The sequence below is a fragment of the Micromonospora sp. NPDC048935 genome (genome assembly GCF_043197875.1).
Classification (GTDB): Bacteria; Actinomycetota; Actinomycetes; order Mycobacteriales; family Micromonosporaceae; genus Micromonospora.
The window spans coordinates 286,095-343,765 of the sequence record NZ_JBICTZ010000009.1 but is presented as its reverse complement, the minus strand read 5'-3'; the positions used below and the strand labels follow the sequence as shown (position 1 = coordinate 343,765).

Below are 57,671 nucleotides of genomic sequence, written 5' to 3'. Positions count from 1 at the left end.
GTCCCCGAGCGTGCAGGGAGACCACCATGTCCGACGAAGATGAGCTCCGCCAGTATCTCAAGCGTGCGGTCGCCGAAGCTCGCGCCAGCCGTCGCCGGCTCCAGGAGGTGGAGGAGCGGGAGCACGAACCGATCGCGGTGATCGCGATGGCCTGCCGCTACCCCGGTGGTGTGCGCAACCCGGAGCAGCTGTGGCAGGTGGTCCGCGACGGTGTCGACGCCGTCGCGCCGTTCCCCGAGAACCGGGGGTGGGCGGCCGATCTGTACGACCCGGACCCGGAGGCGGTGGGTCGCTCGTACGCCCGGCACGGCGGGTTCCTGTACGACGCCGACCTGTTCGACCCGGAGTTCTTCGGCATGTCGCCCCGCGAGGCGCTGGCCACCGACCCGCAGCAGCGGTTGCTGCTGGAGACCGCGTGGGAGGCGTTCGAACACGCCGGGATCGTCCCGGACACTCTGCGCGGCTCGCCCACGGGCGTCTTCGTCGGCGCCATGTACAACGACTACGGCTCGCGGCCGTACCTGCCGGCGGAGGAATTCGAGGGCTACCTGTACGCCGGCAGCGCGGGCAGCGTCGCGTCCGGCCGACTGGCGTACACGTTCGGGTTGGAGGGCCCGGCGGTCACCCTGGACACCGCCTGCTCGTCGTCGCTCGTCGCCCTGCACCTGGCCGCGCAGTCGCTGCGCCGCGGCGAGTGTGACCTCGCCCTGGCCGGCGGGGCCACGGTGATGTCCACGCCGACGTCGTTCGTGGAGTTCTCCCGGCTGCGCGGCCTGTCGCCGGATGGGAGGTGCAGGTCGTTCTCGGCGGGTGCTGATGGGACGGGTTGGGCGGAGGGTGTGGGTTTGTTGTTGGTGGAGCGGTTGTCTGATGCGGTGCGTTTGGGGCATCGGGTGCATGCGGTGTTGCGGGGTTCGGCGGTTAATCAGGATGGGGCGAGTAATGGGTTGACGGCGCCGAATGGGCCGGCGCAGGAGCGGGTGATTCGGCAGGCGTTGGTGAATGCGGGGTTGGGTGTGGGTGATGTGGATGTGGTGGAGGCGCATGGTACGGGGACGCGGTTGGGGGATCCGATTGAGGTGGGGGCGTTGCAGGCGACGTATGGGGTTGGTCGTGGTGGGGTTCCGTTGTGGTTGGGGTCGTTGAAGTCGAATATTGGTCATGCGCAGGCGGCGGCGGGTGTGGGTGGTGTGATCAAGATGGTGCAGGCGTTGCGTTTTGGGGTGTTGCCGCGGACGTTGCATGTGGATGTGCCGACGCCGCATGTGGATTGGGGTGTGGGTGGTCTGGCGTTGTTGACGGAGGAGCGGCCGTGGCCGGAGACGGGTCGTCCGCGCCGGGCCGCGGTGTCCTCATTCGGATTCAGTGGCACCAATGCGCACGTCATCATCGAGCAGGCCCCCGAGCAGCCGGCCCAGGAGGAGACGCCGCCGACGACGGCACTGCCGGTCGTACCGCTGGTCCTGTCGGCCCGCTCGGAGAGCGCGCTGCGCGACCAGGCGCGACAGATCGGCGACCTGCTCGCCCGGGCGGACGTCCTGGACGTGGCGTACTCGCTGGCCACGACCCGGGCCGTGCTGACACACGGCGCGGTGGTGCTCGCGGCCGACCGCGAGGAGGCGCTGCACGGGCTCGCCGAGGCGGCGGTCGACGGATCGGCCACGCCACGGACGACCGCCCAGGACGGCCTCACCGCCTACATGTTCACCGGCGGCGGAGCGCAGCGTATCGGGATGGCCCGGGAGCTGCGGGACACGTTCCCCGTCTTCGCGACCGCGTTCGACGAGGCGTGCGCGGCGCTGAACGAGCACCTGCCCCGGCCGCTGGAGGAGGTGATCGCCTCCGGCGACGAGCTCGATCAGATCAACTACACCCTGGCCGCCCTGTTCGCCGTCGGCGTGGCGCTGTTCCGACTCCTGGAGGCATGGGGAGTACGCCCCGACTACCTGGTCGGCCACTCCACCGGTGAGCTGATCGCCGCGCACGTCGCCGGGGTGCTGTCGCTACCCGACGCCGCCACGCTGGTGACGGCGCGGGGCCGGCTCATGCGCGCCCTGCCGCCCGGCGGCGCGATGGTCGCCGTGCAGGCCACCGAGGAAGAGGTGCTGTCCACCCTCGGCGACGACGGCCGCGCGGTGGTCGGCACGATCAACGGGCCCAGTTCGGTGGTGGTCTCCGGTGACGAGGACGCGGCCCTGGCCGTGGCGGAGATCTGGAAGGAACGGGGCCGGTCCATCAAGCGGCTCCCGATCAGCGTCGCCTCGCACTCACCCCGGATGGAGCCGATACTGGCGGAGTTCCGGCAGATCGTCTCCGGCCTCACCTTCCACCCACCGCGGGTGCGCGTGGTGTCCACGGTGACCGGCCGGGTGACCGGTGACCAGTGGACGGACCCCGACTACTGGGTGGAGCAGATCCGCCGCCCGGTCCGCTTCCTGGACGCGGTCCGCACCCTCGAGGCCGAGGGGGTGTCCACGCTCCTCGAACTCGGCCCGGACGGGGTGCTGTCCGCCATGGCCGCCACCGGCGTGGAGCACGCCGTGGCGATCCCGGCGATGCGCAGCGGCCAGGCCGAGGCACGCACCCTGCTCACCGCGCTCGGCCTGCTGCACGCCCGTGGTGTCCCGGTCGACTGGCCCGCCTTCTTCGCCGGCACCGGAGCCCGACGCACGGACCTGCCGACCTACCCGTTTCAGCGGGACCGGTACTGGCTGGAGCCGTCCACACCCGCGCTGGCCGTCCGCGACGCCAAGGCCGGGCAGCACCCGCTGCTCGCCCCGCCGGTGACCGTGGCCGGCGCCGACGAGCTCATCGTCACCGGCGCGGTGTCCGCGGCGGCCCAGCCCTGGCTGGCCGATCACCCGCTCTCCGACGACGTCGCGGTGCTGCCGGCCGCGGCGCTGGTGGACGCCGTCCTGTACGCGGCCGCCGCGGCCGGCACCCCGGTCATCGACGAGCTGACCGTGGCGGTCACGGTCGCCGTGGCGCCGAGCGGCGAGGCGCCGCTACAGGTCCGGGTGGGCGCGCCGGACGACGCGGGGTCGCGCCCGGTCTCCGTGTACCTGCGTCCGGACCACGACACCCCCGTCTGGACACCTGCCGCCAGCGGCTGGCTGCGCCCCGCGGACGACGACACCGTCACCATCGACCCGGCGGCGACCACCGAGGTCCCGCTGCCGGCGGCGCCGGCCGCCGACGGGTTCGGGGTGCACCCGGCGTTGCTGCACGCGGCGGTGACGACGGCGGCCACACCGTTCCCGGTGCGCTGGCACGGGGTTCGCCTGCACCGGCCCGGCGCGGCCGTCGCCCGGGCGCTGCTCACCCCGGCCGGTGACGACGCCGTGTCGGTCGTGCTCGTCGACGCCGACGGCGCACCGGTCGCGGCGGCCGCGTCGGTGCTGCGACGGGAGCTGCGGCCGGCCGACGTGATCGGCGCTCCCGGACCGCTGCGGTCGCTGCACGAGGTGGGCTGGACGCCCATCACCCTGCGGCAGTCCGCCGGCACTGCCGACTGGGTGGCCCTGGGGCCGGTACCCGGGTCGTACCCGGACCTGCCCGGCCACCCCCACATCGCGTCCGTCGGCGCGGCCGCCGGCTCCGGCGCAGCCGTCCGGGTCGTGGTCGCCAGGTACGAGCCCGGCGCCGACGCCGACCTGGTGGGCGCCGTCCACCAGGCGGCCCGCCGGTTCCTGGCGCTCGTGCAGGAATGGCTCGCCGACGAGCGGCTGGCCGACACGCGGCTGCTCGTCGTCACCCGCGGGGCGACGGCCGCCACCGGAACGGACGACACGGACCTCGACGCGGCGGCGGTCTGGGGCCTGTTGCGCTCGGCGCAGTCGGAGAATCCCGACCGGATCGTGCTCGTCGACACCGACACCAAGGAGATCGCACCCGACCTGCTCGCCCGTATCGCCGCCACCGACGAGCCGCAGACCGTGGTCCGGGACGGCCGGGTCCTCGTGCCCCGTCTGGTCCGCGCGGTTCCGGCGGGCGAAACCGCGTCCGCGTGGCGGCCCGGCGGCACGGTTCTGGTCACCGGCGGCACCGGTGCGCTCGGTGCGGCCGTCGCACGCCACCTCGTCACCGCGCACGGCGTGACCCACCTGCTGCTGGCCGGTCGCCGAGGCCCGCAGGCGCCCGGCGCGGCGGAGCTGGTCCAGGAGCTCACCGGGCTCGGCGCGACGGTCACCATCGTCGCCTGCGACGTCGCCGACCGCGACGCGGTGGCCGGCCTGCTCGCCTCGGTGCCGGACGGACACCCCCTGACCGCGGTCGTGCACGCCGCCGGCGTACTGGACAACGACCTGCTTCCGGCCCTGACCCCGGAGCGGCTCGACGCGGTGCTGCGGGTCAAGGCGGACGCCGCGTGGCACCTGCACGACCTCACCCGCACTCTCGACCTGTCGGCGTTCGTGCTGTTCTCCTCGGTGGCCGGCCTGTTCGGCAGTCCCGGGCAGGCCAACTACGCCGCCGCCTGCGCGTTCCTCGACGGGCTGGCACAGCACCGCCGGACCCTGGGGCTGCCGGCCACCACCCTCGACTGGGGACTGTGGGACGTCGCGGGCGGGATCAACGCGGGTCTGGACGACATCGGCCGGGCCCGGTTCACGCGCGACGGCTTCGTCCCCGTCACGGCCGAGGACGGCCTGGCGATGTTCGACGCGGCGCTCACCGTGGACCGGCCTGTCCTGGTCGCCTCCCCACTCGCCCTGGCGGCGGTGCGGGCCGCCGACCGGATCCCACCCCTGTTCCGGACCCTGGTGCCGGCGACAGCCCACCGCGCGGCGGCCGGCCGCGCGGGCGTGCCGCTGGCCGAACGCCTGGACGGGCTGACCGGCGACGAGCGGCGGACGCTCGTGTTGGACCTGGTCCGCGCCGAGGTGGCGGTGGTGCTCGGGTTCGGTGACCCGGCCGCGGTCGACCCGCACCGGCCGTTCCGGGAGCTCGGCTTCGACTCGCTGACCGCGGTGGAGCTGCGCAACCGGCTCGGCTCCGCCGGTGGTGTCACGCTCCCGGCGACCGTCGTGTTCGACCACCCGACCCCGGCGGCGCTCGCCGACGTCCTGCTCACCACGGTCGTTCCGAACGACGCTCCCGTGCGGCCCACGGTGCTCGACGAGCTGGACCGGCTGGAGGACATCCTGGCGTCGGTCAGCGACGAGTCCTCCCGCTCGACCGTCACCGTCCGGTTGCAGACCATCCTGTCCCGCTGGCTGGAGGCGCGGGGCGAGCCCGACGAACCCGCCACGGACACATCCCTGGACTCGGTGTCGACCGCGGAACTCCTGGACTTCATCGACAACGAGCTCGGCCGCGCCGTCGGCGAGGAGAGGTGAGCCGTCCCATGGCGGATGACAAGAAGCTGGCTGACTATCTCAAGTGGGTCACCGCCGACCTGCAGAAGGCACGGCGGCGCATCGCCGAGCTCGAGTCCGGCCGCCACGAGCCGGTCGCCATCGTGGGCATGGCCTGTCGGTTTCCCGGCGGGGTGCGCTCGGCGGACGACCTGTGGCGGTTGGTCGCCGAGGGTCGCGACGCGATCTCGGAGTTCCCCGTCGACCGCGGCTGGGACCTGGACCGGTTGTTCGACACCGATCCGGACACCCCGGGCACCTCGTACACGCGGGAGGGCGGGTTCCTCGACGGGGCCGGTGACTTCGACGCGGAGTTCTTCGGCATCTCGCCGCGGGAGGCGATGTCGATGGATCCGCAGCAGCGGGTGCTGCTGGAGACCGCGTGGGAGGTGTTCGAGCAGGCCGGCATCGACCCGACCCGGTGGCGGGCCGCGGACGTCGGGGTCTTCGTCGGTGCGGTCGAGCAGACCTACCTGGGCCTGTACGGGCCGGCCGAGTTCGAGGGATACCTCATGACCGGGCGGCTGAGCAGCGTGGCGTCCGGACGGGTGTCGTACTCGTTCGGCTTCGAGGGACCGGCGGTCACGGTGGACACGGCGTGTTCGTCGTCGCTCGTGGCGCTGCACCTGGCGGCGCAGTCCGTGCGTACCGGCGAATGCTCCCTCGCCCTGGCCGGCGGGGTCACGATCAGCGCGACCCCCGGCGGGTTCGTCGACTTCTCCCGGCAGCGCGGGCTCGCCCCGGACGGCCGGTGCAAGTCATTCGCCGCCGCCGCCGACGGCACCAGTTGGTCCGAGGGAGTGGGCCTGCTGCTCGTCGAGCGGCTGTCCGAGGCGAAGCGGCGCGGTCACCCGGTGCTGGCGGTGTTGCGCGGCTCGGCGGTCAATCAGGACGGCGCGTCGAACGGGCTGACCGCGCCCAGCGGGCCGTCCCAGGAACGGGTGATCCGCCAGGCCCTCGCCGATGCCCGGCTCGACGCGGCCGACGTGGACGTGGTCGAGGCGCACGGCACCGGCACCCGGCTCGGCGACCCGATCGAGGCGCAGGCGCTGCTGGCCACGTACGGTGCGGCCCACCGACCGGACCATCCGCTGTGGCTTGGCTCGCTGAAGTCCAACATCGGGCACGCGGTCGCCGCGGCCGGGGTGGGCGGCGTGATCAAGATGATCCAGGCGATCCGGCACGGCGTGCTGCCGGCCACCCTGCACGTGGACCGGCCGACCCCGCTCGTCGACTGGTCCGCCGGGGCGATCGAGCTGCTTTCGGAGCAGCGAGTGTGGCCGGCGGTCACGCGGCCGCGGCGGGCCGCGGTCTCCGGCTTCGGAGTGGGCGGCACCAACGCGCACGTGATTCTGGAGCAGGCCCCCGAGCCGGCGGCCGAGCCCGAGGACGCGCCTGCCGCGACGTTGCCGGCGGTGCCGTGGCTGATCTCGGCGCGGACCGAGGACGGCGTGCGGGACCAGGCCGCCCGGCTGGCCGGGTTCGCCGGCCGGGAGCATGCCCCGGCACCGGCGGACATCGCGTTCACACTGGCCACTGCCCGGGCTGCCATGGAGCACCGGGCGGTGGTCGTCGGCGCCGACCGCGAGGAGTTGCTGGCCGGGCTCACCGGCGTGAGCGCCGGACCACGAGTGGTCACCGGCAGCGGCCGGCTGGCGATCCTGTTCACCGGTCAGGGCGCGCAGCGGCAGGGCATGGGCATCCAGCTGTACCAGGCGTTCCCGGCCTATGCCGAGGCGTTCGACGCCGTGTGTGCCCACCTGGACCCGCTGCTGAAGCGGCCGCTGCGGGAGGTGATCGCCACCGGGGAGGGCCTGGACGAGACCGGGTACGCGCAGCCCGCGCTGTTCGCGACGGAGGTGGCCCTGGCCCGCCTGGTCCAGTCCTGGGGCGTGCGGCCGGACTTCCTGGCCGGCCACTCCATCGGCGAGCTGTCCGCCGCCCACCTGGCCGGGGTGCTGTCGACGGCCGATGCCGCGACCGTGGTCGCCGCCCGGGGGCGGCTCATGCAGGCCCTGCCCCCCGGCGGCGCGATGGTCGCGCTGCGGGCCACCGAGGCGGAGGTGTCCGACCTGCTCGCCGGGATCGGCGAACGCGTGAGCATCGCCTCGGTCAACGGGCCGTCGGCGGTCGTCGTCTCCGGAGACGAGGACGCGGTCGCGGAGATCGGCACGGCCGTGCGGTCCTGGGGCCGATCCGCCAAGCGGCTCGTGGTCAGCCACGCGTTCCACTCGCCACGGATGGACCCGATGCTCGACGAGTTCGCTGAGGTCGTGCGCGGGGTGACGCTCAACGCGCCGACCGTCCCGATCGTCTCCACGGTCACCGGTCAGCTGGTCACCGAGGAACAGCTGACCTCGCCGCGGTACTGGATCGACCAGGTGCGCCGACCGGTCCGCTTCGCCGACGCGGTGCGCACCCTCGTCGGGCAGCAGGTGACCGCCGCGCTGGAGGTGGGCCCGGCCGCCGTGCTGTCGGCGCTTGTCGCGGACAACACGCAGGAGCGGACCATCGCGGCCGTGCCGGCCATCCGCACGACGTCGTCCGAGACCCGGGACGTGGTGTCCGCGCTCGGTCGCCTGTGGACCGCAGGGGTCCCGGTGGACTGGTCGGCCTTCTTCGCACCGGCCCGGCCCCGGCGGGTGGCGCTGCCCACGTACGCGTTCCGTCGTCAGCGGTACTGGCTGACCTCCACGCCGGGAGGCACCGCCGACCGGGACGCGGATCAGCACCCCCTGCTCGGGCCGGGTGTCGAGGTCGCCGGACGCGACGAGACGGTCCACACCACCGAGCTGCCCTCCGCGGCCGCGCCGTGGCTCGCCCAGCACGTGGTGCACGGGTCGGCCGTGCTGCCGTCGACGGCGCTGCTGGACCTGGTGCTGCGCGCCGGTGAGCAGGCGGGCTGCGCCGTGGTGGACGAGCTGACCGTACGCCGGCTCACCGTCCTGCCCGAGAAGGGCCGGCTGCGGTTGCAGATCGTCGTCGGTGCGGCCGACGAGGCCGGCCGCCGCCCGGTGACAGTGCACGCCGGTGGCGCCGAGGACCGGCCGGCCTGGGTGGTCTGCGCGAGCGGCACGGTCAGCCCCGACGCCCCGGGGACACCCGCCGGCCCGGGGGAGTGGCCGCCTGCCGACGCCGAGCCGATCGGCGTCGAGGATCTGGCGGTGCGCCGGGCGGCGGCCGGCTTCCGGCCCGGCGCGGCCTTCGGCGGCCTGTCGTGGCTGGGCCGCCACGGTGACGACCTGGTCGCCGAGGTGGCCCTGCCGGCAGGTGTCGAGCCGGACGGGTACGGGCTGCATCCCGCTCTGCTGGACGCCGCCCTGCAACCCTGCGACGCGGGCACGGTCACGCGATGGCGCGGCGTCCGACTGCACGCCAGCGGCGCGGGCGCCGTCCGGGTACGGATCACGCCCGGCCCGGACGGCGATCCGGCGGTGCGCCTCGCCGACACGGTGGGCCGTCCGGTCGCGACGATCGACGCGGTCACCGTCCGGCCGGTCACCGCGGACGAGGTGGACGTCGCCCGGGTACGCCCGTACGACGCGCTGTTCCCGCTCGCCTGGCAACCGCTCGGCCCGACGACGCACGTCCAGCCGCCGTTCTGGGCGGTGTGTACGGCATTCGGTGATCTCCCGGACGTCGACGCGCCGCGGATCCCCACCGTGGAGGCGGCCCCGGCCGCGGACACGCTGCTCGTGCCTGTCGCCTTCCCGCCCGGCGGTGACGTGGCCGCCCGGGCCCGCGACGCGGTGGGGGACGTGCTGACGCTGGTCCGGTCGGCGCCCGCGCAGGCCCGGCTGGTGTTTGTCACCCAAGGGGCGCTGGCGGCGGGCCGCGGCGACCGGGTGCCCGACCTGGTGGCCGCGCCGCTGTGGGGCCTGCTGCGGTCCGCGCAGGCCGAGATGCCCGGGCGGATCGTCCTCGTGGACCTGGACGACGACCCGGCCTCGACGGCGGCGTTGCCCGCCGTTCTCGCCAGCGGTGAACCGCAGGCGGCGGTCCGTGGCGGCACGATACGTGTACCGCGGCTGGCTCGTCTCGCACCGCAGATCCCGGTCGACCCGCCGTGGCGCACCGACGGCACCGTCCTGGTCACCGGTGGCACCGGTGCGCTCGGCGCGGTGTTCGCGCGGCACCTGGTGCGCGCGCACGGCGTGGCGCGGCTGCTGCTGGTCAGCCGCCGGGGCCCGCAGGCGCCCGGTGCGGCCGAGCTGGCCCAGGAGCTCACCGAGCTGGGTGCGCACGTGACGATCCGGGCCGCCGACCTCTCCGACCGCGAGACGACGGCGGCGGTGCTGGCCGAGATCCCGGCCGCGCATCCGCTCACGGCGGTGGTGCACACCGCCGGCATCCGGGCCGACGGCACCATCCCGGCGCTGACGCCGGAACGGGTGGCCGACGTCATGCGGGCCAAGGTCGACGCGGCGTGGCACCTGCACGACCTCACCCGCGAGCGCGACCTGACGGCGTTCGTGCTGTTCTCGTCGGTCGCCGGGGTGCTGGGTGGCGCCGGGCAGGCCAACTACGCCGCGGCCAACACGTTCCTCGACGCCCTCGCCGCCCACCGCGCCGCGCACGGCCTGGCGGCTACCTCGGTCGCGTGGGGTCTGTGGGAGGGGACCGGCGGCATGGGCGCGGAGCTGACCGACAGCGACCTCCAGCGGATCGGACGTACCGGCCTGCTGCCGGTCACCGCGCGGACCGGACCACCGCTGCTGGACGCCGCGCTGGGCACCGGCCGGGCGGTCCTGGTGGCCAGCCCGCTCGACCTGGCGGTCATCGCCGGACGATCGGCGCAGGTGCCGCTGGTGTTCACCGGCCTGACCCGGGGTGCGCCCCGCCGTGCCGCCGGGGTGGCCCCGGCGTCCGAGTCGCTGGCCCGACGGCTGGACGGCCTGCCCGAGCAGCGGCAGCAGGAACTGGTCCTCGCCTTCGTCCGGGCCGAGGTCGCCCACGTGCTCGGCCACCCCGAGCCCGCAGCCATCGGCGGGGACCAGATCTTCACCGAGCTCGGCTTCGACTCCCTGCTCTCCGTCGAGCTGCGCAACCGGCTGGCCGCGGCGACCGACATCCGGCTGTCGCCGTCGGTCGTCTTCGAGCACCTCACGCCGATCGCGTTGGCCAAGTTCCTGACCACCGAGCTGCTCGCCACCGGCGTCCGCGTGCTGCCCACGCGCTCGGCTGTGGACTTCGCCGCCGAGGTGCAACTGGCCGACGACGTCCGACCGGCGGCCGAGGTCAGCCACGTCGCCACCGATCCCCGGGAGATCCTGCTGACCGGGGCCAGCGGATTCCTCGGCGCGTTCCTGCTGCGCGACCTCATGCGCCGCACCACGGCCAGGGTGCACTGCCTGGTTCGCGGTGCCGACCGGGACGAGGCGACGGGACGGCTGCTGGCGAGCCTGGAGTGGTACAGGGTGCGCGACGAGGTCGACCTGGACCGGCTGGTGGTGTCCGTCGGCGACCTCGCGGCACCGTCGCTGGGGCTGACCGACGAGGAGTTCGACGACCTGGCCCGGCGGGTGGATGTGGTGTACCACGCCGGGGCGACGGTGAGCTGGCTGCGGCCGTACACCGAGTTGGCCGCGGCGAACGTCGGTGGCACCCGGGAGGTGCTGCGCCTGGCCGCCCGGCACCGGACCGTGCCGGTGCACTACATCTCGACCACCGGAGTCTTCGCGCAGAACGCCGACGACCTGCCGGTCCGGCCGGACGACCCGACCGGCCCCGCCGAGTCCCTGCGCAACGGGTACCTGCAGAGCAAGTGGGTGTCCGAGCAGGTGATCGGGCTGGCCCGCGAACGCGGCCTGCCGGTGTCGGTCTACCGGGTCGACGTGGTCTGCGGCGACCAGGAGCGCGGCGCGTGCCAGACCCGCGACTTCGTCTGGTTGAGCCTCAAGGGGCTGATCCAGGCCGGCGCGGTGCCCGACCGGATCGCCGGGGCGCTGCACATGGTGCCGGTGGACTACGTCAGCGGCGCGGTGGTGCGGCTCTCCGCCGACCCGGCGGCCGCGGGCCGCACATTCCACCTGTTCAACGAGCAGACGCAGGACTTCGGGGCCTTCGTCGATCACCTCCGGGCGTTCGGGTACCAGCTGCGCGAGCTCGACTGGGACGCGTGGCGGGAGCTCGTCCGCGCCGACGGTGACAACGCGATGACGCCGCTGCTCGACTCGTTCGAGGCGATCATGGGCGGCGACGGCCGGGCCACGTACCCGCCGATGGACGTCACGGACACCGTGCGTGCGCTCGGGGGTGCGCTCGCCTGCCCGCCGATCGACCGTGCCCTGTTCGAGAAGTACGTCGGCTTCTTCGTCGGCGCCGGCTATTTTCCGGCCACAACCAAGGAGTGATCACCGATGGCAAAGACCGACCGGAACCGGGCCGTGGTGCTGGGCGCCAGCATGGCGGGTCTGCTCGCCGCCCGGGTGCTCGCCGACCACTACGCCGACGTGGTCGTGGTGGAGCGTGACGACCTGCGCGACCACGACTGCCGGGGCGATCACGACTGCCCGCGGCGGGGGGTGCCGCAGGGCCGGCACGTGCACGCCCTGCTGGCTCGCGGCCGGCAGGTCATCGAGGCCCTGCTGCCCGGCGTCACCGACGACTGGATCGCGGCCGGCGCGGTGCCGGGCGACGTCACCGGCGACGTCCGCTGGATCATGGACGGTCGCCGGATGCCGAACCCGCACTCGGACATGCTGTTGCTGTCGGCGAGCCGTCCCCTGCTGGAGCAGCGGGTCCGGGCGCGGGTGCGCGCGTTGCCGCAGGTGCGCTTCCTGGAGCGTCACGACGTCACCGGCCTGCGGACCGCCGAGGACGGCCGCACGGTGACCGGCGTCGTGGTGTCGGGTGAGGACGGCGCGCGGGACCTCGCCGCCGACCTGGTGGTGGACGCTACCGGCCGCCGCTCCCGCACCCCCGTCTGGCTCACCGAGCTCGGCTTCCCGGCGGTGCAGGAGGAGAAGCTCAGCATCGGCGTCGGCTACACCACCCAGTACTACCGGCTGCCGCCCGACCGGATGCCCGGCGAGATCTCGATCGACACGGTTGCCTCTCCGGCGCACCCGCGCGGCGCGATCTGCGCGAAGATCGACGGTGGGCGGACGCTGGTGACCGCGTACGGGTTCCTGGGCGACTACCCGCCCACCGACCAGGAGGGCTTCCTCGCCTTCCTCAAGTCGCTGTCCGCGCCGGACACCTACGAGACGGTCCGCGATCTGGAACCGTTGGGTGACCCGGTCGGCTACCGTTTCCCGGCCAACCTCCGCCGCCGGTACGAGCGGCTCACCTCGTTCCCGGACGGGCTGCTCGTGCTCGGCGACGCGGTGTGCAGCTTCAATCCGGTGTACGGCCAGGGCATGACCGTGGCCGCGCTCGGCGCGACCGTGCTGGCCGACCACGTGGCGCGGCCCGGCGCGCCCGACCCGGTGGCGTTCTTCGCCGAGCTGTCCGCTCGGGCCGTCGAGGACGTGTGGGCCATGACGGTCAGTGCTGATCTGGCGTTTCCCCAGGTGGAGGGCGAGCGCACGCCGGAGGTGCTGGCTGAGCAGGAGTTCGTCGAGCGGCTGCTGGAGGCGGCCGTACACGACCACTCGCTGCTTGTCGCGTACGTCCGGGTCATCGGGCTGGTCGATCCGCCGACCGCGCTCGTCGCCCCGGAGATCATGGCGGCCCTGGCCGTGGCCGAGGCCCGCTGATCCATTCGTTTCTTCCATTGATGGGTGAGGCATGAACAAGAAGGCACCTGTTCTCGTTTTGGGCGGCACCGGCAAGACCGGTCGGCGTGTGGCGCGCCAACTCACCGAGAGCGGCTGGACCGCGAGAGTGGCGACCCGGCACAGCCCACAGCGCTTCGACTGGCGCGACGAGAGCACCTGGGCGGCCGCGGTCGACGGCGTCGAGGCGGTCTACGTGGTGGACGAGCAGAGCGGCGACGCGGCCGGGCTGCTCTCGTCGTTCACCAAGGTCGCCGTGCACCGGGGTGTGCGCCGCCTGGTGCTGCTGTCCGCCCGGCTGTTGGAGCAGTGGGCGCACGACCCGTCGATGTTCGGCGCCGAGAACGCCGTGCGGGACTCGGGCGCGGCGTGGACGATCCTGCGGCCGACCTGGTTCGCGCAGAACTTCAGCGAAGACCGGTTCCTGCGCGAGGACGTCGCCGAGGGCGTCGTGGTCCTGCCGGACTGGCAGGGTGTCGAGCCGTTCGTGGACGCCGAGGACATCGCCGCGGTGGCGGTGGCCGCGCTCACCGAGGACGGGCACGACGGGCAGGTGTACGCGCTGTCCGGTCCGCGATTGATGACATTCGGCGACTGCGTCGCCCTCATCGAGGCATCCTCTGGCCGCCGGTTCCGCCGGGTCGCGGCGACCCGCGAGGAGTACGCCGCCCACCTCCTTGGACGGGGGTATTCGCAGGGGTATGCGGATTTCGCGAACGAGATGTTCGACGAGATCCGGGGTGGGCGGACGGCGTATCTGTCGGACGGGGTGCAGCGCGTTCTCGGCCGGGCTCCCCGGGACTTTTCGGAATATGTGGCGAAGACTACGTGGCTGTTCGAATGATCCTTTTACCGCCGATTACTGGACGGTGACCGCCCCGATGCGAATCGCCGGTAGCATACCGATACTGACATATGATCAGAGAAGGAGCGGTGGGCGATGGCCGGCACGACCGACAAGGTGAAACTGGCGAGCGACATCGACGCACATCAAGAGCTTTTTGGCGAGGTCTTCAATTCCGGCGACGCGGACGCGGTCAACGCGATGTACACCGAGGACGCCATCGGGGTGTGGGAGCCGGGCCAGCCGCTGTCGGGGCAGGCACGTCGGGACTACGTCGCGGATTTCCTCCGGACCCGCCGTCCGACCGTCGACGCGACGTTGCGTGAGTCGTTCGTCAGCGGGGACACCGCGATGCTGATCGTCGAGTGGACGATGGACACGATCGGCGAGGACGGTGAGCCGGAGCGTCTCGCCGGCACCGCGGTGGACGTGTTGCGGCGCGGTGTGGACGGCAACTGGCGCTACGTGGTGGACAACCCGTACGCCATTGACGGCCCGCTGGAGGAGAAGAGCGACTGAGCGCTCGGGGCGTCGGTCCGCGGGTCACGGATCGGCGCCCCGGGTGTCACGCGCTGCGTCGCTCGCGGCGCGCGGCACCGAATGTGTGCCGGTGCTCGGTGGGCGTCACGCCGACCCGCTCGGTGAAGTGCCTCCGGAGGTTCGCAGCCGTGCCCAGCCCACTGTGCTCACTGATCCGCTCGATCGGAAGGTCGGTGGTCTCCAGCAGTGTCTGCGCGTGCGCCAGGCGCTTGTGGAGCAGCCACTTCAGTGGCGTCATCCCGGTCGCGGCCTGGAAGCGTCGGAAGAACGCCCGGGTGCTCATTCCGGCCCGGCGGGCCATGATGTCCACGGTCAGCGCCTGGTCGAGGTTCTTCTCCGCCCAGTCCATCACCAGGCCGAGGTTGTCGTTGCCGGAGACCGGGGCCGCCACGTCGACGAACTGCGCCTGGCCACCCGGCCGGTGGGCCGACACCACCATCCGGCGGGCCACCTGGTTGGCCACGTACGCGCCGAGGTCGCGCCGGACCAGGTGCAGGCACAGGTCCAGCCCGGCGGTCATCCCGGCGCTGGTCAGCACGTCACCCTCGTCCACGTACAGCACGGACTCGTCGACAGTCACCTTCGGATAGCGGCGGGCCAGGTCGGCGGTGTTCGACCAGTGCGCGGTGGCCCGGCGGCCGTCGAGCAGGCCGGCCTCGGCGAGAGCGAACGCGCCGGTGCACAGCGACACCATCCGCGCGCCGGCGTCCGCGGCCTGCCGCAGCGCGTCGATGAACTCCTCCGGCAGGGTCTCGCCGCGGGTCACCACGCCGTGCGGCACCGACGGCACGATCACCGTGTCGGCCTTGATCAGGTCGTCGAGCCCGTGGGTGGTGCGCACGGAGAAGCCGCTGGCGGCCTGCGTCGGCTCGCCCGTCGCGCACATCATCAGCTCGTACCACGGGTCGGCGAGGTCGAGCTGCGGATCACCGAACACTGCGTACGCGATCGCCGTCTCGTACACCTCGCAGACCTGCATGTCGGTGTCGTTCACGACCGATATCGCCACGGAGCCAGGAGTCATGTCGTTCAGGTTACGGCAGAAACCTTACGAAAATCGGCACTCCTGTTACTGTCGCGCGTCGGCCGGGCGGTGCAATTGTCTTGGTGACGGACCACCATGTACAGAACGGGAGTGTTCTATGTCGAACCCCAATGCGGCCCAGGCACCGGTTACGGTCATCGGTCTGGGACTGATGGGCCAGGCATTGGCCGCGGCATTTGTTAAGCAGGGGCACCCCACCACGGTGTGGAACCGCACCTCCGCAAAGGCCGAGCAACTGGTCGCCGATGGTGCGGTCCTGGCCGAATCCGCGGAGAGCGCGGTCGCCGCGAGTCCGCTGGTGATCATCTGCGTCTCGGATTACGACGCCGTGCACGGCGTCCTCGACCCGCACGCCGGTGCGCTCGCGGGCAAGGTCCTGGTGAACCTGTCGACGGGGACGTCGGCGCAGGCCCGGGAGACCGCCGAGTGGGCGGCGCAGCGCGATGCGCGGTACCTCGACGGCGCGATCATGGCCATCCCGCCGGTCATCGGCACCGACGGCGCGGTCCTGCTCTACAGCGGCCCGAAGGACACGTTCGAGGAGCACGCCGCGACGCTGGGTGCCCTGGGCGCGGCCGGCACCACCTACCTCGACGCCGACCACGGCCTCTCGGCGCTGCACGACATGGCCCTGCTCGGCCTGATGTGGGGCATCCTCAACGGCTTCCTGCACGGCACCGCCCTGCTGGGCACGGCGGGGGTCAAGGCCACCACGTTCGCCCCGCTGGCCAACCAGATGATCAAGGAGGTCACCGAGTACGTGACCGCCTACGCTCCGCAGGTCGACGAGGGCAAGTACACCGCCACCGACGCCACCCTGACCGTGCACCAGGACGCGCTGGAGCACCTGGCGCACGAGAGCGAGGCGGTGGGGATCAGCGCCGAGCTGCCGCGGTTCTTCAAGCAGTTGGTCGACCGCGCGGCCGCCGAGGGCCGGGCCGACGAGAGCTACGCGGCCCTGGTCGAGGTGTTCCGCAGGGGGGCCTCCGCCTGACGCGTGTCGTCCACCACTGACCGACTTCCGGAGCGCACGGCGACGTCGCCGTGCGCTCCGACAGGGGAGCTCGCCTTTCTGATCAGCACATCGATCCCGGAAGGGTGTCTAGAAGTCGCATGCGCTTTCGCATCTTGGGTCCTCTCGCCGTGGATAATTCCCCGAATATCGTGTCACTGGGAGGCATAAAGCAGCGCGCGGCGCTCGGCTGCCTGCTGCTGCACGCGAACCAGGTCGTCGCGTCCAGCACGCTGCTGGGCGCGTTGTGGTCCGACGAGGACCGTCCCGCCTCCGCGCGCAAGATCCTGCACAACGCGGTGTGGCGGCTGCGCGGCACGTTGCCGCCGCCCGACGGCAACGGCCTGCCCCGGCTCGACACCCGCGAGCCCGGGTACGTCCTGGAGACCGACCCGGCCGACGTCGACCTGCCGCGCTTCCAGCACGCCGTGACCGAGGGTCGCCGCCTACTCGCCGCAGGGGACGCGGGCGAGGCCGCCGACCTGCTCGGCGGAGCGCTGCGGCTGTGGCGCGGCCCGGTCCTGGCCGACCTCGTCGAGCAGGGACTGCACTGGCCGGAGCTGGCGCGCGTGAACGCCGCCCGGCTCGACACGCAGGAGGACTGGTTCGACGCCGAGCTGCGCTGCGGGCGGCACCACGCCATCCTCGGCGAGTTGCAGGCATTCGTCGACGGTGCCCCCCTGCGGGAGCGGGCGGGCGGCCAGCTGATGCTGGCCCTCTACCGCTGCGGCCGGCAGGCCGAGGCACTGGACGTGTACGCCGCCCTGCGCGGCCGGCTGGAACAGCTCGGCCTGGAGCCCGACCCGGGGCTGCGGCAGTTGCAGTACGCCATCCTCAACCACGACCGTTCACTGGAGCCACCACCCACACCACCGGTGACCATTCGGCTGCCCGAGCCCCGCAACGTCCGCCTGGAGCGCATGGTGACGGCGGGCGCGGTCGGTCGGCACGGCGGGAGCCGCAACGTGGGCAACTGCCGCACCACGCCGCCGCCGGCCCACGCCCAGATCCCGGCGCAGCGCAGCGCGGCCCGTCGCCCGGTCAGCCTGCTGCTGGCCCGGGTCGTGCCGGCCGAGGCGGCCACCAGCGAACGGCTGGACGAGATCCTGGCTACCACTGCCGCGGGCGTCGCCGCCGAGGTCGCCGGTGCCGGCGGGGTGGTGGCGGCCTCGCTCGGCGCGACGACGCTTGCCGTCTTCGGCCGGGCCGAGGGCGGCCCCGACGACGCCGAACGCGCCATCCGGGCCGCGGCCGCGGTGCGTGAACGCTTCGGTCCAGCCGCCGTGCAGGCGGCGATCGCCACAGGTCCCCTGCACCTGCCCGACCCGGACGCGGTTCCGCACGCGATCACCGGCGTGCTCGTGGACGACGTGCAGCGCCTGCTCGTGGACACCGAGGCCGGAGAGATTCGACTGTGTGAGGCGACCCGCCGGGCGACCGAGGACACCGTCGTCGCCAGTCCGGTGCTCGGCCCGGACAGCTGCTGGCGGGTCCGTTCGATGCCGGTTGTCGGCGGCCTGCCGTCCTGGCAGGTGCACAGCGGGGAAGGACGCGACTGATGAGACGATGGACCTACCTGGCCGGCGCGATCGTCACCGAGACGTGCGCGACGCTGGCCATGCGCGCGTCCAGCGACCACGCCGCCTGGATCGTGGTGGTGGTCGCCGGGTACGCGCTCGCCTTCGCCTTCCTGGCATTGGTACTGCGTGCCGGGATGGCGATCGGGGTGGCGTACGGCGTCTGGGCCGCCTGCGGCGTCGTGGCCACCGCGGTGCTGGCCGTCCCGTTGTTCGGCGACCCGCTGACCTGGGTGATGGGTCTCGGCTTCGCGGTCATCGTGGCGGGGGTCCTCTTGATCGAGCTCGGTTCGCACACCCCGACGGCATCGGCCGCCGACGAGGCGGTCCCGGAGGCCGTTCGATGACGAGCTTGCTGTACCTGTTCGCGGCCATCGCCTCGGAGATCGTCGCCACGATGTCACTGCGCGCCTCCGATGGCCTGCGACGCAAGATCTGGCTGCCGCTGATCGTCACCGCGTACCTGGGCTCGTTCGTCCTGTTCGCGCTCACGCTGCGGCACGGCATGGCGGTCGGCGTGGCGTACGGCATCTGGGCCGCCACGGGCATCGCGCTCACCGCGGTCGTTGCCCGCATCCTGTTCAAGGACGTCCTCACCACCCGAATGCTGGCCGGCATCGGCCTGGTCGCGATCGGCGTGCTCATCGTCGAGCTGGGCGCGCACGCCGTCCAACCCACGCAGTGACGGGAGCCTCGGCGGTGACCGAGGCTCTCCCGGCGAACTGAGCCCGAATCCCGGTGCTGCCACCCGGGCTCCACCTGCGCCGTCGGCAGGCTGATCGCCACCCGGGCGACGCCCGCGGCCGCGCCCCAGGGGGCGAACACCGACGCGCCGCTGGACACCTCGTCGATCGCCATCCAGCAGGGCGGCCGTCCGCCCGCTCTTGCCCAACCCGGTCTCGGCCTTCGGCACGGAGATGACGCTGCTCCGACCTGCGGTGCGGGCCGCCGGGGAGTCGGCGACCGAGGCCCGCACCATCGAGTGCGGCGCTGCGGCGATCCCGGCCGGGTAGCAGGAGGTCGCTCCGCCACCGGATCCGCATGCGAAGATCACGCTCGACGTCGCCCAGGCGATCGCGTCGCAGCCGGTGTCGTCACCCGCGGGGGGTCACGCCGTCGAACGCCGCCGGCTTCGGCGAGGAGTTCCACCGCGCCGGCACGGACGTGTCGTTCGGCCGGTCCGGCGCGGTGGGCGGCGCCGCCGGAATGCTCGCGAGCATCCAGAACCGGAAAGCGGGAGACCCCAGTACGCCGCGCCGACCCCAGCATCGGCCCCAGGGAAGCGGCGCTGACCCCAGGTTCACCCCCGGCCTCGGCGGCGGGCTCTGTCCGCCCCGATCGCGCGTTCCTACCCTGACGTGAGACCTGACTCTCGCCGTCGAGGAGGAGCTGGTGACCACGCTATCGGCCGGACACACGAGTATCGGTGTCGCCGTCCTGGACCTGCGCGTCCTCGATGCGCCGGACGACGTCATCGCGGATCTTAAACAATCGGTTTACCGGCACAAAATAGTGGTCCTGCGGAACCAGAAGCTCTCGCCCGCCGACTTCATCGCGTTCGGCCGGCGGCTCGGGGAGGTGGAAACCTACTACGAGCCGATGTACCACCACCCCGAGCACCCCGAGATCTTCGTCTCCTCCAACGTGAAGGCGGAGGGCAGGCAGGTCGGCGTCCCCAAGACCGGCAACTTCTGGCACCACGACTATTCGTTCATGCCACGCCCGTTCGGCCTCACCCTGATCTACCCGCAGGTCATCCCGCAGGGGCGGCGCGGCACCCTCTTCATCGACATGGAGAAGGCGTACGCGCGACTGCCCGCCGGGCTGCGCGCCGAGATCGCGGGCACGCGCGTGGTGAACAGCGTGCGGCGGTACTTCAAGGTCCGGCCCTCCGACGTCTACCGGCCGATCTCCGAGGTCCTCGCGGAGATCGAGGAGAAGACCCCGGCGGTCACCCACCCCACCGTGTTCCCGCATCCGGTCACCGGCGACGACGTCCTCTACATCAGCGAGGCGGTCAGCCACCAGGTGCTGGACGCCGGCGGTCAGCCGCTGCGCGACAGCCTGCTCCCCGAGCTGTTCGAGGCCGTCGGGCAGGCCGACACCACCTTCACGCATCCCGGCATCCACCTGCAGACGTTCGACCCGGGCGACCTGCTCATCTGGGACAACCGCAGCCTGGTGCACCGCGCTCTGCACACCCCGCAGCCGGAGCCGACCGTCTCGTTCCGCGTGACGGTGCACGACGAGTACGACTTCTATCCCGGCATCGGGCAGTAACCGGGTCGCGAGGGAGATGACGATGGAGCTGGGCGGGGACGATGTCCTGCTGGAGCGGGTGCTTCGGGTCTACAAGCCGCACTGCCGCTATCTGACCTCCGCCACGGTTTCGGTCAAGGGTGACCCCGCGGACGAGGGCGGGCAGGCCAGCGTGCACGGGCGGCTGCACATCCCGGAGTCCTGCTACATCGACGACACCGGGCATTTCAACGCGGTCGAGTTCAACATCTGCTTCAACCAGATGGTCTATTTCGTCCTCGCGAAGTCCATCAAGGAGCGGGCGATCCGTGCCTTCGCCGACTGGACCGTCGACGACTTCTGGGAGCGGCAGCTGCCCGACATGTTCATCGTCGACTTCCACAGCTCCTTCCGCGAGCACATGCGCGGACGGGGGAGCGGCTTCTGGGGCGAACTCGACGTCGTCGACGTCTTCCAGCGGGACTGGGGCAACGGTCCCCTGCTCTTCCTGCAGACCGTGTGCCGCTTCGGCGAGACCGAGCGGGCCGCCTGTCACGGCAAGGTGCTCCTCGCGCTGAAGGCATAGAAGTCGACCCGGCAAGCCTTCACCACCGAGGGAGAGTGATGTCCACACCGTACGGCGAGCCGATCGCCATCGTCGGTATCGGCCTGCGATTTCCGGGTGGCAACACCACTCCCGACGAATTCGCCGCGTTCCTGCGGGCCGGGCGATCGGGCATCCGGCCACTGCCCACCGACCGGTGGGACCCCGAGGGGCTGACCTCCGACGACCCGGACGCCAGGGGCACCATCCGATGCGCGCAGGGCGGTTTTCTCGACGACGTCGACCACTTCGACGCCAAGTTCTTCAACGTCTCGCCCAAGGAGGCGGACTTCGTCGACCCGCAGCAGCGGCTCGCCCTGGAGGTGGCCTGGGAGGCGCTCGAGGACGCCGCCATCGACCCGTCCGCCCTGCGTCACGGCAACAGTGCCGTCTACATGGCCGTCAGCAACCCGGACTACGCCGGTGAGATGGCCGCCTACTCGTACGCGGAACTGAACACCTACATGGCCACCGGGGCGACCTTCAGCGCGCTGTCCGGCCGGCTGTCGTATTTCCTCGGCCTGCGCGGGCCCTGCATGACCGTCGACACCGCCTGTTCCGCGTCCCTGGTGACGGTGCACCTGGCCGCCCAGGCGCTGCGGGCCGGCGAGACCGATCTGGCGCTGTGCGGCGGCGTGAACACCATCCACAGCCCGCGCGCCCACATCCTCGCCAGCCACGGCAACATGTTGGCGCCCGACGGCCGGTGCAAGACCTTCGACGACTCGGCCGACGGCTACTGCCGCAGTGAGGGCTGTGGTGTCGTCGTGCTCAAGCGGTTGTCCGACGCCCGGCGTGCCGGCGACCGCGTCTACGCCGTGGTCCGGGGCTCGGCCGTCGGGCAGGACGGCGAGAGTAGTTCGTTCATGGTCCCGAACGGCACCGCCCAGGAACGGCTGATCCGCGCCGCGCTCGCGGTGGCCGGCCTCCAGCCGGGCGACGTCTCCTACGTCGAGGCGCACGGCACGGGCACCCCGCTGGGCGACCCGATCGAGATGGGCGCGCTCAACGCCGTCTTCGGAACCGGCCACACCGTACAAGATCCGCTCGTGGTGGGTTCGGTCAAGACGAACATCGGGCACATGGAGTCGGCCGCGGGCGTCGGTGGTCTCATCAAGACGGTCCTGCAGATGCGCGACGGCGAGATCTATCCGCACCTGAACCTGGAAACACCGTCCACCCGCATCCCGTGGGACACCATCCCGGTGACCGTGCCCACCAAGGGGAGCCCCTGGACGGCGGAGCCGCGGCGGGCGCTTGTCAGTTCCTTCGGCCTGACCGGCATCATCGCCTCCGTCGTCCTGGAAGAGGCACCCGGCGTCGGGCCGGGGCCGGAGCCCCGGCCCGGGGAGGAGCACATCTTCGCCCTCTCCGCGAAGAGCGAACCCGCGCTGCGCGGACAGATCCGGCGCTACCAGCGGATGCTGCGGGACCGGCCGGACCTCGACGTGGCGGACCTGTGTTACACGGCCACCACCGGCCGGGCCCACTTCGACCTGCGGACGGCCGGGGTGGTCCGGGACCACGACGACGTCGCCCGGCTGCTCGACCGTGCCGTCACCCGGTCCGGGCGACCGGAGCGGACGAGCGGCCCGCCGAAGGTGGCGTTCCTGTTCTCCGGCGGCGGCTCGCAGTACGTCGGCATGGGCCGACCCCTCTACGAGCGCCACGACACGTTCCGCGAACACCTCGACGCCTGCGACCGGCTGTTCACCCCGCATCTCGGGCGGTCGGTCCGGGACATGCTGCTTGGTCGTGCGGACGACGCCGAGCTGATCCACCGCATCCGCTACATGCAGCCCGCCCTGTTCATGCTGGAGTACGCGGTGGCGCAGTTGTGGCTGTCGTGGGGGGTGCGTCCCTCGGTGCTGGCCGGCCACAGCATCGGCGAGATCGTCGCGGCCACCACCGCCGGGCTGTTCACCCTCGACGACGCCGTCACCCTGATGGCGCACCGGGCCCGGCTGATGGACGACTCGCCGCCGGGCGCGATGACCGCGGTCGAGGCCCCGCTGTCGGACGTCACCCCGCTGATGGCCGGTCACGACGACGTGTCGGTGGCCGCGGTCAACGGCGTCCGGCAACTCGTCCTCTCCGGCGGTCGGGAGTCCCTGGCGGCCATCGAGGAGCGGCTGGCCGGGAGCGAGATCAAGCACAGGCGGATCGCGGTGTCCTGCGCCTCCCACTCACCGCTGATGGCGGCAGCCGCCGAGGAACTCACCGACATCGTCGCGGGCCTCACGTTCCACCGCCCGGAGTTCACCCTCATCTCCAATCTCACCGGCGAGGTCGCCGACCCCGCCGAGCTGTCCACCCCGGACTACTGGGGACGCCACCTGCGGGAGCCGGTGCGCTTCGCCGACGGGATGCGGGCCGTCGCCGCCCGTGGCAGCCACGTCTTCCTGGAGGTCGGTCCGGCCACCGACCTCGTCGGCCTGGGCAAGCAGTGCCTCGAGCGGGCCGGCGAGCACCTGTGGCTGAACACCCTGCACCCGGAGGACGCCGACGGCACGGTGGCCCGCCAGGCCCTGGCCCAGCTGTACGTGGCAGGTGCCCCGGTCTCCTGGTCCGGTTACCACCGGGGCCGTCCCGGGCGCCGGGTCACCCTGCCCACGTACGCCTTCGACAGGCGACGGCACTGGCTGCCGGCGGCGAACGACGCCAGCCCGGTCCGTGGCGGGTCCGGCACACACCCGCTGCTCGGGCGGGACGTCACCACCGAGGAGCAGCGTGCCACCGGGGTACGGGCGTACGCCGCGCGAATAGACGCCCGCCGACCTGCCTACCTGGCCGGCCACCAGGTGATGGGCCGGATCGTCTTCCCCGGCGCCGGCTACGTGGAGATGTTGCTGGCGCTGCAGGACGCGGTGTTCGGCGAGACCGGGCTGCCGGTCACCGGCCTGACGATCCACGAGGCGCTCCTCGTTCCCGAGGAGGGCGCCGTCGAGCTGCGGACCCGGCTGCGGCACGGCCCGGACGGCGTCGCGGACGTGGAGATCACCAGCGTGGTGCGGGACGACGATCCGGCGGGCGAGCCGATCGAACGCCGCCACGTCACCGCCACCATCCGGGCCTGCGGCACGGACGAAGCCACGGCCCGGCTCGCCGGCACGGAACGCGAGTTGCGGGACCTGGCGGACGCGGCCGGCGAGCCCACCGCCCGGCGGTCGGCCGACGACCTCTACGCCGACTTCACCGAGCTCGGCGTGACGTACGGTGGGGCGTTCCAGGGATTGACCGGGGCCTCCCGGCACGGCGCCGGTGTCGCCGTCGGTGCGCTACGCGGGGCGGAGCCGGCCCTGGGCGAGCACCTGCCGCCGGCCGTCCTGGACTGCGCCTTCCAGACCATCGCGATGTTCGCCGACGACAGCGACACCGTCGCCATGCCGGTCGGCTTCGACGGCTGGCGGCTGCTGCGCAAGCCGCGCGGCGAGACGCTGCGCAGTGTGCTGCGGGTCAACGCGCCCGCCGACGGCACGGACCGGTGGGAGCAGCCGGAGCCGCCCACCGCGGACCTGCTCGTGCTGGACGGCGACCGGACCGTCTTCGTGCTGGCCGGCCTGACGCTGCGGCGGGTGGCCAACGCCGCACCGGACCGGGACCGGATGCTCTCCGAGGTGCGGTGGATCAAGCGCTCGCTGCGGGTCACCGGTGCGGAGCCGTGCCGGGTGCTGCTCGTCGGGCCGTCGCCGACCTGCCTCGCGGCGCTGACCGATCCGGCGCGGGAGCGCGACGTGACCCTCCTCGTCGCGGACACGGCGGCCGACGCGGCGAGGTTGCTGCCGCAACGGCCCACCCACGTCTGCTGGTTCTGGCGGCCGCCGGAGCCCGGCGAGGAGCTGCCCGCCGAGTGCGAGCGCAACTACCGCGACCTGCTCGCCCTGCGGGACGCGCTGGCCGGTGCCGGCTTCGGTCCGGACCAGAGGCTGTGGCTGGTCACCGAGAACGGCCAGTGGGTGCCGGGCGCCGAGCGTCAAGTCGCGGCGGAGCCGACTGCCGCCGCCACGCTGTGGGGCTTCGGCCACACCATGTGGACCGAGTACCCCGCGTACCGCGTCACCCTCGTCGACCTGCCGCCGTCCACGCCGGACGACGCCGGCCGGAATGGCGCCGCGCTGCTGGACGAGTGGGCCGCCAAGGACTCCGCCGAGTATCAGGTGGCCTACCGCGGCGGACTGCGCCACGTGCGCCGGGTGTACGCCGGGACCGGCGGCCCCCGCACCGACCGCGAGCTGGTCATCAGGGAGTACGGACAGTTCAGTGGCATCGCCGCGGTGCCGCTCACCGAGCCGCCGATCCCCCGGGGCAGCGAGATCCAGGTACGGGTCCACGCGGCCGGCCTGAACGTCAAGGACGTCCTCAACGTGCTGGGCCTGCACCGCCAGGTCGCCGAGGAGGCCGGGCTCGCTCCGCCGGAGCTGCCGCTGGGCCTGGAATACGCCGGCGTGGTGACGGCGGCCGGCCCCCTTGCCCCGTTCCGGGTGGGTGACGCCGTGGTCGGCGCCCACCTCGGGGCACTGCGGCGGATGGTGACGACCGAATCGGCGCTGGCCGCCCGCAAGCCCGCCCAGCTGAGTTTCGCCGAGGCCGCGGCCCTGCCGGTGGCCTACCTCACCGCCCATTACGCGCTGCACCGGCTGGCGGGGATCCGGCGCGGTGACCGGGTCCTGGTGCACGCCGCGGCCGGCGGTGTCGGCCAGGCCGCGGTCCGGATCGCCCAGCGGGCCGGTGCGGAGGTCTTCGCCACCGCCAGCCCGCACAAGTGGCCCGTCCTGCGCGCCCAGGGTGTGCGGCACCTGATGAACTCCCGCACGCTCGCCTTCGCCGACGAGATCCTGGCCGCCACCAACGGCGAGGGCGTCGACGTCGTCCTGCACAGTCTCGGCGGCGACCACGTCGAGGCGGGCCTGCGGTCCCTGGGGCGCGAGGGCCGGTTCGTCGAACTCGGCAAGATCGGCGCGTGGACGCCCGCCGAGATCGGCCACGCCCGGCCCGACGTCACCTACCACACCTTCGACTTCGGCGCGGCCAGCGCGGCGGAGAACCAGGAACTCGCCCAGGGGGTGCTCGGCCCGGTCATGGAGCTGGTGTCCGCCGGGGACCTCGGCGCGCTGCCCACCACCGTCTACAACCTCGACGAGGTCGAGGAGGCGTTCGGGGTGCTCAGCCGGGGCGCCAACATCGGCAAGCTGGTCATCGGATTCGACGACGAGCCGTCACCCGCCGTGCCGCCGGTCGAGATCGGCCCGGACCGCACGTACCTGGTCACCGGAGGGTTCGGTGCGCTGGGCCGGCTGGTCGCGGAACGCCTCGTCGCGCACGGCGCCCGCCACATCGCCCTGCTGGGCCGGAGTGTCCCGCCCGCCGACGACCTGGCGGCCCTGCGGGCCAGGCTGGGCCCGGACACCGAGCTGATCACCTACGCCGGCGACGTCGGCACCCCTGCGGACGTCCGGCGCGTCTTCGCGGATCTGGCGTCCCGCCCGCAGCCGTTGGGCGGCATCGTGCACGCGGCGGGTGTGCTGGCCGACGCGCCGGTGGCCGCACAGACCTGGCAGAGCATCGACACCGTCTTCCACGCCAAGGTGTACGGCAGCCTGCTGCTGCACCGGGCCGCCCTCGACCACCCCGAGCTGCGGTTCTTCGTCGGCTACTCGTCGGCGACCTCGATCCTCGGCACCGCCGGCCAGGCGAACTACGCGGCGGGCAACGCGTTCCTGGACGATCTCATGTGTCGCCGGCACGCCGCCGGTCTGCCCGGCACCTCGGTCAACTGGGGAGCCTGGGGCGAGATCGGCCTGGCGGCGGGCATGGACCGGCAGTACGTCACGAACATCGAGCGCCAGGGGTTCGGCTTCTTCCGGCCGGCCGTGGGGGTGCGTGCCCTGTTCCGCCTGCTGAGCCGGCCACCCGCTCAGGTGACGATCGCCGAGGTCGACTGGGACCGGTGTGCGTCGACCCGCCCGCAGCCCAACAGCCTGTACCACGAGGTCGGCCGGGGCCCGTCCGCGCCGAGCGCCACCGTCGACCTGGGGGCGCTGCTGGCACTCCCGGACGGTGACCGGCGCGAGGCGGTCTCCGGGACCGTACGCGGTCTGATCGCCACCCAACTGCACTACGACGGCCCCGACGACGTGCCGCCGGACGCCCGCTTCTTCGAGATCGGCCTGGACTCGCTGGCCGCCGTCGAGCTGAAGAACGCATTGGAGACGTGCTTCCGGATGCCACTGTCCACCGCGAGTGTCTTCGACCACCCGTCGGTCGCCCAACTCGCCGAGTTCATCGACGGGCAGCTCGCCACCGTACACGGGAGCACCGACGAGGAGACCCGATGAGCCACGCCGGGCCGTCCGCCGGTTCCACCCCGCGGTTCTCCACCATCGCCGCCACCGCGGCACACCACGCCGAGGTCCGGCCGGACCGGATCGCCGTCGAGTGCGACGGGCGGCAGCTGACCTTCCGCGAACTGCACGAGCGCAGCGACAACACCGCGCAGACACTGCTCGCCGACGGCATCACCCCCGGAGCCCGGGTCGGGTACCTCGCCAGGGACACCGAGCACTACCACGACCTTCTCCTGGCCTGCGCCAAGATCGGCGCGGTGCTGGTGCCGATCGACCCGCGGCTCACCCCGGTGGAGGTGGAGCACGTGCTGCGCGATGCCGAGGTCGCGCTCCTGGTCACCGAACCCGAACGCCGGCCTGGGGTGGAACGGCTGCGGACGGCGCTGCCGGGTCTGCGTACCGTGCTCGACCTGGGTCTCCCGGCCCGCAGCCGACCCGGCGTCCCGATCCCCGCGACCACCGCCGGTCCCGGCCGCCCGCTGATGCAGATGTACACAAGCGGCACCACCGGAGCGCCCAAGGGGGTGGTGCTCGGCGAGGGCAGCTTCTGGGCGGTCAACGACCTGCTCGCCCGGCACCGGCTCGACTGGCTGGAACTGCGCGCGGACGACCGCATCCTGCACGTCCTGCCGGGTCACCACATCGGCCCGCCGTGGTGGTTCCTACAGGGCTTCCGGGCCGGCGCCACGAGCGTGATCGGGCAGGGCTTCGAGGGCGCGCGGACCCTCGCCCTGATCCGGGACGGCGGCATCACGAACACCATGATGGTGCCGTCCATGCTGCGGATCCTGCTGGACGAGCCGGGCGCCGGACGGGACGCCTTCGTCGGCCTGCGCAAGGTCGTCTACGGCGGCAGCCCCATCCCCGAGGAGTTGCTGCGGCGCTGCCTGGACGTGATGGGCTGCCAGTTCGCGCAGATCTACGGGCTCACCGAAACCTGCGCGTCGGCGGTCTGCCTGCCGCCGTCCGACCACGTCCCGGGCAGCTCCCGCCTCACCGCGGCCGGCCGCCCGTACCCCGGGGTGGCCGTGCAGATCGTGGACGGCGCGGGCTACCCGCTGCCCGCCGGGCAGGTCGGTGAGGTCTACCTCGACACCCCCGCCGTCATGGACGGCTACTGGCGGCGTCCCCGCGACACCGAGAGCGCCCTCGCCGGCGGGTGGCTGCACACCGGCGACGCGGGCTACCTCGACGAGGACGGCTACCTCTACATCCGGGACCGGATCAAGGACGTCATCCTGGTGGCCGGCGAGAACGTGTACCCGGCCGAGGTGGAGAAGACCCTCGGCCGGCATCCGGCGGTGGCCGAGGTCGCCGTGGTGGGGGTGCCCGATCAGGTCCGCGGCGAGGCGGTCAAGGCGTTCGTGGTGCCCCGGCCGGACCACCAGCCGTCCCCCCGTGAGCTGCGGACCTTCCTGAAGGAGCGGCTGGCCGACTACAAGGCTCCCACCGAGTACGCCTTCGTCGCGGCCCTGCCGCGCAACGCCAGCGGCAAGATCCTGCGCCGCCATCTGCGTGACCTTTCCTGACCAGACGCACCGGAGACGGAGAACCACCATGGACCTTGCGCCCCTGCCGACACCCCGGTTGCAGGAGTGTCCGTTCGGCCCGGCGCCCGAGACGGCGCGGCTGCGCGCCGAGGCGCCGGTGAGCCGGGTGAGATGCCCGACCGGGCTGACCGCCTGGCTGGTCACCCGGTACGCGGACGTCCGCGACGTCCTCGGCGACGCGGACCGCTTCAGCAGCCGGGCCGGCCAGGCCATCCACCTGATGGCGCACGCCGACCCGGACCGGCCCGTCGGGGTGGGCGAGTTCACCCGCCTGGACGGCCCGGAGTACCAGCGGTTCCGCCAGCACATGGCCCCCGAGCTCGCCACGCCCAAGCGGATGGCGACGTTGCGCCCGATCGTGCAGCAGATCGTCGACGAACGACTCGACGCCCTGGCCGCGGCCGGCCCGCCGGCCGACTTCTACACCGGTTTCGCCCTGCCCGTCACCGCGGCCACCATCGGCGACCTCGTCGGGGTGCCGCCCGGCGACCGGGAGCTCTTCCAGAACGCCGCCACGGCGGTGTTCACCGGCACCACCAAGGAGGACCTCGCCGCCGCGGTCCAGCCCCTGCACGCGTACCTCTACAAGATGATCGTGCAGCGGCGCGCGAACCCCGGCGACGACGCCCTCAGCCGCATGATCACGCGCAGCGCCGCCGGCGACCGGCCCTTCAGCGACCCGGAACTGGTGGCGATCGCCGCCACCATGCTGGCCGTCGGGTTCGACACCACCGCCACCGTCATGTCCCACGGCGTGCTCGCCCTGCTCGCGCACCCGGCGGAATTCGAGCGGCTGCGGGCGGACCCCACCCTGGTGCCCGGCGCGGTGGAGGAGCTCGTGCGCTTCTTCGGCGGCGCGCCGGGGATCGTGCGCCAGGTGACCCGCGACACCGACATCGGCGGTCACCCGGTCGCCGCGGGGGACTACGTCGTCGCCGCCATCCAGGTGGCCGACCGCGATCCCGAGGCGTTCGCCGACCCCGATCGGCTCGACGTCGGCCGGCGGCCCAACCCGCACATGGGCTTCGGCTACGGCACCCACCAGTGCTTCGGGCAGCAGACCGCGCGACTCGAACTCACAGTGGTCCTGGAGACGCTGCTGCGCCGCGTGCCGTCGCTGCGCCTGGCGGTGCCGCTGGAGGACGTGCCGTTCAAGACCGGAACGCCGGTGTTCGGGCCGGCCGAGGTGCCGGTGGACTGGACCGCCGTCCGGTCCGCGACGGCCGGGGCGTCGGCATGAGGATCCGGGTGGACGCCGACCGGTGCGTGGCATCGGGCGTGTGCGCGTTCACCGCACCTGAGGTGTTCGACCAGGGCGACGAGGACGGCGTGGTCCGGGTGCTGCAGGCGGAACCACCTGCCGACCAGCACGAGGCGGTGGAGGAGGCGGTGGTGGGCTGCCCGGCCCAGGTGATCAGCATCGAGTAGCCGTCCCGAGCCGCCCCGCCTCGTCCCGGCCCCGTCTCGCCCCTGGGGAGTTCCGCCGTGTCCGCCAGCGAACAACAGTTGCGCCAGTACCTCCGGCTGGCCACCGCCGATCTGCGTCAGACCAGGCAGCGGCTGCGGGAGCCGGTCGCCGTCGTCGCGATGGCCTGCCGGTTCCCCGGCGGAGTCACCTCACCCGAGGAGCTGTGGGACCTGGTCGCCGGCGGCCGGGAGGCGATCTCGCCGCTGCCCGCCGACCGCGGCTGGGACCTCGACGCGTTGTACGACGCCGACCCGTTGCGACCCGGGACGAGCTATCTGCGTGCCGGCGGGTTTCTCCGCGATGTCGCCGGGTTCGACGCCGGGCTGTTCGGCATCTCGCCACGCGAGGCACTCGCGATGGACCCGCAGCAGCGGTTGCTGCTGGAGGTGGCGTGGGAGGCGTTCGAACGCGCCGGCCTGCCCGCGGGTGACCTGCGCGGCGAGACGGCCGGCGTCTTCGTCGGCGCCGCCCCCCAGGAGTACGCGCCGCGGTTCGGTGATCCGGCCGGCCGGGACCTGGACGGCTACCTGGCCGTCGGGAACACCACAAGCGTGCTGTCCGGCCGGATCGCCTACACGTTCGGGCTGCGCGGCCCGGCGATCACCGTGGACACGGCCTGTTCCTCGTCCCTGGTGGCGCTGCATCTCGCCGTGCAGGCGCTGCGGCGTGGCGAGTGCACGATGGCGCTGGCCGGCGGGGTCACCGTCATGTCCACCCCGAACTGGCTGGTCAACCTCAGCCGGCAGCAGGCGGTGGCGGCGGACGGCAGGTGCAAGGCGTTCGCCGCGACGGCCGACGGCTTCGGACCGGCCGAGGGCGCGGGGCTGCTGCTGCTGGAACGGCTGACCGACGCGCGGCGTCACGGCCATCCGGTGCTCGCGGTGGTGAGGGGCTCGGCGGTCAACCAGGACGGCGCGTCCAACGGCCTGACCGCCCCCAACGACGAGGCGCAGGAACAGGTCATCCGGCAGGCGCTGGCCGACGCCGGGGTGGCCGCCACCGACGTGGACGTGGTGGAGGCCCACGGCACCGGCACCAGGCTGGGCGACGTCATCGAGGCGCAGGCGCTTGCCGCCACCTACGGTCGGGACCGTCCCGCCGACCGGCCGTTGCTGATCGGCACGGTGAAGCCGAACATCGGCCACACCCAGGCCGCCGCGGGTGTGGCCGGGGTCATCAAGCTGGTCATGGCCATGCGGCACGGCCTGCTGCCCCGGACCCCGCACGCGGACACGCCCTCGCCGCACATCGACTGGACCGGCGGGCTGCGGCTGCTCGCCAAGGACCAGCCCTGGCCGGGCACCGACCGGAGACGGCGGGCGGGCGTGTCGTCGTTCGGCATCAGCGGCACCAACGCCCACGTCATCATCGAGGACGTCGCCGCTGCTCCCCGGGCGGATCTCGGCTCGGAGCCGACCGAGCCCGTCGTCGTACCCTGGGTGTTGTCGGCGCGTGACGCGGATGCGCTGCGCGACCGGGCGGCGGCTCTGCTGGGGTCCGCCGGGGGACCCTCCGCCGACGCACGGCCGGTGGACGTCGCCTGGTCGCTGGCCCGCACCCGGACACCCCTGGAGCACCGGGCCGTCGTGGCCGGGCGCTCACGACCGGAGTTGAGCGCCGGGCTCGAAGCTGTCGCCTCCGGCGCCCAGCGGGCCGGGGTGGTCCGTTCCGTGACCCGCGGCGTCGGGACCGGCCTGGGTCTGCTCTTCGCCGGCCAGGGCGCGCAACGACCCGGCATGGGCGCCGAGCTGTACGCGGCCTTCCCCGAGTTCGCGGCGGCCTGGGCCGAGACGCGTGACGTGCTGGACGGCCTGCTCCCCGGCCGGCTGAACGAGGTCGCCTTCGGTTCGGACGAGCAGGCGCTGCGCCGGACCGAGTGGGCCCAGCCGGTGCTGTTCGCCTACCAGGTGGCGCTCTTCCGTCTACTCGCGTCCTGCGGGGTCCGCCCGGACCTGATGGCCGGCCATTCGGTGGGGGAGATCGCGATGGCGCACGTCGCCGGCATCCTCGACCTGCCGGACGCGTGCAGACTGGTGGCGGCCCGGGGACGGCTGATGCAGGCGCTCCCGGAGGCCGGCGCCATGCTGGCCGTCGCCGCCGGGGAGGCGGAGGTGCTGGCGGCACTGGCCGGCCGGGCGGGCGACGTCGGAATCGCCGCGGTCAACGGCCCGGCGGCGGTCGTGGTCTCCGGCGCCGAGCCGGCGGTGACCGACCTCGCCGGGTACTTCGCCGGCCGGGGGGTGCGGACCCGCCGGTTGCGGGTCAGCCACGCCTTCCACTCGCCGCTGATCGAGCCGATGCTCGCCGACTTCCGCGCCGTGCTGTCCGGACTCACGTTCCGGGAGCCTCGGTTGGCGGTGGTGTCCACGGTGACCGGCCGTCGCGCCGGGCCCGGTGACCTCACCTCGGTCGCCTACTGGCTGCGGCACGCCCGCGAGGGGGTGCGTTTCGCCGACGCCGTCCGGGCGCTGGAGACTGCCGGCATCCGCCACCTGATGGAGGCCGGCCCGGACGGCGTGCTGTGCGGGCTGGCCGCCGACACCCTGGCAAGCCCGGACGAGGTGGTGCTCTGCCCGCTCGGCCGGCCGGGACTCCCGGAGCCGGTGGCCGTCGTGGAGGGTCTGGCCCGGGCCTGGACCTCCGGGGTCGAGGTGGACTGGGCGGCGCTCTGCCCGGGTGGGCAGCGGGTGGACCTGCCGACCTACCCCTTCCGGCGCGAGCGGTTCTGGCTCCGGCCGTCCGCGGGCGGCCTGGCCCCGGATCCCGGCCACCTGCTGTCCGGCGCGGCGGTGGAGCTCGCCGACGGCCGGGGCACGGTCCGCACCGGGCGGCTGTCGGTGGCCACCTGGCCGTGGCTGGCCGACCACCGGGTGGGTGAGCGGGTGGTGCTGCCGGGCACGGCCCTGCTGGACATGGCCCTGCGGGCGGGCCACGAGGCCGGCTGCGACCGGCTCGACGAACTTCTCCTGCACACCCCGCTGGTGCTGGCCGAGGGCGACGGCGACGGAATGGACGTCCAGGTCGTCGTGCGCGAGGCGGACGACGCCGGCCGGCGTCGGGTGGAGGTGTACGCCCGGCCCGGTCCCGCCGAGGGCGGGCCCTGGACCCGCCACGCGTCCGGCGTGCTCGCCCCGGCCGGTGTGCCCGGTCCCGGGCTCCCGATCTGGCCGCCACCGGATGCCGACCCGCTCGACCTGACCGGCTGCTATGCCCGCCTCGCGGGCGCCGGCCTGCGGTACGGTCCGGCCTTCCGGGGCCTGCGGGCCGCCTGGCGGCGCGGCGACGAGGTGTTCGCCGAGGTGGCTCTGCCGGGCGGCGTCGACGCGACCGGCTGGCTGGTGCAGCCCGCCCTGCTGGACGCCGCGTTGCACCCGATCGTCCTGACCGGCCTGGTGCCCACCGGCGGTGCGGGAGTGCTGCCCTTCGCCTTCGAAGGAGCCGAGGTGTACGCGACGGGCGCGGCCGTGCTGCGGGTGCGGCTCGCCCCGGCGGCCGCCGGGACGGTGTCGGTAACCGTCGCCGACGAGTCCGGCGGCCCGGTCGCGGCCATCGAGGCGTTGACGCTGCGACCGCCACCCCCGGGGGACGCGGGCGAGGCGTGGCCCGGGCGCGACGCGTTGTTCGTCGTGGAGACGGTGCCCGTGTCCGGTCGGCCGGTCGGCGTCCGGCGCGCCGTACCGTTGCCCCCGCTCGGCCCGCGCGCCCTGGTCTCTCCGCCGGCCGTGGCGGATCCCGCCGGACCGCCGGGCGTGGCCGTCGCCGCGCTCGACCCGGGAGCGGACACGCGGGGTGCGGTACGGCAGGCGCTGACGCTGATCCGCAGCTGGCTGCTGGAGGAGGAACACCACGCCGGTATGCGGCTCGCGGTCGTCACGCGTGCCGGTCTGCCCGCCCACGCCGCGGCGGAGGGGCTCGTGCGTTCCGCGCAGGCCGAGCATCCCGGCCGGTTCCTGCTGGTGACCGGTGACCGACTCGGCCGGGAGACTCCGATCCTGGACGCCGTCGCGCTCGCGGCCGCCGCCGGTGAGGACCACCTCGTGCTCCGCGACGGCGCGGCACTCGTACCGCGCCTGGTCCGGGCCCATGCGACGCGAGCCGGCGCTCTCCCGGGGTCCGAGACGGGCACGGTCCTGGTCACCGGGGGCACCGGCACGCTGGGTCGGCGGCTGGTGCGCCACCTGGTGACCCGTCACGGGGTGCGACGCCTGCTGGTCACCCGCCGGCGCGGCCCGGCCGCCGGGGACACCGCCGGGTGGGCCGCGGAACTCGCCGGCCTCGGGGCGAGGGTGGACGTGGTGACCTGTGACGTCACCGACCGGGCCGCGCTGGCCGCGCTGCTCGCCGCCGTCCCCGCCGAAGCACCGTTACGCGCCGTGATCCACCTCGCCGGTGTGGTCGACGACGCGACCGTCACCATGATCACCGGCGAGCAGATGGAGCGGGTGCTGGCCCCGAAGGTCGACGCGGCGGTCGCACTGGACGAGCTGACCGCCGGGCTGGACCTGTCGGCGTTCGTGCTGTTCTCGTCCGTCGCGGGCGTCCTGCCCACCGCCGGTCAGGGCGCCTACGCCGCGGCCAACGCCTTCCTCGACGGCCTGGCGGCCGGTCGCCGGGAGCGCGGCCGACCCGCCCTGTCGCTGGCGTGGGGCCTGTGGGCCGAGACCAGCGGCATGACCGGCGGGCTGGACGCGGGCGACCGGGCCCGGCTCCGGCGCACGGGAATACGGGAGTTGTCCACCGTGGAGGCGTTGGCGTTGTTCGACGCGGCACTGGGGCTGGACGCGAGCACGGTGGTGCCGGTACGGCTGGACCTGGCGGCCCTCCGGGCGGCCGGGGGCGGCGCGCCCTCGCTGCTGCGGTCCCTGGTCCGCGCTCCGATGCGCCGCGTCGCCGGTGCGGGCGACGCCGATGGGCCCGCGCTGGCGCGACGCCTGAGCGCGGTGTCCGAATGTGAACGCCGGCGCGTCCTGCTGGAGGTGGTACGGGGCAGCGCGTCCACGGTCCTCGGGCACGGGGCGGCCGGCGACATCCTGGCCGATCGGTCGTTCCGCGAGGCCGGGTTCGATTCGCTGGCCGCGGTGGAACTGCGCAACCACCTCGTCGCCGCGACCGGCATACGGCTCCCACCCGCCGCGGTCTTCGACCACCCGACCCCGGCCGAGCTGGCCGAGCACCTGCGCACCCTGCTGCCGCTGCCCCGGCGGGCCGGTCGCGACGATCCGGACCGCGAGATGTTCGGGCTGTTCGCCGCGGACGAACTCGACCTCCGGTGACCGGGCCGATCCGACCCAGGAACCCGTCCCCGTCCAGAGCCGCGTCGGTGATGCGCCTGGACCGGGCACCACCGTCAGGTGACCACTGCCGTCGCCGCGCCGTCCTGGGTGTAAACGATTGGTAACAAGCCTGCGGGCTTCATGAAGTGACCCCCTAGCCAGGCCCGGTGATCCGTGATCCCGGGTCAAGACGTGCGCACCGGCACCCCTATTCACCGCACCCCTATAGGGGTGTCCATCGACGGGGGTCTTGCGCATCATGGAGTCGACGGCGAAGGGCGTGGTCGAGCTTTCATCCGGGGGGATGCCGCAGACGCAGCCGGTGGTCCTCTGGGAGAGCAACGAGCGCCGCTTCGCCCGACGGCCCGTCTGTGAGTGTTGCTAACGGGAACGGGGGGTCCTCAGTGACGCAAACGAGAATCAAGTTGCGAACCGACAGTACACTAGTGGTGGAGCGACAACACCAGCTCCGGGTCATCGACGACGCCTTCCAGGCCTGCCACCGCAACGCCGGTGCGCTCGTCCTGGTCGAGGGATATTTCGGCACCGGTAAAACCGCCCTTCTGAAGGCGGTCAAGGACCGTGGCGCGGTCGAGGGTTTCGCGATCCTCCAGGCGCGCGGCAGCGAGTTCGAGACCGGATTTCCGTACGGCGTCGTCCGGCAGCTCCTGGAATACCACCTGTCGTCCATGACCGAGGAGGACCGGGCCGCGGTGTTCACCGGCGCGGCCGCGCTCGCCGCGCCACTGTTCCACCACCACCAGACGCCGCCCGGCCCGCACAGCGGCGAGCCGCACAGCGACGACCCGGCGCGTGAGCAGTCGGTGCTGCGAGGGCTCTACCGGATGCTCGTCAACCTCGCCGACCGCCAGCCGCTGCTGCTCCTTCTCGACGACATCCACTGGGCCGACGGCCCGTCGCTGCGCTTCCTGCACTACATCGAGGGTCGGCTCGAGCAGCAGTCGATCCTGTGCGTGGCGACCACGGCGTCTGTCGACCGCGGCTACAACGCCGACGTCACGCACGCGTTCGTGACATCGCCCGCCGTGCACCTGCTGCCGGTCGGCGTGCTCAGCGAGGAGGGCGTCCGCGAGGTGCTCGCCTCGGCCCTGGGCTTCCTGCCCGACGACGCCCTGGTCCGGGTCTGCCACCAGGCCACCGGCGGCAACCCGTTCTTCCTGCACGAGCTGATCAGCGAGATCCGGGCGGAGAGCGGCGCCGAGCGGCCGTTGAGCCCCGCCCTGGTGGCCCGGGCCGGCCCGCGCAACGTCGCCCGCGTCGTGCACCGCTGGGTGCAGCGCGCGTCCCAGGAGCACGTGGACAACGCCACCACCCTCGCCCGTGGCCTGGCGGTGCTCGGCAACTCCGGGGACTTCGACCAGCTCGCCGGCGTGACCGGCCTGTCCCGGCACGAGGTCGCCGAGGCGGCCAGCGTGCTGATCGACATCGGCGTGGTGGAGTCCGACACCCACCTGCGCTACGTGCACCCGATCGTGCGCAACGCGGTCTACGAGCACATGCCCCGCACCAGCCGCTACCGCGCACATACCAGCGCGGCGCGCACGCTGGCCAGCAGCGGCGCGCCGCCCGAGCAGGTCGCCGAGCACCTGCTGCACGCCCCGCCGTCCAACGACAGCCGGGTCGCCGAGGTGCTCATCGCGGCCGGGCAGCGCGCGCTGCGGCTCGGCGACTTCACCCTCGCGGTGGCGTTGTTCCGCCGGGCCGAGCAGGAGGCCGTGTCGGCCGAGATGCTGCCCCGGCTGCTCGCCCACCTCGGCGAGGCGGAACACCGCGCCCGGGACGCCGGCGCGGTCGAGCACCTGACCCAGGCCCTGGACCTGACGGTCGAGACCGCCGCCCGCGCGTCGATCGCCCTGAACCTCAGCGGCGCGCTCACCGCCGCGGTCCGTTACAAGGAGGCCCTGGACGTTCTCCAGGACGTCCGGCTGGAGGCGCAGGACCAGCACCCCGACCTGGCCAACCAGCTGCACGCCGAGATCATCAAGATCGCCCAGCTGACCTCGGCGACCCGGCCGGTCGCGGAGAGCGCGCTCGCCGAGTTCGGCGACGCGGGCCCGGACGCGGCGGTGGGAGCGCTGGCGCTGCTGCGCGCACAGCAGGCGTTCGAAGCGCTGTTCAACGGCGAACCGGCCACCAACGTCATCCCGCTCTGCGAGGACGCCTTGCTGCAGGGTCCGCTGGTCCGCGAACCCGACGGCGGCGCCCAGGCCGCCTGGCTGATCGCGTTGTGCCTGTACTGCTGCGGCCGGCTGCCGGAGGCGGGCGCGGTGCTCGACGACGCCATCCAGCGGGCCGAGGGGCTGCGCCTGGGCCTGGCGTCCGACGACCTGCGATCGCTCCGCGCGTACGTGCACCTCAACCGCGGCATGCTCGCCGAGGCCGACGGTGACGCCACAGGCGTGCTTGCCGGCGCGATGCCCGACGACCTGCCGGCGCTGGGCCGCCCGTTCGCCGTGCTCGCGCTCACCGAACTGCTGTTGCTGCGCAACCAGACAAGCGGCGCGGTGGACGCGTTCAAGCGGTACGGGATGAGCGCCGAGATCCCGCACCAGGTGCTGTTCCTGCCGCTGATGTTGGCCCGCGGCCGGTTCCACATCGCACAGAACCTGGCCGAGGCCGGCGCCCTCGACCTGCTCCGCACCAACGAGCTGCTGGAAGACTGGGGCGCCCGCTGCCCGGCGTTCAGCCCGTCGGTGCCCGCCGTCGAGGCGCTTGCCGACCTGGGCCGCCGCGACGAGGCCCGCCGCCTCGCGCACCGGCACCTGACCGCGGCGCGCGCGTTCGGTGAGGACCGGGTCATCGGCACCGCCCTCGGCGCGTACGCCCGGACCGTCACCGACGGCCCGCAACTCGACCTGCTCGAAGAGGCGGCGACCCTGCTGGAGGGCACCGGCGCGCTGATCGACGAGTGCACGGTGCTGATCCAGCTCGGCATCGCGCTGCGGGGAGCGGGGGAGTCGCAGCGGGCCCGGACGCGGCTGCGGACGGCGAACGACATCGCCGAGGCGACCGGCGCCCGGGTACTGGCCAAGAAGGCCCGCCAGCAGCTCGCCACGATGGGTGTCCGGGTCCGCGAGTCGGCCCGTACCGGGCTCGCCGGCCTGAGCCCGCGCGAACACCGGGTGGCGCTGCTCGCCGCCGAGGGCAAACGCAACCGGGAGATCGCCCGGATCCTGTTCGTCACCGTCAAGACCGTCGAGTGGCACCTCAGCCAGGCGTACCGCAAACTCGGCATCACGTCGCGCGAGGAACTGCGGGACGCGCTGGCGCGTACCTGACCGGGCCCGGGGCCCCGGGGGCAAACCCTGGGGCCCTGGCTGGGGCCCGACCCGAGCCGCCCGGACACCGGGCCCTCCCAGACTGGCACGGACATCTCACCGACCAGATCCAGGAGGACACCGTGCCGGATGATGCTCAGCGCAAGGCGGTGGTGCTCGAATACTTCGAGCGAGTCAACGCCGGCGACATCGACGGACTGATGAAGCTCTTCTCGCCGGACGCGGTGATCGCCGACCCGGTGGGTATCCCGCTGGTCAGCGGCGAGGAAGGGCTGCGCGCCTACTTCCACCGCCTGGTGCACGACTTCGGCACCAAGGACGTGCCCGGCGTCCCCACCGGCGCCCAGGACGAGCGCAGCGTCGCGATCCCGCTGACCGCCACCATCAACAACCCGCAGGGCCCGGCCGGATCCCGGCTCTCGGTCAACGTCGTGTCCACGTTCGAGGTGGGGCGGGACGGCACCATCGAGGCCATGCACGCCTACTGGGGCGCCACCGACGTGACCCCGGTCGCCGGCTGAGCGAACCCGGGGCGACGAAGGCTGGGGTGGCGGCCGGGGGCCGTCCCCGAGGTGGTGACCGCCGCCCCAGCCCAGGATCAATGCACACCGACTCCACGCCGGCTCGGCGCTACCCGCGAGTCACCCACACCCATCGTCCGGGAGTTGCGTTCATGCCTGCCACGAGTGCCGACGAAGACAAGCTCCGCGACTACCTCAAGCGCGTCACCGCCGACCTGCGCCAGACCCGGCAGCGGCTGACCGCGTCCGAGGAGCGCCGGCGGGAGCCGATCGCGATCGTCGGCATGGGCTGCCGGTACCCCGGCGGCGTCGGCTCGCCCGAGCAGCTCTGGCAGCTGCTGGCAGACGGCGCGGAGGGCATCTCGCCGCTGCCCGACGACCGGGGCTGGGATCTCGACGGGCTGTACGACCCGGATCCGCTGGCCGGTGGCAAGAGTTACCTGCGCGGCGGCGGGTTCCTGGACGACGCCGCCAGGTTCGACGCCGGGCTGTTCCGCATCTCGCCGCGCGAGGCACTGGCGATGGACCCGCAGCAGCGGCTGCTGCTGGAGACGTCGTGGGAGACGCTGGAGCGCGCCGGGGTGGCCCCCACCGCGCTGCACGGTGGGAACGTCGGCGTGTTCGTCGGCGCGGCCCCCCAGGAGTACGCGCCGCGGCACGGCGACCCGGCCGCCGAGGACCTTGAGGGATACCTCGCGGTCGGCAACACCACGAGCGTGCTGTCCGGCCGGATCGCGTACACCTTCGGGCTGCGCGGCCCGGCCGTGACCGTGGACACCGCCTGCTCGTCGTCGCTTGTCGCGCTGCACCTCGCGGTGCGGGCGCTGCGGCACGGCGAGTGCGAGATGGCGCTGGCCGGCGGTGTCACGGTGATGGCCGCGCCGAACTGGATCGTCAGCCTGAGCCGACAGCAGGGCCTGTCCGCCGACGGTCGGTGCCGGGCCTTCGGCGACGCCGCCGACGGTTTCGGGCCGGCCGAGGGCGTCGGCATGCTGCTGCTGCAACGGCTCTCCGAGGCGCGCCGGCAGGGCAACCGGGTCCTGGCCGTGATCCGTGGCTCGGCGGTCAACCAGGACGGCGCGTCGAACGGCCTCACCGCGCCGAACGACGAGGCCCAGGAGGACGTCATCCGCCGCGCGCTGGCCGACGCGGGACTCACCCCGGCGCAGGTCGACGCGGTCGAGGCGCATGGCACCGGCACCCGGCTCGGCGACCCGATCGAGGCGCAGGCGCTGCTGGCCACGTACGGGCAGGGCCGCGAGCCCGGCCGCCCGCTGTGGCTCGGGTCGGTCAAGTCGAACATCGGGCACACCCAGGCGGCGGCCGGTGTGGCCGGTGTGATCAAGATGGTCATGGCGATGCGGCACGGCACGCTCCCGCGCACCCTGCACGCCGACCCGCCGTCCTCCCACGTGGACTGGGAGTCCGGCGGTGTGTCGCTGCTGACCGAGGCGCGGTCGTGGCCGGAGACCGGTGAGCCCCGGCGCTCCGGCGTCTCGTCGTTCGGCATCAGCGGCACCAACGCCCACATCGTCCTGGAGCAGGCCGACGAGCCCGCCGACGCGCAGGAGCCGCCCACCCCGGCGCCCACGCCGCTGCCGTTCGTGCTCAGTGCCGACAGCCCGCAGGCACTCCTCGCGGTGGCACAGCGGCTGCGTGATTCGACGGGGGACGCCGACCCGGCGGCGGTGGCCCGGTCCCTGCTCCGCACCCGGGCCCTGCTGGGTCACCGCGCGGTCGTGGTGGCGTCGACGGGCGAGGACCTGGTCGCCGGCCTGGGCTCGATCGTGCCCGGCGACGGGGTGGTCGAGTCGGCCGCACGTCCGGTGTTCGTGTTCCCCGGCCAGGGCGCCCAGTGGGCCGGCATGGGTCTGGAGCTGGCTGCCTCCTTCCCGGTGTTCGCCGAGTCGCTGGACCGGTGCGCCGAGGCCCTGCGACCCGTGGTGGGCTGGGATCTGCGCACCGAGCTGGCCGGGGACCTGTCGCGGGTGGAGGTGGTGCAACCGGCGTCCTGGGCGGTCATGGTGTCCCTGGCCCGACTGTGGGAGTCCTTCGGGGTGACCCCCGCCGCGGTCGTCGGCCACTCGCAGGGTGAGATCGCCGCCGCCGTGGTCGCCGGCGCGCTGTCGCTTGCCGACGGTGCCCGGATCGTCGGCCTGCGCAGCCAGGTGATCGCGGCGCGGCTCGCCGGCCGGGGCGCGATGGCCGCGATCGGTCTGCCGGTGGACGAGGTGCGGGCCGCGCTGACCGGCGGTGTCGCGGTCGCCGCCGTCAACGGTCCCACCTCGGTGGTGATCTCCGGTGACCCGGGCGAGATCGACGCGCTGGTGACGCGCTGGGAGGCCGCGCAGGTGTGGGTGCGCCGCGTCGCGGTGGACTATGCCTCGCACTCACCGCAGGTGGAGGTGCTCCGCGACGAGCTTCTGGACGCGCTGCGGACGATCACTCCGCGCGCGTCGGCGGTGCCCTTCTACTCGACGGTGACCGGGGGTGTGCTCGACACCGAGACGATGGACGCGGCGTACTGGTACCGGAACCTGCGGCAGACGGTGGAGTTCGCGTCCACGGTCGAGGTGCTGCGGGCGAACGGTTTCGACACGTTCATCGAGTGCAGCTCCCACCCGGTGCTGACCACCGGCATCGGCTCCCTGCGCCGCGACGACGGTGGCGCGCATCGGTTCCTGACCAGCCTGGGGGACGCCTTCGTCGCCGGGGTGCCTGTCGACTTCGACCGGCTGGTCGGCGACGGCCCGATCGTCGACCTGCCCACCTACCCCTTCGGCGGGGAGCGCTACTGGCTGCGTCCCACCCCCGGCGGTCCGGGCGGCGCCGGCCACCCGCTGCTCACCGCCGCGGTCCGCCTCGCCGGAGCCGACGGCGCGCTGCTCACCGGCCGGGTCTCGCTGGGCACCCACCCGTGGCTCGCCGACCACGCCGTCGACGGGCACGTGCTGTTTCCCGGCGCCGCCTTCGTGGAACTGGCCACCCGGGCCGGCGACGAGATCGGCAGCCCGGTCGTCGAGGACCTCACCCTGCACACGCCCCTCGAGATCCCCGCCCGCGAGGGAGTCGACGTGCAGATCGCGGTGGGCGCGGCCGAATCCGGCGGCCGGCGTACCGTCACCGTGCACGGCCGCCGCGCCGCCGACGAGACGGCGCCCTGGACCTGCCACGCCAGTGGCACCCTCACCCCGTCCACCGTCGCGCCCGGGTTCGACCTGCGCGCCTGGCCGCCGGTCGGGGCCCAGCCCGTCCCGCTCGACGACTTCTACGCCGGCCTGCTCGACCGGGGCTACCGGTACGGCCCGGCCTTCCAGGGGCTCACCGCCGCCTGGACCGACGGCGACACCGTCTACGCCGAGGCCACGCTGCCCGACGGCAACCGGCCGGACGGCTTCGGCCTGCACCCCGCGCTGCTGGACGCCGCCCTGCACACCGTGCTGCTCCCGTCCGGCGGCTCGGACGGGCTGCGGCTGCCGTTCGCCTGGAGCGGTGTCACCCTGCACGCCACCGGCGCCGAGACGGTTCGCGTGCACGTCACCCCGACCGGCGACGGCACCGTCACGGTTCGGTTGGCCGACGCGGACGGTGAGCCGGTGGCCACTGTGGAGTCCCTCGCGCTGCGCGCCCCGGGTGCCGCGCCGCAGACGTCCGCCGGCACCCTCCTGCACACCGAATGGGTGCCGGTCCCCGCGCTCACCGGCGTCCCCGCGCCCAGCGTCGCGGTGCTGCCGGCCGGCGCGACCGGACCCGCCGACGAGGAGACCGTCGCCGACGTGGTCCTCGCCGAGATGCCCGCCGACGTCGGCCCGCACCGGGCCGCCGCCCACGCGCTGACGCTCGCCCAGAACTGGCTCGCCGACGAGCGCCACGCGCGGAGCCGGCTGACGTTCGTCACCCGCCGCGGCGACCTCGGCCACGCCGCCGTGTGGGGGCTGATCCGGTCCGCGCAGACCGAGCAACCCGGCCGGTTCGCGCTGCTGGAACTCGACGCCGGCCCCGCCGATCCGGGCCTGCCCGGCATCGGGTCCGCCCTCGCCCGCACCGAACCGCAACTGTCCGTACGCGACGGCGTGCCGCACGCCCCGCGCCTGTCGCCGGTGACACCGGGAAGCGGCGACCCGCTCGACCCGTCCGGCACCGTGCTCGTCACCGGCGGCACCGGCACCCTCGGCGCGCTCGTCGCCCGCCACCTCGTCGACGCGCACGGCATCCGGCGCCTGCTGCTGCTCAGCCGCACCGGACCGGACGCGCCGGGTGCCACCGGCCTCGTCGAAGACCTGTCCGCCCGGGGTGTGCAGGTCGACATTCTGGCCTGCGACGTGGCCGACCGGGACGCGCTCGCCGCCGCGCTGCGCCTGGTCGACCCGGGGCATCCGCTCACCGCCGTCGTGCACACGGCCGGCGTGCTCGACGACGGCGTCCTGTCCGCCCTGACCGCCGACCGGGTCACCGGTGTGCTGCGCCCCAAGGCGGACGCGGCCGCGCACCTGCACGAGCTGACCGCCGACGCGCCACTCACCGCGTTCGTGCTGTTCTCGTCGGCGGCCGGGACGCTCGGCACCGCCGGGCAGGCGAACTACGCCGCGGCGAACGCCTACCTCGACGCCCTCGCCGCCCACCGCCGCGACCAGGGACTGCCCGCGGTGTCGATCGCCTGGGGTCACTGGGCCGAGGCCAGTGGCCTGACCAGTCACCTCGCCGAGGGCGACCGTCGCCGGCTGGCGCGTACCGGCATCGCCCCGATGTCCACCGCGGACGGCCTGGCCCTGCTCGACGCGGCGCTGACCGCCGGACCGGCCGCGGTTCTCGCCGCCCGCCTGGACCTGGCGGCGACGCGCGAGGCGGGCGACGCCGTCTCTCCGCTGCTGACCGACCTGGTGCCGGCCGCTCGCCGCCGCGCTGCCGGGGGCCGCCGCGCCGCCACCGACTCCGAGTTCGGCCGCCGCTTCCACGCCCTCCCGGCCGACCAGCGTGACCTCGCCGCGCTCGACCTGGTGCGCCGGCACGCGAGCACCGTCATCGGCAACGACTCGGTCGGGGCGGTGCCGCCCGACCGGTCGTTCCGGGACCTGGGCTTCGACTCGCTCGCCGCGGTCGAACTCCGCAACCGGCTCAACGCCGCCGCCGGGATCCGGCTGGCCGCCACCACCGTCTTCGACCACCCCACCCCGGCCAGGCTGGCCGCCCACCTGATCAGCGTGCTCGGCGACGGCACCGCCCCGCCGGCAGGCGCCCGCGCGGTCCCGGCGACGGCCACCGACGAGCCGATCGCGATCATCGGCATGGCCTGCCGGTTCCCCGGCGGGGTGGGCTCGCCGGACGACCTGTGGCAGGTCGTGGCGGACGGCGCCGACGTCATCGGCGCGTTCCCGGCGAACCGTGGGTGGGACCTCGACGCGCTCTTCGCCGCGAACGGGGGCGTCAGCACCTCGTACGTCCGCGAGGGCGGCTTCCTGCACGACGCGGCCGACTTCGACGCCGGGTTCTTCGGCATCTCCCCGCGGGAGGCGCTGGCCATGGACCCGCAGCAGCGGCTGCTGCTGGAGACGTCGTGGGAGGCCGTCGAGGGTGCCGGCCTCGACCCGGGGACACTGCACGGCACCCGCACCGGTGTGTTCGCCGGTGTGATGTACCACGACTACGCGAGCCAGGTGACCCGGCTGCCCGCGGGCGTCGAGGGCTACCTGGCCACCGGCACCTCGGCCAGCGTCGCGTCCGGCCGGGTCGCGTACACCCTGGGTCTGGAGGGCCCGGCGGTCACGGTGGACACCGCGTGCTCGTCCTCGCTCGTCGCGCTGCACCTGGCCGTCCGGTCGCTGCGCCAGGGCGAATGCGACATGGCCCTGGCCGGCGGGGTCACGGTGATGTCCAGCCCGACCGTGTTCGCCGAGTTCAGCCGTCAGCAGGGGCTCGCCGCGGACGGGCGCTGCAAGCCGTTCGCCGACGCGGCGGACGGCACCGGCTGGGCCGAGGGTGTCGGTGTGCTGCTGGTGGAGCGGCTTTCCGATGCGCGGCGTAACGGGCATCGGGTGGTGGCGGTGGTGCGGGGTTCGGCGGTGAATCAGGATGGTGCGTCGAACGGGTTGACGGCGCCGAATGGTCCGTCGCAGCAGCGGGTGATTCGGGAGGCGTTGGCCGACGCGGGTCTGTCCGCTGCCGAGGTGGACGCGGTGGAGGCGCACGGCACGGGTACGACGCTTGGTGACCCGATCGAGGCGCAGGCGTTGCTGGCCACGTACGGGCAGGAGCGCACCGCAGACCGCCCGCTGTACCTCGGCTCGCTGAAGTCGAACATCGGGCACGCCCAGGCCGCGGCCGGCGTCGGCGGCGTGATCAAGATGGTCATGGCGATGCGGCACGGCACCCTGCCGAAGTCGCTGCACGTGGACCTGCCCTCGTCCCGGATCGACTGGGACGCCGGGGACGTCACCCTGCTCACCGAGGCGCTGCCGTGGCCGGAGACCGGCGCGCCCCGCCGTGCTGCCGTCTCCGGTTTCGGCGCCAGCGGCACCAACGCCCACGTGGTGCTGGAGTTCCCGGGCCCCGAGGCCGCCCGTCCGGCACCCGCCAGCCCGCCCGTGATCGGCGACGGCGTGGTGCCGTGGGTGCTGTCCGCCCGCGACCCACAGGCCCTGCGCGCCCAGGCCGCCCGGCTGCGGGCGCACGCGACCGACCTCGACCCGGCCGCCGTCGGCGCGTCGCTCGTCCGGACCCGGGCCGCGTTGGAACACCGCGCGGTGGTGGTCGGTGCCACCTCGGCCGAGCTGCTCGCCGGCCTGGCGGCGATCGAGGCCGGCACCCCGAGCGTGTCGGGGGTGGTGCACGCCGCTTCGCCGGGCCGTCCGGTGTTCGTGTTCCCCGGTCAGGGCGCGCAGTGGGCCGGGATGGGTGTGGAACTGGCCGGGGTGTTCCCGGTGTTCGCGGATGCGCTGGCCGAGTGTGCGGATGCGTTGCGGCCGGTGGTCGGTTGGGATCTGCTCACCGAGCTGTCGGGTGATCTGTCGCGGGTGGATGTGGTGCAGCCGGCGTCCTGGGCGGTGATGGTGTCCCTCGCCCGGTTGTGGGAGTCGTTCGGTGTGACACCGGCGGCGGTGATCGGTCACTCGCAGGGGGAGATCGCGGCGGCGGTGGTCGCGGGTGCGTTGTCGCTCGCCGATGGTGCCCGGGTGGTCGGCCTGCGGAGCCAGGTGATCGCCTCCCGGTTGGCCGGCAAGGGTGCGATGGCGGCGGTGGCGCTGCCACCCGAGCGGGTGCGGGCGGTGCTGCCGGAGGGTGTCGCGATCGCGGCCGTGAACGCGGCGGAATCCGTCGTGATCTCCGGCGATCCGGCCGGGGTGAACGCGCTGGTCGCCGGCTGGGAGCAGGCCGGGGTGCGGGTCTGGCCGGTCAAGGTGGACTACGCGTCGCACTCGCCGCACGTCGAGGTGCTGCGTGCCGAGCTGATCGAGGTGCTCGCCGGGATCGAGCCGCGGCGGTCGCGGATCCCGTTGTACTCGACAGTCTCCGCGTCGGTGGTCGACACGTCGACGATGGACGGCGAGTACTGGTTCCGGAACCTGCGGCAGACGGTGGAGTTCGCGGGGACGGTGCAGGTGTTGCGGGCGGACGGGTTCGACACCTTCGTGGAGTGCAGCTCGCATCCGGTGCTGACCATCGGCATCCCGGAGGCGGTCGGGTCGCTGCGGCGTGGTGACGGCGGGGCACGGCGGTTCGTCACCAGCCTCGGCGAGGCGTACGCCTATGGCATCCCGGTCCGGTTCGACGCGTTGTTCGGCGCCGCGCCGCACGTGGAGCTGCCCACCTACGCCTTCCAACGCAGCCGTTACTGGCTACAGGCGGACCCGGCGGGTGCCGCGGTGACCGGCACCGACGAGGTGGAGGCGCGGTTCTGGGAGGCCGTCGACCGCGAGGATCTCGAATCGCTCGCCGATTCCCTGCGCACCGGGCGCGACGACCTCGAACGGGTGCTGCCGGCGCTGTCCGGGTGGCGACGACGCCGCCGGACGGACACCACGATCGACTCCTGGCGCTACCGCGTCGAGTGGCGGCCCGTCCCGGTCAGCGCGGTGCCGGTGCTGTCCGGCACCTGGCTGGTCCTGATCCCCGGCAACGGCACCGACGACCTCGCCGACACGGTCACCGAGGCGATCGAGGCCCGCGGCGCGCGTACCGTCCGGCTCGTCGTCGAAGCGGCCGACACCGACCCCGACACCCTCGCCGGACGACTGCGCGACGCCCTGACCGACGCGCCCCAGCCACACGGCGTGCTCTCCCTCTGGGCCCTCGACGAGCGCCCGCTGCCCGGCCACCCGGCGGTGCCCACCGGCCTGGCCGGCACCCTCGCCCTCCTTCGGGCGCTGCGCTCGATCGGCGCCGCCGCACCCGTCTGGGCCCTCACCCGGGGCGCGGTCGGTACCGGCGGCGACGACCACCCGACCAGCCCGGTCCAGGCGCAGACCTGGGGGCTCGGACGGGTGGCCGCCCTGGAGGACACCGCGCTCTGGGGCGGGCTCATCGATGTGCCCGCGACCGTGGACGGCCGCGTCACCCGGCGCATCTGCGGCGTCCTCGCCGACGGCGGCGAGGACCAGGTCGCCGTCCGGGACACCGGCGTCCTCGCCCGCCGGATGGTGCGTGACCCGCTCGCCGGCGCGTCCGCCCCGGCTCGCTGGGACCCCGACGGCACCGTCCTGATCACCGGCGGGCTCGGCGCGCTCGGCGCCCGCATCGCCCGTTGGCTCGCCCACGAGGGCGCCCGGCACCTGGTGCTCACCAGCCGCCGTGGCGCTGCCGCCCCCGGCGCCGACGACCTCCAGCGCGAGCTCACCGCGCTCGGCGTCCGGGTCACCGTCGCCGCCTGCGACGTCGCCGACCGCGAGTCGGTCGCCGCGCTGCTCGCCCGACTCGACGCCGACGGCGACCCGGTCCGGACCGTCATGCACGCCGCCGTGCACGCCGAACTCGCCGCCGTCGCGGACGCCACCCCCGAACACCTGGCCGCCGTGCTCGCCGCCAAGGCGACCGGCGCCGACCACCTCGACGCGCTGCTGCGCCACGACGGCGTCGACGCGTTCGTGCTCTTCTCGTCGATCGCGGCGCTCTGGGGCAGCGGCAACCATGCCGCGTACGCCGCCGCCAACGCCCACCTCGACGCCCTCGCCGAACGCCGCCGGGCGGACGGCTTCCCGGCGACCTCGATCGCGTGGGGCATCTGGGACGCGTACAACGACTGGGACAGCCTCAGCGCCGCCGACCGCAAGACCATCACCGACCGGGCCCGGGCGCAGGGCCTGCCGCTGCTCGACCCGGACGCGGCCTGCGCCGCGCTGCGGCAGATCCTCGACCGCGACGAGACCACAGTCGCCGTCGCCGACGTGGACTGGCCCACGTTCACCACGCTGTTCACCGCGTCGCGGCCCAGCCCGCTGCTGGCCGAGATCCCCGAGGCGCTGACCGAGACGGAGCCACCGGAAGGCAACGACCGCGACACCTCCGCGCTGCTCGCCCGCCTGCGCGGCATGCCGCCGGCCGACCGCGACCGCGAGCTCACCGACCTGGTCCGCGCCCAGGCCGCGGCCGTGCTCGGCCACGGCGCCGACACCGACGTGCCGCCCGAGCGCGTCTTCCGCGACCTCGGGTTCGACTCGCTCACCTCCGTCGACCTGCGCAACCGCCTCGGTGCCGCGACCGGGCTGCGGCTGCCCGCCACCCTCACCTTCGACTACCCGACGCCGGCCGCGCTCGCCGCCCACCTGCACGAGCGCTGCTTCGGCGCCGACGGCGTCGAACAGGTCACCGTCGCACCGGCCACCGTGGACAGCGGCGAACCCATCGCCATCATCGGCATGGCCTGCCGGCTGCCCGGTGACGTCAGCTCCCCGGAGGAGCTGTGGCAACTGCTCACCGAGGGCCGGGACGCGATCACCCCGTTCCCCCGCGACCGCGGCTGGGACGTCGACGGTCTCTTCGACCCCGACCCGGCCGCCACCGGCAAGACGTACTCCCGCGACGGCGGCTTCCTGGCCGACGCCGCCGGCTTCGACGCCGGGTTCTTCGGTGTCGCCCCGCGCGAGGCCACCGCCATGGACCCGCAGCAGCGGCTTGTGCTGGAGGTGTCGTGGGAGGCGATGGAGCGGGCCGGCATCCCCCCGGCCACGCTGAAGGGCAGCGCCACCGGCACGTTCATCGGCTCGAACCCCTCCGACTACCGCTCCTCGGTCGGCCGTGTCCCGGACGGGTACGAGGGACATCTGCTCACCGGCGGGCACACCAGCGTCGTCTCCGGCCGGATCGCCTACACCTTCGGCCTCGAAGGCCCGGCGATCACCGTGGACACCGCCTGCTCGTCGTCGCTCGTCGCGCTGCACCTGGCCGCACAGGCGCTGCGGCACGGCGAGTGTTCGCTCGCCCTGGCCGGCGGGGTCGCCGTGATGTCCACCCCCCAGGGCATCATCGGGCTCAGCCGGCAGAGCGGGCTCTCCCGCGACGGCCGTTGCCGCACCTTCTCGTCCGACGCCGGGGGCATCGGCATGGCCGAGGGCGTCGGCGTGGTGGTGCTCGAACGGCTCTCCGACGCCCTCCGCAACTCCCACCGGGTGCTCGCGGTCATCCGCGCCTCCGCCACGAACCAGGACGGCGCGTCCAACGGCCTCAGTGCCCCGAACGGCCTGTCGCAGCAGCGGGTGATCCGGCAGGCGCTGGCGAACGCCGGTCTCACCTCGGCGGACGTGGACGCCGTCGAGGCGCACGGCACCGGCACCACGCTGGGCGACCCGATCGAGGCGCAGGCGCTGCTGGCCACGTACGGGCAGGATCGCGCCGCCGACCCGCTGTACCTCGGCTCGCTCAAGTCGAACATCGGCCACCCCCAGGCCGCGGCGGGCATCGCCGGAGTCATCAAGACCGTGCTCTGCCTCCAACACGGGTGGTTGCCGCAGACGCTGCACGTCGACGAGCCGTCGCCGGAGGTGGACTGGGAGTCCGGCCGGATCGAGCTGCTGACCGCGCCGCGGCCGTGGCCCCGGACCGGCCGTCCCCGGCGCGCGGCGGTCTCCGCCTTCGGCATCAGTGGCACGAACGCCCACGTGGTGCTGGAAGCCGCGCCGATCGAGGAGCAGGCCGAGGAGGTGGACGCCGCGACGCCCGAGCCGCCGTTGGTGGCCTGGCCGGTGTCGGCCCGCTCCCCGGAGGCGCTGCGCGGCCAGGTGGCCCGTCTGCGCGAGGTCACCGGGCTGTCCGCCACCGACGTCGGGTTCTCGCTGGCGACGACCCGGCAGGAGTTCGCGTACCGGTCGGTCCTGGTCGGTCCCGATCGTGGTGAGGTCTCCGGCGTCGTGCCGGCGGCCGGCCCGGACGGGGTGGGTTTCCTGTTCGCGGGTCAGGGTTCCGAGCGTCTCGGGATGGGCCGGTCGCTGGCGGCGACGTTCCCGGCCTTCCGGGCCGCCTGGGACGAGGCGTGCGCGGCGATGGACGCGGTGACGGGCCGGTCGACGGCCGGGATCGTGTGGGGCGAGGACGCCGAAGCCCTGTCCCGGACGGACGTCGCACAGCAGGCGTTGTTCGTCTTCGAGGTGGCGCTGTTCCGGCTGCTGGAGTCCTGGGGTGTGCGGCCTTCGGTGCTGGCCGGGCACGGCGTGGGCGAGGTCGCGGCGGCGCACGTGAGCGGGGTGCTCTCGCTGGCCGACGCCGCCCGGCTGGTCGCGTCCCAGGGGGCGGCGGCCACGGAGCTGACCTTCCACCGTACGGCGATTCCGGTGGTGCCCGCGGCGGGCGGTCAGTGGTCGGATCCGGCGTACTGGACCGGCCGCCCGTGGTCCGCCGACGAGGTCCCCACCCTGCCCGCGATGCGCGCCTACCTGGGGATCGCGGGCGGTGGCGGGACCACCGCCCAGCCGGATCCGGCGGTGATCGCGCTGTGCGCCGCCGACCGCGACGAGAGTGTGTCCACCCTGGAGGCGGTTGGCCAGGCGTGGGCCCAGGGTGTGCCGGTGGACTGGGTCGCCGTGAACGGTGGCGCCGGCCGGGTCGTGGATCTGCCGACCTATGCGTTCCAGCGTCAGCGGTACTGGCTGTCCGGGCTGCCCGGATCGGCCGTCGGAGCGGACGGCGCCGCGGCTCTCGGGCTGGACGCGGCGGGGCATCCGCTGCTGGGTGCCGCGGTGACCATGGCAGACGGCGGCGGTGCGCTGCTGACCGGGCGGGTGAGCCGGTCCGAGCAGTCGTGGCTGGCTGACCACGAGGTCTCCGGCCGGGTGCTGGTGCCGGGCACGGCGATGGTGGAGATGGCGATCCGGGCCGGTGACCAGGTGGCCGCCGGGCGGATCGACGAGCTGATGTTGCAGACGCCGATGGTGCTGCCGGAGGTGGGCGGGCTACAGGTGCAGGTGACCGTCGACGGCGAGCGCAACGTTCGCATCCATTCGCGCGCCGACGCCGGTGACGAGCCGTGGACGCTGCACGCCAGCGGCCGGATGACCACCGACACCGATGCCCCGGTCACCGGCCCGGACCAGGCATGGCCACCGGCCGGCGCCGAACCCGTCGACCTGACCACCTTCTACCCGGCGCTGGCCGAGCGGGGTTACGCGTACGGGCCGGCCTTCCGGGGCCTGACCGCGGCGTGGCGGCACGGCGACGAACTCCTCGCCGAGGCCGTCCTGTCCGAGAGCACCGACGCGGCCGGCTTCGGCGTGCACCCGGCCCTGCTCGACGTGGCCCTGCACCCGGCTCTGCTCGGCGACCCGGCGGACGGCCGGGTGCAGTTGCCCTTCGCGTACAGCGGTGTCTCGCTGCACGCCTCCGGCGCCACGACCGTCCGGGTACGCATGACCCGGCCGCAGCCGGACACCGTGACCCTGACCCTGACCGACCCGGCCGGGATGCCGGTGCTCACCGTGGACGCCCTCACCTCCCGGCCGCTGTCCGGCGACGCCACGTCGGAGCCGCTCTACGAGCTCGGCTGGGAACGCGCGGCCGACGTCGACCGGCCCGGCGGTGCCCGGCCCGGCGACGGGTGGGCGGTTCTCGATCCGGGCGGCCTCGGCCTCCTGCACGACCTCAGCTCGCTCCCGGGAGTCCAGGAGTACGCCCACCTCGACTCCCTGGCCCGGCAGGTGGCGACCGGCGGCACGGTGCCGGCGACGGTCGTCCGCACCGTGCCCGGGCACGGGCCGGACGACGCGGGGGCCGCCGACGCCGTCCACCGGGTCACCCGGCAGTTGCTCGCCGACGTCCGGCAGTGGCTCGCCGAGCCCAGCTACGACGGCGCCACCCTCGTCGTCGTCACCCGGGGCGCGATCTCCACCGGCGGCGAGGACGTCACCGACCTGGCCGGTGCCGCCGCCTGGGGGCTCGTGCGTTCCGCGCAGACCGAGCACCCCGGCCGGTTCGCGCTCCTGGACACCGACGGGGACACCGCCTCCCGGGCCACCCTGGCCGCCGCGCTCGCCGCCGGTCACCCGCAGGCCGTCCTGCGCGGCGGCGCGCTGCTCACCCCGCTGCTGCAGCGGGTGACCCCGGCCGCCCAGCCAACCAACATCGTGCCGTTCGACCCGGCGGGCACCGTCCTGGTCACGGGCGGCACCGGCACCCTCGGCCGGCTCCTCGCCCGCCACCTGGTCACCGCCCACGGCGTACGCCGCCTGCTGCTCCTGAGCCGCACCGGCGACCCGAGCGGCGACCTCGCCGCCGAGCTCTGCGACGCCGGAGCCACGCACGCCGACGTGGTGGCCTGCGACGCCGGGGACCGCAGCGCACTCGCCGCGGTGCTGGCCCGGTTCTCGCCGGACAACCCGTTGACCGGTGTGGTGCACGCCGCCGGTGTGGTCGACGACGGCGTCGTGGGGGCGCTCACCCCGGACCGGCTCGACCGGGTGCTGCACGCCAAGGCCGACGCGGCGATCCACCTGCACGAGCTGACCCGGCCGCTGCGCCCGGCGACGTTCGCGCTGTTCTCGTCGCTGTCCGGGATTCTCGGCAATGCCGGGCAGGCCAACTACGCCGCGGCCAACACCCTGCTGGACGGGCTGGCGGCTCACCGGCGGGCCGCCGGGCTGCCCGCCGTCTCGCTCTGCTGGGGGCTGTGGGAACCGGCCAGCGGCATCACCGGCGCTCTGGGTGCGGCCGACCTCGCCCGCGGGGCCCGCTCCGGCATCCGTCCGCTGCCGGTGCCGAACGCGCTGGCGCTGTTCGACGCGGCGGTGCGCGGGGACCGGGCGCACGTCGTGCCGGTGCGGCTCGACCTGGCGGCGCTGCGTGAGCAGACCGTGCCGGCCGTGCTGCGCGGCCTGGTGCCGACGGCCACCCGCCGGGCCACGGCCGCCGCGGCCGGATCCGAGCCGGCCCTGCCCCGGCAGCTCGCCGCGATCCCGTTCGACCGCCGGCCGGACTGGATGGTCGGCACCGTGCGCACCTACGCGGCGGGTGTCCTCGGCCACGACGCCGCCCACCGGGTGGATCCGCAGGTCGGTTTCATGGAGCAGGGCTTCGACTCGCTGATGGCTGTGGAACTGCGTAACCGCATCGCCGCCGACGCCGGGCTGCGGCTGCCCGCCACCCTGATCTTCGACTTCCCGACCCCCGACGCGCTCGCCCGGCACCTGCTCGCCGAGCTGGCACCGGAGCCGACCACGAACGGCGACGACGAGATCCGGCGGGCGCTCGCGGACATCCCGATCGGCCGCCTCCGCGACGCCGGGGTGCTGGACACCCTGCTGCACCTGGCCGGCCGGGCCGCCACCACCACGGAACCCGCGATCACGCTCGCACCCCGCGACCGGGTCGACGACATCAGCATCGACGACATGGACCTCGACGCCCTCGTGCAGTTCGCCGACGACCTCGAGCGCTGAGCGCCCGGAAGGAAGAGCACCGTGCCGAACGGAACCAGCCCGACGCCCGCCGCACCCGACCGGGTCGTCACCGCGCTGCGCAACGCCCTGAAGGAGAGCGACCGGCTCCGCCGCCGCAACGAGGAGCTGACCGCCGAGCCGATCGCGATCGTCGGCATGGCCTGCCGGTTGCCCGGCGGCGTCACGTCACCGGAGCAGCTGTGGGACCTCGTCGACGCCGGGCGGGACACGGCAGGCGATTTCCCCACCGACCGGGGCTGGCCACTGGACCGGCTGTTCAGCGACGACCCGGACCTGCCCGGGACCTCGTACGTCCGGCAGGGCGGCTTCCTCTACGACGCCGGTGACTTCGACCCTGCGTTCTTCGGAGTGTCCCCGCGGGAGGCGCTCGCCATGGACCCGCAGCAGCGGCTGCTGCTGGAGACGTCGTGGGAGGCGATGGAACGCGCCGGCATCGACCCGGGCACCCTGCGCGGCAGCCGGACCGGCGTCTACGCCGGAATCATGTACCACGACTACGGCGCCCCGATGGATCAGGTGCCGCCGGACGTCGAGGCGTTCATCGGCACCGGCAACGCGGGCAGCGTGTTCTCCGGCCGGATCGCCTACACGTTCGGTTTCGAGGGCCCGGCGGTCACCGTCGACACGGCGTGTTCGTCGTCGCTTGTCGCGCTGCACCTGGCGGCGCAGGCCCTGCGGCAGGGCGAGTGCTCGCTCGCCCTGGCCGCCGGCGTCACCGTGCTGGCCACCCCGGACGTGTTCATCGGCTTCAGCCGGCAGCGCGGGCTGTCCCCGGACGGGCGGTGCAAGGCGTTCGCCGCGGCGGCCGACGGCACCGGCTGGGCGGAGGGCGCCGCGGTGCTCCTGGTCGAGCGGCTCTCCGACGCCCAGCGCAACGGGCACCGGGTGCTGGGTGTGGTTCGCGGCACCGCGGTGAACCAGGACGGCGCGTCCAGTGGCCTGACCGCGCCGAACGGTCCGTCGCAGCAGCGGGTGATCCGGCAGGCGCTGGCGGCGGCTCGGCTGTCCGCGGCGGACGTGGACGCGGTGGAGGCGCACGGCACCGGCACCCGGCTGGGCGATCCGATCGAGGCGCAGGCGATCCTGGCCACCTACGGGCAGGACCGCGACGGCGACCGTCCGCTCTACCTCGGGTCGCTGAAGTCGAACATCGGCCACGCCCAGGCCGCTGCCGGCGCCGCCGGGGTGATCAAGATGGTGTTGGCCATGCGTCACGGCCGGCTGCCCCGGACCCTGCACATCGACCAGCCGACGCCGGCCGTGGACTGGGACGCCGGCCGGGTCGAGTTGCTCACCGACGCCATTGCGTGGCCGGAGACCGGGCGTGCCCGCCGCTGCGCGATCTCGTCGTTCAGCGCCAGTGGCACCAACGCCCACGTGATCCTGGAGGCCGCGCCCGCCGCCGTGGACGTCTCGCCGTCCGGCCCGGAACCGGCCGTGGTGGCGTGGCCGGTGTCGGCCCGCTCGGCTCCGGCGCTGCGCGGCCAGGTGGACCGGCTGCGCGACCACGTCGCCGGGGCGGACGTCTCCGGTGTGGACGTCGGTTTCTCCCTCGCGACGACCCGTCAGGCGTTCGCGCACCGCAGCGTGCTCGTCGGGCCCGGCGGCAGTGAGATCTCCGGCGTCCTGCCCTCGGCCGGCACCGGCGACGTGGGTTTTCTGTTCGCGGGTCAGGGTGCGCAGCGGCTCGGGATGGGCCGGGCGCTGGCCGGGTCGTTCCCGGCGTTCCGGGCGGCGTGGGAGCAGGCGTGCGCGGAGGTGGACGCGGTCCTGGGGCGTTCGCTGGTCGCGGTGGTGTGGGGCGACGACGCCGAGGTGCTGGCGCGCACGGAGTTCGCGCAGCCGGCGCTGTTCGTGTTCGAGGTCGCGTTGTTCCGCCTGCTGGAGTCGTGGGGTGTGCGGCCCTCGGCTCTTGTCGGTCATTCGGTGGGGGAGATCGCCGCCGCGCACGTGGCGGGCGTGCTGTCGTTGCCGGACGCGGCCCGGCTGGTGGTGTCGCGGGGTGCGTTGATGCAGGCGTTGCCGGCGGGCGGGGTGATGCTGTCGGTGGCGTTGCCGCAGGCGGAGGTGGCCCGCTTCGACGATGTGTCGGTGGCCGCGGTCAACGGCCCGTCGTCGGTGGTGTTGTCCGGTGCCGGTGACCGGCTCGCCGCCATCGAGGCGGTGTTGCGGGACGAGGGTGTGCGGGTACGCCGGCTCCGGGTGTCGCACGCGTTCCACTCGTCGTTGATGGACCCGATGCTTGACGACTTCCGGGCGGTGGTGTCGCGGCTGACGTTCGGCCCGGCGCGGATCCCGTTCGTGTCCACGGCGGCCGGTGACTGGTCCGATCCCGAGTACTGGGTCGGTCATGTCCGGCAGACGGTGCGGTTCGCCGATGCCGTGGCGGCGCTGCCGCCGCTGCGGACCTGTCTGGAGATCGGCCCCGACGCGACGTTGACCGGGCTGGCGGGGCAGTCGGACGTGGCCGCGTTCGCGTTGTGCGTCAAGGACCGGGACGAGGACGTCGCGGTCGTCGAGGGTGTGGCCCGGGCGTGGACGGTCGGCGTCACCGTGGACTGGGCGGCGGTGAACGCCGGTGGCCGGGTGGTGGACCTGCCGACGTACGCGTTCCACCGGGAGCGGTACTGGTTGCTGAACCGGACCGGCACCGCCGATCCGGCGGATCTGGGGCTGGCCGCCGCCGGGCATCCGTTGCTGGGTGCGGCGGTGGCGATGGCCGACGGTGGCGGTGTGGTGCTCACCGGGCGGGTCAGCCGGTCCGGGCAGTCGTGGCTGGCCGACCATCGGATCGCGGGCCGACTGCTGGTGCCGGGCACGGCACTTGTCGAGATGGCGATCCGGGCCGGCGACGAGGCCGGCCTGGGCCGGGTCGACGAGTTGACGGTGCAGGCGCCGATGGTGCTGCCCGACTCGGGTGGGTTGCAGGTGCAGGTCAGCGTGGATGCCGACGCGAACGTCCGGATCCACTCCCGGCCGGATGACGAGCAGCCCTGGACGCTGCATGCCGCCGGGACACTCGCCGAGGACACGGGGCCGTCGCCCGCCGCCGCCCCGCAGGCGTGGCCACCGCCGGGTGCGGAGCCGGTGGACCTGGACGGGTTCTACGAGCGGCTGGACGCGGCCGGCTCGGTCTACGGCCCGGCGTTTCGGAACGTGCGGACGGCGTGGCGATCGGGCCACGAGGTGTGGGCGGAGGTCGACGCGCCCGCAGACCTGGACCTGGCCGGGTTCGGTATCCACCCGGCCGTGCTGGATGCCGCGTTGCACCCGGTCGCGCTGACCAGCGCCGGCGCGGATCGCCCGATGGTGCCGTTCGCGTTCGAGGGTGTGCGCCTGCACGCCACCGGAGCGCGGAGTCTGCGGGTGCACCTGACGGCCACGGGCGCGGACACACTCAGCCTCACCGCG

Annotated in this window: 19 protein-coding genes and 2 pseudogenes (1 of these 21 only partly in view); 20 read left to right on the top strand and 1 reads right to left on the bottom strand. The window is 73.8% G+C overall.

What is annotated here, in order from left to right; translation table 11 throughout:
* Positions 1–26: 26 nt before the first annotated feature.
* The 5 genes and pseudogenes from ACGFIW_RS24785 to ACGFIW_RS24765 all read left to right on the top strand — a co-directional run.
* A pseudogene (locus ACGFIW_RS24785) lies at positions 27–5,336 on the top strand (type I polyketide synthase); the annotation flags it as partial.
* 8 nt (positions 5,337–5,344) lie between these two features.
* Positions 5,345–11,707: a thioester reductase domain-containing protein gene (locus ACGFIW_RS24780; RefSeq protein ID WP_393320057.1), complete on the top strand. Its 6,363-nt coding sequence runs from the start codon at positions 5,345–5,347 to the stop codon at positions 11,705–11,707.
* 6 nt (positions 11,708–11,713) lie between these two features.
* Positions 11,714–13,054 carry an NAD(P)/FAD-dependent oxidoreductase gene (locus ACGFIW_RS24775; protein WP_393320054.1) on the top strand — a complete coding sequence of 447 codons (1,341 nt, stop codon included), beginning with the start codon at positions 11,714–11,716 and terminating at the stop codon, positions 13,052–13,054.
* 31 nt (positions 13,055–13,085) lie between these two features.
* A complete protein-coding gene (locus tag ACGFIW_RS24770) occupies positions 13,086–13,916 on the top strand; it encodes an NAD(P)H-binding protein (RefSeq protein ID WP_393320052.1) in 831 nt (276 codons plus the stop codon).
* A 96-nt stretch (positions 13,917–14,012) separates the two neighbouring features.
* Positions 14,013–14,435 (top strand): YybH family protein, encoded by a 423-nt coding sequence (locus ACGFIW_RS24765; RefSeq protein WP_393320049.1) that lies wholly within the window; start codon positions 14,013–14,015, stop codon positions 14,433–14,435.
* A gap of 46 nt (positions 14,436–14,481) precedes the next feature.
* Here the strand turns inward: ACGFIW_RS24765 and ACGFIW_RS24760 are convergent, their stop codons facing one another.
* Positions 14,482–15,480 (bottom strand): GlxA family transcriptional regulator, encoded by a 999-nt coding sequence (locus tag ACGFIW_RS24760; RefSeq protein ID WP_393320046.1) that lies wholly within the window; start codon positions 15,478–15,480, stop codon positions 14,482–14,484.
* Positions 15,481–15,598: 118 nt separating this feature from the next.
* Between ACGFIW_RS24760 and ACGFIW_RS24755 the strand changes: the two genes are divergently transcribed.
* The 15 genes and pseudogenes from ACGFIW_RS24755 to ACGFIW_RS24685 all read left to right on the top strand — a co-directional run.
* Positions 15,599–16,495: an NAD(P)-dependent oxidoreductase gene (locus tag ACGFIW_RS24755; RefSeq protein ID WP_393320043.1), complete on the top strand. Its 897-nt coding sequence runs from the start codon at positions 15,599–15,601 to the stop codon at positions 16,493–16,495.
* A 170-nt stretch (positions 16,496–16,665) separates the two neighbouring features.
* Positions 16,666–18,072 (top strand): BTAD domain-containing putative transcriptional regulator, encoded by a 1,407-nt coding sequence (locus ACGFIW_RS24750; protein ID WP_393320041.1) that lies wholly within the window; start codon positions 16,666–16,668, stop codon positions 18,070–18,072.
* Positions 18,072–18,437: a DMT family transporter gene (locus ACGFIW_RS24745; RefSeq protein WP_393320039.1), complete on the top strand. Its 366-nt coding sequence runs from the start codon at positions 18,072–18,074 to the stop codon at positions 18,435–18,437. Before ACGFIW_RS24750 ends, ACGFIW_RS24745 begins: the two co-directional genes overlap by 1 nt.
* Positions 18,434–18,775, top strand: a complete 342-nt coding sequence (locus ACGFIW_RS24740) for a DMT family transporter (RefSeq protein ID WP_393320037.1) — start codon at positions 18,434–18,436, stop codon at positions 18,773–18,775. Before ACGFIW_RS24745 ends, ACGFIW_RS24740 begins: the two co-directional genes overlap by 4 nt.
* Positions 18,776–19,482: 707 nt before the next feature.
* Positions 19,483–20,370 (top strand): TauD/TfdA dioxygenase family protein, encoded by an 888-nt coding sequence (locus ACGFIW_RS24735; RefSeq protein ID WP_393320035.1) that lies wholly within the window; start codon positions 19,483–19,485, stop codon positions 20,368–20,370.
* 22 nt (positions 20,371–20,392) lie between these two features.
* Positions 20,393–20,914, top strand: coding sequence for an FcoT family thioesterase (locus ACGFIW_RS24730; RefSeq protein ID WP_393320032.1), 522 nt, complete (start codon positions 20,393–20,395; stop codon positions 20,912–20,914).
* Positions 20,915–20,952: 38 nt separating this feature from the next.
* The gene (locus tag ACGFIW_RS24725; protein WP_393320030.1) at positions 20,953–27,267 is read left to right on the top strand and encodes an SDR family NAD(P)-dependent oxidoreductase; all 6,315 of its coding nucleotides are present in this window, start codon (positions 20,953–20,955) and stop codon (positions 27,265–27,267) included.
* On the top strand, positions 27,264–28,805 hold the full coding sequence (locus tag ACGFIW_RS24720) for an AMP-binding protein (protein WP_393320027.1): 1,542 nt from the start codon (positions 27,264–27,266) through the stop codon (positions 28,803–28,805). Before ACGFIW_RS24725 ends, ACGFIW_RS24720 begins: the two co-directional genes overlap by 4 nt.
* A gap of 28 nt (positions 28,806–28,833) precedes the next feature.
* The gene (locus ACGFIW_RS24715; RefSeq protein ID WP_393320024.1) at positions 28,834–30,066 is read left to right on the top strand and encodes a cytochrome P450; all 1,233 of its coding nucleotides are present in this window, start codon (positions 28,834–28,836) and stop codon (positions 30,064–30,066) included.
* Positions 30,063–30,254 (top strand): ferredoxin, encoded by a 192-nt coding sequence (locus tag ACGFIW_RS24710; protein WP_393320021.1) that lies wholly within the window; start codon positions 30,063–30,065, stop codon positions 30,252–30,254. Before ACGFIW_RS24715 ends, ACGFIW_RS24710 begins: the two co-directional genes overlap by 4 nt.
* Positions 30,255–30,311: 57 nt before the next feature.
* The gene (locus tag ACGFIW_RS24705; RefSeq protein WP_393320018.1) at positions 30,312–35,567 is read left to right on the top strand and encodes an SDR family NAD(P)-dependent oxidoreductase; all 5,256 of its coding nucleotides are present in this window, start codon (positions 30,312–30,314) and stop codon (positions 35,565–35,567) included.
* Between the two features lie 449 nt (positions 35,568–36,016).
* On the top strand, positions 36,017–38,866 hold the full coding sequence (locus ACGFIW_RS24700) for an AAA family ATPase (protein ID WP_393320016.1): 2,850 nt from the start codon (positions 36,017–36,019) through the stop codon (positions 38,864–38,866).
* 122 nt (positions 38,867–38,988) lie between these two features.
* On the top strand, positions 38,989–39,387 hold the full coding sequence (locus tag ACGFIW_RS24695) for a nuclear transport factor 2 family protein (RefSeq protein WP_357064895.1): 399 nt from the start codon (positions 38,989–38,991) through the stop codon (positions 39,385–39,387).
* A gap of 152 nt (positions 39,388–39,539) precedes the next feature.
* Entirely contained in the window at positions 39,540–54,239 is a 14,700-nt protein-coding gene (locus ACGFIW_RS24690; protein WP_393320014.1) for a type I polyketide synthase, read from the top strand.
* Between the two features lie 87 nt (positions 54,240–54,326).
* Positions 54,327–57,671 (top strand): annotated as a pseudogene (locus tag ACGFIW_RS24685) (type I polyketide synthase) (its annotated part continues 2,874 nt past the right edge of the window); the annotation flags it as partial.

Excerpts from the sequence above, each read along its gene's own strand:
- ACGFIW_RS24775 (WP_393320054.1), top strand. The coding sequence starts at position 11,714 with ATGGCAAAGACCGACCGGAACCGGGCCGTGGTGCTGGGCGCCAGCATG.
- ACGFIW_RS24710 (WP_393320021.1), top strand. The coding sequence starts at position 30,063 with ATGAGGATCCGGGTGGACGCCGACCGGTGCGTGGCATCGGGCGTGTGC.
- ACGFIW_RS24780 (WP_393320057.1), top strand. The coding sequence starts at position 5,345 with ATGGCGGATGACAAGAAGCTGGCTGACTATCTCAAGTGGGTCACCGCC.
- ACGFIW_RS24730 (WP_393320032.1), top strand. The coding sequence starts at position 20,393 with ATGGAGCTGGGCGGGGACGATGTCCTGCTGGAGCGGGTGCTTCGGGTC.
- ACGFIW_RS24770 (WP_393320052.1), top strand. The coding sequence starts at position 13,086 with ATGAACAAGAAGGCACCTGTTCTCGTTTTGGGCGGCACCGGCAAGACC.
- ACGFIW_RS24765 (WP_393320049.1), top strand. The coding sequence starts at position 14,013 with ATGGCCGGCACGACCGACAAGGTGAAACTGGCGAGCGACATCGACGCA.
- ACGFIW_RS24720 (WP_393320027.1), top strand. The coding sequence starts at position 27,264 with ATGAGCCACGCCGGGCCGTCCGCCGGTTCCACCCCGCGGTTCTCCACC.
- ACGFIW_RS24725 (WP_393320030.1), top strand. The coding sequence starts at position 20,953 with ATGTCCACACCGTACGGCGAGCCGATCGCCATCGTCGGTATCGGCCTG.
- ACGFIW_RS24740 (WP_393320037.1), top strand. The coding sequence starts at position 18,434 with ATGACGAGCTTGCTGTACCTGTTCGCGGCCATCGCCTCGGAGATCGTC.
- ACGFIW_RS24690 (WP_393320014.1), top strand. The coding sequence starts at position 39,540 with ATGCCTGCCACGAGTGCCGACGAAGACAAGCTCCGCGACTACCTCAAG.
- ACGFIW_RS24745 (WP_393320039.1), top strand. The coding sequence starts at position 18,072 with ATGAGACGATGGACCTACCTGGCCGGCGCGATCGTCACCGAGACGTGC.
- ACGFIW_RS24760 (WP_393320046.1), bottom strand. The coding sequence starts at position 15,480 with ATGACTCCTGGCTCCGTGGCGATATCGGTCGTGAACGACACCGACATG.
- ACGFIW_RS24715 (WP_393320024.1), top strand. The coding sequence starts at position 28,834 with ATGGACCTTGCGCCCCTGCCGACACCCCGGTTGCAGGAGTGTCCGTTC.
- ACGFIW_RS24755 (WP_393320043.1), top strand. The coding sequence starts at position 15,599 with ATGTCGAACCCCAATGCGGCCCAGGCACCGGTTACGGTCATCGGTCTG.